Raw genomic sequence first — 56,743 nt, 5'->3', positions numbered from 1 at the left:
GGCGCTCCATGATGATCTTGGCTTCGGGGCTCCACAGGTTGGTCAGCTCGGTGGAGGCGTAGCGGGTGGACAGGACGTTGGCGATCTTCTTCTTTGCGGGCACGGGGCCATTATCGCACGCCGGGGAGCATCAGTTCCGCGGAATAACCGGTTCGGTTGGATCAGCCGGCCGCGACGAACGCCTCCAGCACCTCGGGGTCACCGGCCGCGATCACGAGGTCACCGGACCGGATGGTCTCATCAGGTCGCGCCACGACGAACCGGGCCCCGGGATGACGGACCGCGACGATGTGGATTCCCGGGGGTACGGCACTGATCTGTTTGCCGAGCATCGACATCGGCGGGGCCAGCTTGACGACGGCGAAGTCCCGGTCGAACTCGGCGTACTCCTCGACGTTGCCCGTCATGAGGTGGGCGATCCGGCGGCCGGTGTCCCTCTCGGGCCGGATGACGTGGTGGACCCCGATCTGGGTGAGGATCTTCGCGTGCGCGTCGCCGTCCGCCTTCGCCCACACGTTGGGGACACCGAGCTCGATGACGGCGGAGGCGGTGAGCAGGGATGCCGCCATGTTGGATCCGATGCCGACGACGGCACGCTGGCATTCGTGCACCGACAGCTGGCGCAGGGCCTCGATGTTGGTTGTGTTCGCGATGGTGGCGTGGGTGAGGATGCCGGCCGCGGTGGAGACCACGTCCTCCCGGTCGTCGACCCCGAGGACCTCGACGCCGGAGGCGACGAGCTCCTCGCCGAGGGCCATACCGAAGCGCCCGAGGCCGAGGATGACGACGGGGGGCAGTGAGCGGCGTTGCAGGAAGCTAACCAATGTGGGGCCTTTCGACTGGATGCGAGTAGAGGATGCCGTTGCGGTTGCGGGCTGCGAGCGCCGCGACGAGCGTGATCGGGCCGATACGGCCGGCGTACATGAGCGGGACGAGAAGCAGCTGGCCCCCCGCGGGCAGGTCCGCTGTTATTCCGGTGGACAGGCCGACGGTGGCGAAGGCGCTGACCACCTCGAAGACTATGCGGTTCGTCTCTATCTCGGGCGCGAGCAGCAGCATGACCCCGATGGATCCGGCGACCGACACCCCGGCGAGGACGATGACGGTGAGCGCCTGCCGGATCGTGCGTTGCGGTATCCGGCGACTGTAGGCCGAGACGTGTTCCGCACCGCGGATCTCGGCCATGACGACGGCGACGAGGACGGCGACGGTGGTCACCTTCACGCCGCCGGCGGTACCACCTGAGCCACCGCCGACGAACATGAGTACGTCGGTGAGCAGGAGACTCGAGGGGTGGAACTCGCCGAGATCGACGGTGTTGAAGCCCGCGGTCCTGGTGGTCACAGACTGGAAGAAGGAGTTGAGGAGTTTATCCCCCAGACTGAACTCCGCGAAGACCCCGCGCCATTCGAGCACCGCGTAGCCGACCCAGCCGGTCATGAGCAGGATCGTGGTGCCGGTCAGGGCGAATCTGGCCGTCAGCGACATCTGGGGCAGCCTGCTTATGCCCTGGGTGCGGCGGCGGGTCCGCAGTGCGATCTCCAACAGCACCGGGTAGCCGAGACCACCGATGATGATCGCCCCGGCGACGGGCAGCACGATCCCGCTGTCCCGGGCGTAGGGCACGAGATTGTCGGAGCGCAGACCGAAGCCCGCGTTGTTGAACGCCGACACGGCGTGGAATCCGCCCTCCCAGATACTCGCCAGCCAGTCGAAACCGTAGGAGTGGAAGCGGAGGGTCAGGAGGACCGCGACGACGAACTCGGCGACGAAGGTGAAGGTGACGGTGGCGACGAGGAGGGTACGGACGTCACCGAGGTGGATCCCCCGGCCTTCCGCCGCAGCGTTGAGCCGCGACTTCACCCCGATACGGCCGGCGATGACCCAGGAGGTGAACGTCGCCAGCGTCATGATCCCGAGACCACCGAGCTGGATCAGGACGACGATGACCGCCTGTCCGAAGTGGGACCAGTAGGTGGCGGTGTCGACGACGATCAGGCCGGTCAGGCAGACCGCCGAGGTCGCTGTGAACAGCGCGGTCACGACATCCGCTCCACCGTCCCCGACCCGTGAGGCCGGAAGCAGGAGGAGAAGGGTTCCGACGGTTATCAGGACGGCGAATGCGCCGGCCACCAGCCTGGCCGGGCTGAGGGGACGGGGCGGGGGCCCAGAACCGCGTCGCGGGGAAGTTCTGCTCACGCCGTAGAACTCTAGACCCCTCGGCCCGGAACGTGTCAGATCCGGATGCGTCCCTCGACCGCGGGTCCCGCGATGTCCGAGCGGTAGTGACCGCCGGCCATCGTGACACCCCGGAGAATGCCGTACGCCTCCTCCCGCGCGGCAACGAGGTCTGGGCCGGTCCCGACGATGGACAGCACCCGCCCACCGGCGGAAACGAGCTCGCCGTCGCTGTTGCGGGCGGTCCCGGCGTGCAGCACGCCGTCGACGTCGGCCCCGGTGATGACATCCCCGGAACGGGGGGAAGCGGGGTAGCCCTGCGCTGCGAGGACCACGGTCAATGCGTAGCCTTCCCGCCAGCGGAGCGGCGGCTGCGCGGCGAGTGTTCCGTTCGCGACCGAGTGCAGAAGCTGCGCGAGCGGGGTCTCAAGCAGTGCGAGGACGGCCTGGGTCTCCGGGTCACCGAACCGGCAGTTGAACTCGACGACGGCCGGGCCGTCCGCCCCCCAGGCGAGTCCCGCGTACAGCAGGCCCGAGTAAGGGCAACCCCGGCGTGCCATCTCCTCCGCGACGGGTTCCACGACATCGCGCACGATCTGTTCCACGGCGCCGTCCGGCAGCCACGGCAGCGGGGCGTAGGCGCCCATTCCACCGGTGTTCGGGCCCTCGTCGTTGTCGCGAACCCGCTTGTGGTCCTGAGCTGGCAGGAGGGGGACGACGGTGGTGCCGTCGACGAGACAGAACAGGGACACCTCGGGGCCGTCGAGGAAACTCTCGAGGAGCACGGGGTTACCCGAGGAATGGACGGAACGGACATGCGCCACGGCTTCGTCGCGGTCACGGGTCACGACGACCCCCTTGCCGCCCGCGAGGCCGTCGTCCTTGACCACCCAGACCGGTCCGAAGCGGTCGATGGCGGCGTCGATCTCAGCATCGGAGGCACCGGACTCCAGCGCCTCGGCGTGTGCGGTGGCGACACCCGCGGCAGCCATCACGTCCTTGGCGAACGCCTTGGACCCCTCGATGCGGGCGGCCTCCCGTCCGGGACCGAACACGGCGATGCCGGCGTCCCGCAGTGCGTCGGCGACGCCCGCGACGAGCGGGATCTCCGGCCCGACGACCACGAGATCGGCGTCGATCCGGCGGGCGAGGTCGGTGACCTGCGCCGGATCATCGACCTTCAACGGGGTGCCGTCGAGTTCGGTGTGTCGGGCCGCCAGGGGGTCCATTCCGGTGTTACCCGGGGCGACGTGAAGTTCTGGTTCGATGGGGTCCTGTGCCAGGCCACGCAGCAGTGCATGCTCGCGGGCTCCGGATCCGATGACGAGGATTCGCATGTCCCCCACCCTACCGCCGCCGGTTTCCGCCGGAGCGCGGAACTGCGCAATCCAGGAGCGGCGCGGGCGGCGCGGGGCCGCTACCCTGGATTGGTATGAGCAGCGTATTCACGAAGATCATCAACGGCGAGATCCCCGGACGATTCATCTGGCGCGACGACAGGGCGGTCGCATTCCTCACCATCGAACCCCTGTCCTACGGGCACGTTCTGGTGGTCCCGGTCGAGGAGGTCGACCGGTGGACCGATCTCGACCAACGGACCTGGAGACATCTGAACGAGGTCGCGCAGATGGTGGGCGCGGCGATCCCCGAGTGCTTCGACGTCCCCCGGGCCGGCTACATCATCGCCGGGTTCGAGGTCCCGCACGCCCACATCCACGTTTTCCCCACGTCGAGCATGGCCGACTACGACTTCAAGCGCGTTATCCCGGCCGATCAGACCGACCCGGAGAAGATGGACGCCGCGGCGGCGAAGCTCCGTGCCGCGCTCGGCACGGATGACGACGGACGTCCCGCTTGAGGGACCTCTCCGCCCGTCTGCCGCGGCTGATCCCGGAGCTGGACGTCTCCGTTCCGGTAGGTGCCCGGCTGCGGGTCCGGGGCTGGGTCGAGGACGATTGGCGTGCCCGCCCGACACCGGAACGGCCCTGGCCGGTCGTCCTCATCCACGGAACCACCGTCACCAGCGGTGACTTCGAGGATCTCACCACCCAACTCCGGGCACTGGGGTGGGCGGTGTTCATCCCCGACTACGGTAACCGGGCGACGAACCGGATCGAGGATTCAGCGGAACAGGTCGGCGCCTACATCGAACAGGTCCTGCACGCGACCGGAGCGCGGCAGGTTGTCCTCGTCGGCCACTCGCAGGGCGGGGTACTCGCCCGGTGGTGGATGCGGATGCTCGGCGGTGCCCCTCACGTTCGGCACCTCGTCTGTCTGGCGAGTCCCAACCACGGTATCCGGGAGGCGGGCCTGCTGAGACCGCTGGTACACACCGAACGGCAGGCCGAGTTGACGACGCGCGCGGCGGAGACGGTGTTCGGCCCGGCCGGGCGTCAGCAGTTCACGGGTTCGGCATTTCTCACGGCGCTGAACGCCGACGGGGACACGGAACCGGGGGTCAGTTACACCTGTGTGGCCACCCGGACCGACTCCACCGTCGTCCCGGCCGACTCATGTTTCCTCGACGGCCCCGGGGTGGAGAACATCTGGCTGCAGGACATCCACCCCCGGGCCGTGGTGTTGCACACGGAAATGCCCCGGAGCAGAATTGTGCGCACCCTCGTCGCGGAGACCCTCGAATCCCTGCGGCCCACCACCTCCAGCTGAAGGGGATCCCCGTGAATCTCGCCCTGCTCATCCCCCGTCGGGGTATCCTCCCCGAGCCGCTCCCCCCGGTCGCCGGGGACGTCCCGGTGGTTCTGCTCCACGGAACCGTGAGTTCCCCGGGGAACTTCGCGCTGATCGCCGCCCGACTCAGGGACGAGGGCCGACGGGTCATCGGGGTGGAGTTCGGTCACCGCGGCACGGATCGGCTCGAGCTGTGTCTCCTCGACATCGTCACCGCCCTGGAGCGCGAGCTGGAGCCGGGCCAGCGCTTCGACATCGTCGGCCATTCCCTGGGTGGTCTCATGGGGCTGCGCCTCGCGCATCTTCCGGAGTTCGCCGGCCGGGTCCGCACCCTCGTCGGGTTGGGGGCGTGCTTCCGTGGTCAGCCGGTCGCATGGAATCCGCTGGTGCGGGCTCTCGTCACCGCGGTGACCGGACCGTCCCTGGTCCAGTTGATGTGCGATGGGGAGATCGACGCTCCGGTCCCGGAGGGGGTCCGCGTGATCTCGATCGTCTCGGACAACGACCGGATCGTCGATCCCGCCTCCTCACAGGTGGGAGAGGTCCGCTGGGTGCGCGGTACCTCACACGCGCTGCTGACGACACACGCCGAGGAGGTCGCCCTGGCACTGGCGGACGGGGCGTCCGAGCCACAGGATGTGCCCGCCCCGGGGGACGCCGACCAGGATCTCAGCGCGACGGGACACGAGACCTCGCAGCGGGTGGAGAAGCTGTGACCGCGGCGTCCGCGGACCCCGCCGGTGAGATCCACACAGCCATCGTCGACGGGGTGGAGCACCGATTCAGCTGGCCCGCAGGGCAGCTGCTCCTCGACGCCCTCCTGGAGGCGGATGTCCCTGTACCATTCAGCTGCATGCAGGGCGAGTGTGGCGCGTGCCAGTGCACCCTCACCGGCGGACCGAGTCACATGCTGGTCAACCATGTGCTGAGTGACTACGACATCAGCGACGACCAGACTCTCGCATGTCAGACGATCCGGGACGGGGATGGTCCCTACACCGCGGACTTCGATCTCTGACCACCACGCCCGCCCTGGCCCCGCAGGCCGGAAGCCCGCAGGATCAAAGGGTACGGGGGATTGGACCCGCCGATCATTACGCCACGATCAGCGGCAGTTCCACGGTGAACACCGCTCCTTCCCCCGGAGCGCTGCGCACGGCGACTGATCCGCCGTGTGATTCAGTGAGTGACTTGACGATCGCGAGGCCGAGGCCGGAGCCTCCGGAAGCCCGGGACCGGGAGGCGTCCGTCCGGTAGAAACGCCCGAAGATGTGTCGGGTGTCCTCCTCCGTCATGCCGCAGCCGTCGTCAGCCACGGTGACCGTGACGGTTTCTTCCCCGGTCGCGAGGCCGACCGTGACCCGCGCATCGGATCCGGCGTGGATCAGGGCGTTGCCCACCAGGTTCCCGATGATCCGGTGCAGACGTTGCCGGTCCCCGGCGACGACGGGGTCCTCGGTCGTGGTGTCCACCATGTGGATGGTGCGATCCGGATGGGCAGCCCGCATCGAGGTGACGACGTCGAGACATACCGGCCGCATGTCCACGGGTACCGGATCCATGGGGGCCTCCTCCGCGCGGGTGAGCGACAGGAGGTCCTCGACGAGCACCCCCATCCGGCCGGCCTCCTGCTCGATGCGGTCGAGCACCATGTCCGCGTCCCGGGTGGCACCGGAGCGGTAGAGCTCGGCGAAACCCCTGACACCCGTCAACGGGGTGCGGAGTTCGTGGGACGCGTCCCCGACGAAGCGGCGCATCTGCTCCTCTTTCGTGCGCGCCGAGTCGATGGACTCCTGGAGTCGGGTCAGCATGGTGTTGAGGGAGTCGGCGAGCTGCCCGACCTCGGTGGTCTTCGGCCAGTCCGGGAGCCGCCGGCTCAGGTCACCGCCGGCGATCGCCACTGCGGTCTTCTCCACCTCCCGGAGCGGACGGAACGCTCTCCGGACGATCCACTGGGCGATGCCACCGACCGCCACGAGGACGACCATGCCGATGACGAGCTGGAAGAACAGCAGGTAACGGAGCATCGACGCCTCAAGCACCAGGGAGTAGCCGACGATGGTGGTGACCCCGTCCCGGGAGTCGGCTACGACCCTCCACCGGTTGTCTTCGCCGGATCCGGGTACGGAGCCCACCGTGACGGGATACTCCCCGGGGGTCACCCCGGTCAGGTCCGGGGTACCCGAGCTGTCGTTGAAGGTCAGGCTCGCGCCGTCCGGGTAGATCTTCTCCAGGTAGAAGGAGCTGGGTAGACGGGGGCCGTCCGGGGCGAGTCGCGGGATGTCCCGCCCGGCCCAGCCGTCGAGCGCGCTGCCGAGCTGTTCGTCAACCTGCACGTAGATGTAGTCCCGCATGACTCCCGTGACGAACACGGCCGACAACCCGAGCCCGGTCGCGGTCATGAGCAGGACGATCACGATGAGGTGGACCCGGAGCGGCAGACGGGCCCGCCAGTCTCCGGCAGCACCGGTCATGATCGTGGTGTGCGCAGAACGTAGCCGACGCCGCGGACCGTGTGGATGAGGTGCGGCGCCTCGCTGTCGATCTTGCGGCGCAGGTAGGAGATGTAGGATTCGACGACGTTGCCGTCGCCACCAAAGTCGTAGTGCCAGACGTTGTCGAGGATCTTCGCTTTGCTGAGGACCACCTCCGCGTTGAGCATCAGGTACCGGAGGAGATTGAACTCGGTGGGGGACAGATCGACGATCCGGCCCGCTTTGGTCACTTCGTGGGTGTCGTCGTTGAGCGTGAGGTCGGCGTAGCTCAAGGTCGCGTCGGAGGCCCCGTCGTCGAGCAGTTTGCCCCGGCGGAGGATGACCCGGAGCCTGGTGATGACCTCCTCCAGGGAGAACGGCTTGGTGACGTAGTCGTCCGCGCCGATGGTGAGTCCGTGGATGCGGTGTTCTACCGCATCCTTGGCGGTCAGGTACAGAACCGGCCCGTCGAAGCCCTCCGTGCGCAGCTTTCCGAGCAGCTCGAATCCGTCCATTCCGGGCATCATGACGTCGAGGATGAAGGCGTCCGGTTCACAGGACCGCGCCACCCGCAGCGCCTCCTGCCCCGATCCGGCGGTGACGACCGTGAATCCCTGGAACTTCAGGCTCACCGCCAGTAGTTCGACGATGTTCGGCTCGTCATCGACGACGAGTACCGTCACCTGAGCGTCCTTGATGGATTCCATATCTTCCATCGCTCCCTTTCTTCTCCACCTGGTGGCCTGCATTCCCATCCACTACACACGCGCGCCGTGTGTAATCACCGTGGTCGAGCTGTGACGACCCTGTGAATACGGTGCCAGCAACTCAGCTGCACGGTATGTCCGCGGAAAACGCCCCCACCAGAAACTCCCCCCACGCCACCCCCGAATGCCCCCATCTTCCCAAACAGTAATTCCGTTAAGGTATTTCCTTTTTGCGCTCACGACGACCTGGGAATATCGATCCCAGCGATGATCGATCGCCCGATATCGGATCATAAAACCACCCCCGACGCCCCCATATTGATGAATATTTACTCCTGAAAAACGAAGTAACGAAAGGGTTACAAAAAGATGATCGGAGCTGAGCGTGGGGCACGACTCACTCATACTCACTCCAAGAGAAGCGGTGCGGCATCCCCCCGGAACCGCCCCTCGAACTCGTTCACGTTCCGACACGCCCCGTGCCGGAACCGAGGAAAGGTTTCCACCCCCATGCGCCCATTCATCACCCGCGTCGCCGTCACCACCGTCACCGCCGGCCTGGCACTCGCCGGACTCTCCGCCTGCAGTGGCGGAGATTCCTCCGGATCCGGCGGCGCCGACGGCTCCACCGAGATCAATCTCCTCATCCCCTCCTACTCGGACGACACCAAAGCCCTCTGGGAGACCATCATCACCGGTTTCGAGGCAGATCACCCGGATGTCACGGTCGATCTCCAGGTCGAGTCCTGGGAGAACATCAACGACGTGATGCGCAACAACATCCAGGCCAACAAGACCCCGGACATCCTCAACATCGACTCCTTCACCGACTACGCCTCCGAGGATCTGCTCTACCCGGCCGAGGACGTCGTCTCCGCCGAGACACTCGAGAACATCCAGCCCTCCTTCCGCGAGAACGCCTCCATGGACGGCACCCAGTGGGGTCTGCCGCTCATCGCGTCTGCCCGGGCACTGTTCTACAACAAGGACCTCTTCGAGCAGGCCGGCATCGCCGAGCCGCCGGCCGACTGGAACGCACTCCGCGACGACGCACTGGCCATCAAGGACCTGGGTCTTCCGGGCGTCGACGGCTACGGAATGCCCCTCGGCAACGAGGAGGCACAGGGTGAGACGGCCGTGTGGTTCTTCGGCGCGGGCGGCGGCTACGCCGAGAACGGTGAGATCGCCATCGACACCGCGGAGAATCTCGAGGGCGCGACCTTCATGAAGGAGCTCATCGACGCCGGCGCGACCCAGGCGAATCCCGGCTCCTCCCAGCGCACTCCGCTCGGCAAGACCTTCTTCCAGGGCAAGGTCGGCATGGTCGTCGGACTGCCCCAGTACAAGAAGCTCATCGAGGAGCAGAATCCCGACCTGAACTACGGGCTCGCACCGATCCCCACGAAGGACGGCGACGCGATGACCCTCGGTGTCGCCGACCACCTCATGGTGTTCAGGAATGACGAGGACGCCGCCAAGCAGGAGGCCGTCCGCGACTTCCTCGACTACTTCTACAGCGACGACGTCTACACCGACTTCGTGGGCACCCTCGGCTTCATCCCCGTCACCGTCTCCGGTGGCGAGAAGATGAAGTCGGACGAGACGATCGAGGAGTTCATCCCGCTGCTCCCGAACGCCCGCTTCTACCCGTTCACCAACCCGGACTGGCAGGCCGCCCAGGGCGCTATCCAGTCCAACATCGGACGCATCGGGTCCGAGGATCCCGCCGAGGTTCTCGAGGCCATCCAGATGCAGGTCGAACAGGGCTAACCGTCCGACAGTCCTCCGTGGGGGCGACGGATCACCGTCGCCCCCACATCCGTCTCCACAGCGATTGGATTCTCATGGCTCGTCTCCGACAGGACAAGCGGACCTTCCGGGACACACTGCGCGCGTTGCCCTGGCTCGCACCCGTTCTGGTGCTCTTCGCGGGCATCGTGGTGTACCCGATGGGACTCATGGTCTACAACTCGACACGTACGATCAGCCGGATCGGTGTCGACAAGGGCAGCGCCGGCTTCGACAACTTCTCCCAGGTGCTGAGTGATCCGGCGCTCCCCCGGGTGCTGCTGAACACCGTCGTCTGGGTCGTGTCGGTGGTCGTGCTCACCATCCTCATCTCCCTGGTGCTCGCGAACTTCCTCAACAAGGTGTTCCCCGGGCGCCAGCTCGTCCGGCTCGCGGTGATCATCCCCTGGGCGGCGTCGGTCGTCATGACCACGACCGTCATCTACTACGCCCTGGAACCGAAGCTCGGCATCGGGCAGCAGTTCCTCCACGACCTCGGACTGACGGAGAGCGCCGACTACGGCTTCACCAAGCAACCCGTCCCGGCGTTCACCATCGCCATCCTCGTCGCGGTCTTCGTCTCCCTGCCATTCACCACCTACACGATCCTCGCCGGCCACGCCGCCATCGGACACGACGTCATCGAGGCCGCCCGAGTCGACGGCGCCAGCCACACAAGGATCTATTTCTCGATCATCCTGCCCCAGCTGAAGGCGGCGATCGCGGTGGCGACCACCATCAACATCATCAACGTGTTCAACAACCTGCCGATCCTCCAGGTCCTGACCGGATCCATTCCCGGGAACGCGGCGGACACCACCACCACGCTGCTGTTCAAGTACATCCGGAACCGGGGGCACCTCGACTGGGCCTCGGCCCTGTCGGTGATCAACCTGATCATCATGGTCGTGCTCATCGGCTTCTACCTCTACTTCACCAAACCCATGAAGGGAGTGGACGACTGATGCCAGGCGCAATCCAGAAACCAGTGACCGAGGAGGCCGTCGGCGGCACGACCGCACCGACGGCACCCCCGAAGGAGGCCCGCGCCTCGTGGTTCGCCCGGCACAGCGAGCAACCCGCCCCCGGGGCCCGGCCGCACACCGTCCTCCGGATCGTCGGTGGCCTGCTGATCCTGGCGGTGTTCATCCTCCCCTACGCGGTGATGCTCGTCGGATCCCTGAAGTCCCGGGCGGAGGTGCTCAGCATCCCGCCGACCTACATTCCGCCGGAATGGCACTTCGACAACTACATCTCCATGTGGTCGACGCCCGAGACACCGGTGGGGATGAACGTGTTCTCCACGGTGCTCATCGCCGGGATCTCCACGTTGATCGTGCTGTGCGTGGCCATGCCCGCCGCGTACTACACCGCGCGCTTCCGGTTCCCGGGGCGCGGGGCGTTCCTCTTCGTCGTGCTGCTGACCCAGATGTGCCCTCCGGCGCTCGTCGTGGCCGGGCTGTTCCGTGAGTTCCAGCTGTTCGGCATCGTCGACACGTACATCGCGATGATCCTGGTGAACTCGGCGTTCAACCTGGCGTTCTCGACCTGGATCATGCACTCCTTCTTCGCCTCGGTGCCGAAGGAGATCGACGAGGCCGCGCAGATCGACGGCTGCGGCCTGTGGACGGTGCTGTTCAGGATCAACCTGCCGCTGGTGTGGCCCGGGATCGTGACCGCCGTGATCTTCACCTTCGTCGCCGCGTGGAACGAGTTCGCCGCGTCCCTGGTGATCCTCTCCTCCGCCGAGAAACAGCCCCTCTCGGTCGCGCTGACCAAGTTCGTCGGCCAGTACGAGACATCCTGGCAGTACGTCTTCGGGGTGTCGGTGATCGCGATCATTCCGGTGCTGATCCTGTTCGGATTGATCGAGAAGCAGCTCGTCGGCGGGCTGACCGCGGGGTCGATCAAGTGATCCGCTGAAAACCCGACGGACACGAGCGGGCCCCGGGGTGATTCATCACCCCGGGGCCCGCCTTCTCGTGCGTGGGTGTCACTCCCAGGCGACGGTGTCCGGGTCAATCCCCTCCGCGCGGGCCTTCGCCTCGACGAGCTCGACCAGGTAATCGGCGGCGTCGCCGGTGTATGCGACGAAGCGACCGTCCGCGGCGTACATCCGGGCGAGGAGAATCTGCTTCGCCCGGGTGCACGGGTAGAACGTGTCCACCATCGCGGCGTGGCGCCCGACGAGCGCGTCCGCCTCGGAGTCGCCTGGGGCCACTCCGCGGTCCCGGGCGTCGACCAGGGCTGCCGCGAAAGCATCGGTCTCCGCCTTCACCCTGCGGAAGCCCTCGGCGTCCATCGTCTTCATCGAGTCCCGGGCGTGCGACCAGTCCCCGGTGTCGCCCCAACGCTCTTCTGCCTCGGCCTGCCAGTCAGGGTAATGCTCGCCGAATATCGCCTTCTTGTCCTGCATTGTCACGGTGTCCCCTTCCAGGATCGAATCCACTGCCCGGACCATCCGGTGCAGGTGACCTATCCGTCGGACGAGGAGCTCCCGCTGGGTGAGCAGCCGGTCCCGCCTGTCCCCGGGTTCCGCCAGCAGCACGGCGATGTCCCGGAGCGGGACACCGGCCCGCCGGTAGATGAGGATGTCGAGGCCGCGGTCCAGGTCGGCGTCGGTGTACAGGCGGTAGTCGCCGGTCTCCGTGCGCCACCCCGGGCTGAGCAGCCCGATCTCGTCCCAGTGCCGCAGGGTCCGGGCGGTCACGCCCAGTTCCTCCGCGGCCCGTCCAATCGTGTAGTCGGTCACGGACACCACTCTCGGGGTTGCCGCGGCGTGAAGGTCAAGACCGGTCGGCGGTCAGGGGCGCGGGATGTTCCGGAGGTTGCTCATCGCGAGGTCGTACATCCGGCCCACGCCGCCGTCGAGGACCGTGCGGGCGGCCGCCTTGGAGAAGCCCATGACCTGCTCGAGGGTGATGTCCGGCGGGATGGACAGCGCGTTCGGATCGGTGACGATGTCGATGAGCACCGGCTCGTCGAGGGAGAGGGCCGCGCCGAGTTCGCTCCGGAGCTTGGCCGGGTCGGTGATCCGCACCGAGCGGATGCCACAGGCTTCGGCGATGGCCGCGAAGTTGACCTCCTCGTGGTCGGTGGCGAATTCCGGGATGCCCTCGACGAGCATCTCCAGTTTCACCATGCCGAGCGAGGAGTTGTTGAACACGATGGTCTTGACCGGCAGCTGGTGCAGCTTCACGGTGAGCAGCTCGCCCATGAGCATCGCCAGCCCACCGTCACCGGACATGGAGATCACCTGGCGTTCGGGGGCCGCGGCCTGGGCACCGATGGCCTGGGGGAGGGCGTTGGCCATCGTGCCGTGGCGGAAGGAACCGAGCATCGTCCGGTTGCCGGTGGGGTTGTTGATGTAGCGGGCGGCCCACACGTTGCACATGCCGGTGTCGACGGTGAAGATCGCGTCCTCCGCGGCGAGTTCGTCGATGATGTCGGCGGCGTACTCGGGATGGATCGGGGTGTGGTGTTCGATGTTGCTGGTGTACGCCTCGACGACGTGCTCGATCTTCTTGGCGTGCTCCTTGAGCATCTTGTCCAGGAAGGAGCGGTCGGCCTTCTCCTCGATCGAGGGGAGGATGTTCTCGATGGTGGCCTTCACATCACCGACGACGGGGTACTTCACCTCGGTGCGCCTGCCGATGTGGGCACCGTTGATGTCGACCTGTGCGACGTTCCCGCTGGGCAGGAAATCGTTGTAGGGGAAGTCCGTGCCGAGCAGGATCAGCAGGTCCGCCTCGTCGCAGGCGTCGAAGCAGGCCCCGTATCCGAGGAGTCCGGACATGCCGACGTCGTAGGGGTTGTCGTGCTGGATGAGCATCTTTCCGCCCAGCGCGTGGCCGACGGGTGCCTTGATCTTCTCGGCGAGGGCGAACACCTGCTCCCGGGCACCGGCGCAGCCGACACCGCAGAACAGGGTGACGCTCCTGGCGTCGTTGATCGCCTGAACCAGCTTCGCCGCCTGTTCGGGGTGCGGGAAGACGATCGGGCGGTGCGCGGAGATGACGCTGTTCAGCTCCGGGGCGGGCACCGCGTCCTCGGTGGTGATGTCACCGGGGACGACGATGACGCTGACCCCCCGGCCCGCCATCGTGGACTGGATCGCGTTGTGCAGCACGCGGGCGCCCTGGGACGGGGAGTTGATCAGCTCGCAGTACCCGGAGCACTCCCCGAAGATCTGCGTCGGGTGGGTTTCCTGGAAGAAGTCGGAGCCGATCTGCAGCGACGGGATGTGGCTGGCTATCGCCAGCACCTTCGCCCCGTTGCGGTGCGAATCGTAGAGTCCCTGGATGAGGTGGGTGTTTCCCGGCCCACAGGAAGCGGCGCACACGGCGAGTTCACCGGTGACGAGGGAGTGCGCGCCGGCGGCGAACGCACCCACCTCCTCGTTGCGTACGTGGATCCACTCGATGCTGCTGCGGCGGACCGCGTCGACGATCGGGTTGAGGCTGTCCCCGACGAGGCCGAAGATCCGGGTGACACCCTGCCGCTCCAGACTGGCGACGATCTGTTCGGCGAAACTCTGTGACATGTTCTGCTGTGCTCCTTATGTGTGCACCTTGTGGGTACCTGATTGGTTCACTGTCTTTATCCATGGTGAACCTCTCCGCCGATTCCCGCCAGGTATCAGACCGGACGTAACCGCCCCGGAAACCGATCCCGCGCAATCCCGTCCGACACACCACCACTGACCTGCACGGAAGACATCAGATCACACGGAAGGCCGCCGGAGCTTTTCGCCACATTTCGCCGGTCGGGCGGTCCGGGTTGTCCGGGTGGGAGTCGGGCTTGCGACCGTAACTATACCGACCGGCTGGTATAGTTACGGAATGTCACACGCCTTCCCCGCCGCTCGACGGTGGGCCTTCCTCTCCGTCATCAGTTCCGGACCGCTCCTGATCGGCATCGACAACTCGATCCTGTACACGGCGCTCCCGACCCTCCGCAGGGAACTCGGCGCCACCGCACACCAGGCACTGTGGATCACCAACGCCTACCCGCTCGTCATGGCCGGGTTGCTCCCCGGGACGGGCGCACTGAGTGACCGCTTCGGCCACCGCCGGATGTTCACCGCCGGCCTCGTCGTCTTCGGCGCGGCCTCACTGCTGGCGGCGGGCGCACCGACGGTGGGTGTCCTCATCGTCGGCCGCACGGTACTCGCCGTCGGGACAGCGATGATGATGCCCGCGACGCTCGCGCTCATCCGCATCACCTTCACCGACCCGCAGGAACGCAACACCGCCATCGGGATCTGGAGCGCGACCGCCGCACTGGGCACGGTCGCGGGCCCGCTCACGGGCGGCCTGCTCCTGGAATGGTTCTGGTGGGGCTCCGTGTTCCTCGTCAACGTTCCCGTCGCTCTCGTCGCACTGGCCCTCATCCCGGTCACCGCCCCACCGAACCGGACGAATCCCGACTGGTACTGGGATGCCCTGTCCTCCCTGCTGGCACTGCTCACCCTGTCCGGCCTGGTCCTCGCGATCAAGCTCACCCTGGGCACACATCCCGATCCCCTCACCGCCGCCGCCAGTGCCCTCACCGCCATCGTCGGCGCCCTGCTGTTCCGACGGCGACAGCGACGGATCCACGAACCACTTGTGGATTTCCGGATCTTCCGCCGGCGAATGTTCACCGGCGGTGTCCTGGCCGCGGGACTCGGGACCTTCCTCCTGGCCGGGACCGAGCTGCTGACCACCCAGCGCTTCCAGCTGGTGTCCGGCTACAGCCCACTCCAGGCGGGTGGACTCGCGGGGGCCGTCGCCCTGTCGGCGGTTCCCACGGCACTGGCCGGTGGCGCACTGCTCCGGCGCCTCGGCTTCCGGCGGCTCATCGTCGGGGGCTTCGCCGCGTGCACAGCCGGGTTCCTGGTGTTCCTCGCAGGCCACCACCTGGATAGCCCGGTGGTCTACATCGCGGGACTGATGGACGTCGGCGCGGGTGCCGGCGCGACGCTGTCGGTCGCGTCGGCTGCGATCCTCGGCGGTGCGGAACCGTCCCACGCGGGAATGGCGGCGGCGATCGAGGAGGTGTCCTACGAGTTCGGCGCACTGATCTCCATCGCGGTGCTCGGCAGCCTGCAGGCCACCCTCTACGCGGTGCGGGCACCCACCGCCGCCGGCGACGGCGTGGAACAGGCACACGCCGGCGGGTCACCGGCCGTCATCGATGCCGCACGGGGAGCGTTCGACCACGGTTTCGGCCTGATCATGGTGGTTGTCGCGGTGCTGAGCACACTCGGTACCGTGGGCATGGCCCGGGTATTCTCCGGGCGTACCGCAGATCAGGTGAAGGAGATCCGGCACTGATGCGCCCGAGCAAACGCGACCACGTCCTGACCTCGGCGATCGCACTCATCGAGGAACACGGGCTGAACGCGGTGTCCCTCGAGTCGGTCGCGGACCGGGCCGGGATCAGCAAGGGGGGACTGATGTACCACTTCCCCACCCGCCAGGCCCTCCTGCTGGGGATCGTGGACGCACTCGCGGAGGACTGGGAGCGGGAGCTGCGGGAACTCGCCGGGGGGCCGGCGGACAGCGTCGACGCCGACACCCGGCTCCGCGCCTACGTGCTATCAATGGCGACGTCGGTCACCCGGGCGGAACTCATGCTGACCCTGGAGGCCACCCAGAACCCGGACCTCGGCGACGCGTGGCAGCCGATTCTCGCCCGCTGGGCTCCGGATGTGTCCGACACCTCCACCGAAGCGGGCCGGTGCCGTTACCTGAAGATGCTCGCGGTGGAGGGTCTGTGGCTGCACGACGCGTTGGACCACCGCACCATGACCGCCGAGCAGCGCACCGCAATGACCGAGGCCATCCTCGACCTGCGCTGACACACCGGAGTAGCGGGGTACCGGGGCTGTGGACGGCAGCACACGGAAAAACCGCGACCCCGCCCCGTCACAGGGGCAAGATGCCGCGGTCGCCCGTCCTGATCGAGCTGGAGACGAGACTTGAACTCGCAACCGCCGGTTTACAAGACCGGTGCGCTACCGATTGCGCCACTCCAGCAACGCCCCGGTACATGTGTCCGGGGCACGCGAGGATGATACCGGACGAGTACCGTTCAAGTCCAAGACCTGCGCCCACCGGCGCAGGTTCCGTGTCCGGATACACGAGGGTATGCTGCTCCCGGTGCGCGGCACCGCGCGTTCCCACCAGTCGTTTTCCGAAGGATCAGTAGCCGACGTGTCCGATATCTTCACCAGGCTGCGGTTGTTCCGGTCCCGTCAGGGTCGTTTCGCGACTATCGACGAGGCCAAGGCCGCTCCCCCACCCTCACCACTGGCTCCGATCGATCTCACCGACCCTGCGCAGGTCACCGGGGTCATGGACCTGGCCGCCCGGATCGGTGGCTACCTGCTGTACTCGGGAACCGGCAACCACGACACCCGCGCCCACGTCCACACCGTGTGCTCCGCCTACGGGCTGCACTACGTGCACGTCGACATCACCTTCAACACGATCCAGCTGTTCACGCAGATCGATGCGGGCCAGAAGATACCGATCACGGTGTTCCGGGTCGTTCCCAAGCTGGACCTGGACTTCTCCAAGCTGGCCGAGATCGACCGCCTGATCCGCTCGATCCAGGCGGGCGCGACCCCACCGAACGTGGCGGAGCAGATCATGAACGATCTGACGTCCATGCCCCCGCCCTACGGGATCCGCACCGCCCTCGTAGGTTGGGCGGGACTGGCAGCCGCCGTCGCGGTGCTTCTCGGCGGCGGTTGGCTCGTCTCGGTGATCTCGTTTCTGACCGCACTGGTGATCATGGCCGGCCACCTCTGGCTGGAGAAGAAGGGCCTGCCCGAGTTCTACCGGAACATGTACGGCGGCTTCGTCGCCACGCTCCCCGCCGCGATGACCTACAACTGGGCCCTGGAGAACGGGATCAACCTCGCACCGGGGCAGATCATCGCCTCGGGGATCATCGTACTGCTCGCCGGTCTGACGCTGGTGCAGGCCATCCAGGACGGGATCACCGGGGCTCCGGTGACGGCATCGGCGCGGTTCTTCCAGACGATCATGCTCACCGGCGGCATCATCGCGGGTGTGGCCGTCGGCATCCAGGCCGCGACGGCGCTCGGTGTGACGCTGCCCCCGCTCGAGGCGACAACCCCCGTCAACTTCGCCTCCGCCTCCGCGAAGGTCCTCGCCGGGGCCGCGGCCTCGGCCGCGTTCGCGGTGGCGGCGTTCGCCGAGTGGCCCTCGGTGTGGATCTCGGGGATCACCTCCTTCGCCGGCTCCGCCTGCTACTACTTCGTTCTGCTTCCCCTCGGTATGAGCCCGGTCGTCGGACTCGGCATCACCGCCACGATCATCGGGCTCGCGGGCGGTCTGCTCGCCCGGCGATTCCTGATTCCACCCCTGATCACGGCGGTCGCGGGCATCACCCCACTCCTGCCGGGTCTGACGATCTACCGGGGTATGTACACCCTGCTCAACGAGCAGCTGGTGCAGGGGTTCGGAAACATGGCGCTGGCCCTGGCCATCGGCTCCTCCCTGGCCGCCGGTGTGGTGCTGGGCGAGTGGGTCGCGCGGAAGCTGCGCCGTCCACCGCCACTCAACCGGTACACCAGCTTCGCCCGTCGCCGGGCCTCGTCCTTCCGGCACTCCAGGCCGGTCGAGACGACAGCCCGCGTAGTCCGACGCACCGGTTCGGCCGTGAACCGGCGCCAACACCGGGCCCGGAAAGCCGTCCGCGAAGCCAAGACCCGACACCCGGGCATGCCCGGTGGAGCCGCAGGTGCCCCCGACACATCGGGCAGCACCGACCGGTAGAGCTGAGAGGACCGGCGCCCGTCGGGGGCGGCATGGTCTCCGCGGCGCCGTGGCGTAGGATGAGCTGTGCGCAGCCCAGCCCCAGCCGACGATTCCAGGAGGATCAGTGCCGCCCAAGGTCACAGACACCCGCACCACCAATGCCGAGTCGCTGCACACCGTGGAGGAGAAGACCGCGAAGGCGGCCCGTCGAATTGTCGCGACCTATTCAACCGATTTCTTCGACTGCGTCACCCTCGCATCCATGCTCGGTGTGGCTCCCGAGCGCCTGAACTACCGCAAGATCGCCGCGGAACACGCGGAGGCAGCTGAAGCGGAGTCCGCCAAGAGCCGCAAGAAGACCACGAAGAAGGCCGCGGCCAAGAAGACGACGAAGAAAACGACGGCCAAGAAAACCACCAGGAAGACCGCCGCGAAGAAGACGACGGCGAAGAAGACCGCGGCCAAGAAGACCACCGCGAAGAAGACGACGAAGAAGGCCTGACCGTGACTGCCGCGCCACGTACCCCGGCGGAGGGCGGAAACGACTTCGTCGTGGTGGCGAACAGGCTGCCCGTCGATGTCACCGTCACCCCGGACGGAACCAGGAGCTTCACCCCGAGTCCCGGTGGCCTGGTCACCGCGTTGAGTCCCGTTCTGGAGCGGAACGCCGGCTGCTGGGTCGGATGGCCGGGCACCGTGGACGGCGGAATGGAACCCTTCCGCACGGATTCCGGGATCCTCCTGCATCCGGTGGCACTCACCGCCACCGACTACGAGGAGTTCTACGAGGGATTCTCCAACGCCACCCTCTGGCCGCTGTACCACGACCTCATCGTTCCCCCCACCTACGACCGCACCTGGTGGGAGACGTACCGGGAGGTCAACTACACCTTCGCCCGGGAGGTCACGTCCGTCGCCGCGGAAGGGGCCACGGTATGGGTGCAGGACTATCAGCTCCAGCTCGTGCCCGGCATCCTGCGGCAGCTGCGCCCCGATCTGACCATCGGCTTCTTCCTGCACATCCCCTTCCCACCGGCGGAGCTGTTCCGTCAGCTCCCCTGGCGCGAGGAGATCGTCCGCGGGCTCCTGGGATCCGATGTCATCGGTTTCCATCTGCCGCAGAACGCCGACAATTTCCTCACCCTGGCACGCTCCGTCGCGGGAGCCCCCGGTTCCCACACCGGTCAGCCCGACAGTCTCAACGTGGAGGGCCGGGCCTCGGTGCGGGAGATCTCCGCGCATATCACCGCCCCCGACGGACGCCGGGTGGGGGTCGCCGCGTTCCCGATCTCCATAGACACCGCCTCGGTGATCGACACGGCCGCGCAGGTGGATGCCGCGGACATCCGCCACCGACTCGGGGACCCCGAGACGATGATCCTCGGCGTGGACCGCCTCGACTACACGAAGGGCATCCTCCAGCGGCTCTCCGCCTACGAGGAACTGCTGGAGTCCGGCGCGCTCGACCCCCACGACTCGGTACTGCTGCAGATCGCCACCCCGTCGCGCGAACGGCTGGAACACTACCGGCGCACCCGCGCCCGGGTGGAGGAGGCCGTCGGACGGATCAACGGACGCTTCGCCGAGGTCGGACGGCCCGTGGTCCACTATCTCCACCGATCCCTCGGCAAGCAGCAGCTCTTCGGCTGCTACGTCGCCGCCGACATCATGCTCGTGACCCCCTTCAAGGACGGAATGAACCTGGTGGCCAAGGAATACGTCGCCTGCCACGGCGACGGTTCAGGAGCCCTGGTTCTAAGTGAGTTCGCGGGCTCGGCGACCGAACTCAACCGGGCGTTCCTCTGCAACCCGCACGACGGGGACTCGGTGAAGCGGCAGCTGATGATCGCGGTCAACATGCTCCGGGATACCCCGGACGAGGCTCGTGACCGGATGCTCGCCATGCACAGCCAGGTCGTCGAGCACGACGTGGATCTCTGGGCACGGTCCTTCCTCGACGCCCTGCGGAGTCATTGATGGGTACCCGGTTGCGTACCCCGGCGGTGGTCGGTGTCCTCGGGGTACTGCTCCTCACGGGATGTTCGCAGGGCCAGGCCCCGGTCGTCTCATCGAACTGGCAGGTGACCAACGTCTACACCGACGACGAGCATCCGAGCGTCCTCCCCGACACCCTCGCCGGGCGGGCGCACCTCGCCTTCGGGGACAGCACCGTCGTCGGGGACACCGGGTGCGCGCCATTCACCGGATCCGTGGACTTCCTCGACGGGGAAGGGGAGCAGGTCGCCGCAACGGATCCAGCCGCCGCGACATTCGAGTTCCGGGATCTACGGGTGCGCGAGGACGTCGGGTGCGAAGGCGCGGAACTCTACTTTCACGAGGGGCTCCTCGGGGTGCTCGGCGCCGGTGCTCTCACCGTGTCCCGGCCCCAGGACGGCGAGCTGCTGCTGACGGACGCCGGTGATCCTGCCGTCGACAAGCGGGGCATACGACTGACCACGTCTAGCTGAGCACGGGACACCTGCCGACGTACCATCGGAGCATGGACAACATCAGCCTCGACGCCAGACTCAGCTCCGTCATCCGGGCCCCCAGACTGCTCGTGATCTCCGATTTCGACGGCACCATCGCCGATTTCGCGGACGACCCGGAGAACGTTCCCGTCAACCGGGACTCCATCGCGGCCCTCGAGGCGCTGGGTGCGCTCCCCGACACCGGGGCCGCCATCCTCTCCGGCCGGGACCTGGCGACGCTCCGGCGCCTGTCCGGGGCCGGCGACCGGGTCGAACTCGTCGGGAGCCACGGCGCGGAGAGCACCGGCGATCCGGTCGAGCCGACCGACGGGCAGCGCCGTCTCCTCGACGCCGTGGGCGAGCGACTGAATGACCTGATCGCGGGACATCCCGGCGCGGCGGTGGAGAGCAAACCCTTCCACCGCGTGCTGCACACCCGGCGGGTAGCCGACCGGGCACTGGGCGACCGGCTCCTCGACGAGGCCCGGCAGCTGCGCCCGGAGGGGCTGCACGTGTCCACGGGGAAGTGCATCGTCGAATTCTCCGCGGTGTCGGTGAACAAGGGGACCTGGATCGCCGAGGTCCGGAAGCGGGGCGGCTGGGACGCCGTCGTGTTCCTCGGCGACGACGTCACCGACGAGGACGGGTTCCGGGTTCTCGGGACGGGTGATCTGGGGATCAAGGTCGGTGACGGGGACACCGCTGCGGTGGGCCGGGTCGCCGACACCGACGGTGTGCAGACGGTCCTTGAGCGGCTCGTCACGGCACGTGCCGCGCACCTCAAGGGCTGAGCCGCGGGTTCAGTCGTAGGATCTGGGCTCCGTGACCGTTCCACCGGGCCTGAACTTCGTCTCCAGCAGTTCACGCAGTGATTCCCCGGCCGGTGGTTCCTCGTCCGACAGCCGTTGTTCGATGAGCCGGAAGAGCATCCGGCCCGCCGCCGCCCCCTTCTCCCGGTTCGGCTGGATCACGGTGGTCAGATCGCGGGCCACGGCGGTGACGATCCCGTCGAATCCCGTGACGGACAACTGCTCCGGCACGGAGATCCCGCGTTCCGCGCAGTAGTCGAGGACTCCGAGGGCCATGGAGTCCGTGGTGCAGAGTACCGCGGTGAGATCGGGGTGGGTCTCGAGGAGCTCCCGGGCGGCGTCGATGTTGTTCGCCCGGTCGTTGATGTGTCGCTCGACCACGGGCACGGTGGCCGGATCGATCCCCGCGGATGCGAGAACGTCCAGTGCGCCCAGCACCCGGGAGCGCTGTACGTGCAGCCCCGCGTGCCGCAGGCGTTCGGTCGACACCGGGCCGTCGTTCTTCCTCCGGTCGAGGCGGATCGAGAGGATCCCGATCCTCCGGTGTCCCGCGTCGATGAGTGCCTGCGCTGCGGGCGCTATGGCGGTGCGGTCGTCGATGCCGACGAACGGCAGTCCGGTCTCGTCGGCGGGCTGGTCGCAGATGACCAGCGGGAGCCTGCGGTTGCGGGCGGCCTGCAGGTACGGATCGTCGGCGGCGACCGAGTAGACGACGAAACCGTCGATGACCGGCTGGTTAACCAGCTGTGCGGCCGCGGTGACGTCGACGGAGCTGTCCGGACCGACCGGGACCAGGGTGAGGCAGGTGTTTCCGCCGTAGGAGGCCTCGGCCATGCCAGCGAGGAAGTCGACGGAAGCGAGGTCCTCGAACGCGTAGGTCAGATGCTCGGTCAACAGGACGCCGATGGCTCCGGCCCGGCGGGTGCGCAGCGAACGGGCCGTGGGGTGCGGCCCCGGATAGCCGCGCTGTTCCGCGGTGGCGAGGATCTTCTCCCGCAGGGCTGGGGACAACTGCTCCGGACGGTTGTAGGCGTTGGAGACCGTCGTCCTCGACACTCCGAGTTCGGCCGCCAGAGACGCGAGCGTACCGCGCTGCCGATTACGTTTTGCCATGGTAAAAACCTAGCACCCGGGTCCACCGGGAGCCGGGGCAGGCACGCACCGGCCGCCGATCCGGGGCCAGTTAAATGATCATAAACTTGACAAAGGTTATCATTTGGCTGAAACTGGGTTTCATGATCAACAGTAGCCTCCGTCCCCTCCTCCGCAATCTCCGGAACCACCCCGCCCGGACCGCGGGTGCGACACTCTTCGCCACCGGCATGGTCATGGCCACCGCCGGTTGTGCACCGGGGAACGAGAATCCCGCACCGGAGTCCACGACACCGGCGCAACAGTCCGGTGAAACCGCAGCCGCTGACAGCGGCGACAAGCTCAACATCGTCACCTCCACCCAGATCTGGGCCGACGTCGCCGACATGGTCGTCTCCGACCAGGACGCCGACATCCGTGCCATCATCGTCGGCGATTCCGTGGACCCCCATTCCTTCGAACCGACGGCGGCCGACATGGCACTGGCCCAGGAAGCCGACCTGATCGTGGTCGGTGGCGGCGGATACGACTCCTGGTTGTACCGCAACATGGACGAATCGGTCATCATCCACGCACTCCCCCTCACCGTGCACGACCACGACCACGGGCACGACCATGAGCACGGTGACGAACACGACCACGGCGACGACCACGACCACGACCACGGGCACGACCACGGGCACGACCACGGCGGCCTGGTGAATGAGCACATCTGGTACGACCCGCACGCCGTCGAGGAGATCGGCACCGAGCTCGCCGAACGGGTCGCCGAACTGCGCCCCGACGCGAAGGTCGACACCGACAAGCTCAAGGAGAAGCTCTCCGCGCTCGAGAGTGAGATGGATTCCCTCCCGGCGGTCCGCATCGCCCAGACCGAACCCATCGCTGACTACATCGTGGAGCACTCCCCGCTGACCGAAGCCACCCCCGAGGGCTACCGGACCGCCACGCTCAAGGAATCCGAGCCCGCAGCCGCCGACTACGCCGCATTCACCGAAGCGCTGAAGAACGGTGAGATCGACCTCCTGGTCTTCAACCCCCAGACCGCCACCGATTCGACCGAACGCCTCCGCGACGAGGCACGGGGACTGGGTATCCCGGTGGTCGAGGTCTTCGAGACCCCTTCCCGGAACGAGAACTTCTTCGACTTCTTCCGTGGCGCCGTCGAGCGTCTGAAGACCGGCGCGGACCAGGTCAGGAAGAACTGATCCCCGACCGCTCGCGTTCCACCCTGTAGCCTTCCACACGGAGTCATCTTCCGCGTGGAAGGCTCAACTGCTGTCCGGGACACCCTCCCGGACCTCTGATCAGAAAGAACCACGATCATGGTCCTCACCTTCACCGACGCCGCCGTCGACCCGCTTTTCTCGGATCTGAACCTGACGGTCGAGCCCGGCGAGTTCCTGGCGGTTCTCGGACCCAACGGTGCCGGGAAGTCGACACTGCTGCACACGGTCACCGGAACCCGCCGGCTCACCCGCGGCACGGTCTCGGTGAATGCGCGGACCGGATTCATCCCCCAGCAGCGGATGTTCTCCCCCGATCTCCCCCTACGCGCCCGGGACCTGGTGAACCTGTCCGCCGCACACGGTGTGCTCAGGCGGCGTCGGGCCAGACGCGGCGCCGTCGAGGAACTGCTCCGGGAGGTCGGGGCGACCGGGATCGCGGACCGGCGTGTGGGCAACCTGTCCGGTGGCCAGCAGCAGCTGGTGCGACAGGCACAGGCGCTGGCCAACGACCCGGAGCTCCTGCTCTGTGACGAACCACTGCTCTCCCTGGACATGGGTGTGCAGCACCGCACCGTGGACCTCATCGACCGTCGGCGCCGGGAGGCCGGGACGGCGGTCGTCTTCGTCACCCACTCCATCAACCCGGTCCTGCGGGTCGTCGACAGGGTGCTCTACCTCGCCCCGTACGGGCACGTGCTCGGGAACGTGTCCGAGGTGATGCGCTCCGAGACGCTCTCCGAGCTCTACGGCACGCGCGTCGAGGTCGCAGAGGTCAACGACCGGCTCATCGTCATCTGACCAGCCCCACCGATCCGCCCACCGACCCGAGGAACAACCATGGACATGACCCAGTTCATCACCGACACCCGCTACCTGCTCGGCGTCGACTTCGTGCGGGACTCCCTGATCGCCGCCGGGCTGCTCGGGATCCTCTCCGGGATCATGGCCCCACTGATCGTGCTGCGTCGGATGTCCTTCGCGGTGCACGGTACGAGTGAACTCGCCCTCATGGGCGCCTCGGCCGCGCTCCTGCTCAGCGTCAACGTCGGCGTCGGCGCCGTGGTGGGTTCCATCGTGGCGGCCATCGTTCTCGCGTTGCTCGGCATGCGCCAGCAGGACACGGCCGTCGGCGTGGTCCTGAGTTTCGGCATGGGGCTGTCGGTGCTGTTCATCCATCTGTACCCGGGGCGTTCATCGAATGCATTCGCGTTGCTCACCGGCCAGATCGTCGGCGTGCAGTCGAGTTCGGTGTGGCTGCTCGCCGGCATCACGGCTCTGGTCGTCGGATGCGTCGTGCTGTTCTGGCGACCGATCCTGTTCGCCTCCGCGGACCCGCAGATGGCCGCTGCGGCCGGTGTCAACGTGCACCTGGTCGCGGTCGGGTTCGCGGTCCTCGTCGGACTCTCCGCGGCCGAGGGGGTGCAGATCGTCGGCGCGCTGCTGGTGATCTCCCTGCTGATCACGCCGGGGGCCGCGGCCGCCCAGGTCACCTCCAGCCCGGTGCGTGCGGTCGTGCTGTCGACCGTGTTCGCCGAGGTGGCCGCGCTCGGTGGTTTCGTCATCTCGCTCGCACCCGGGCTACCGGTGAGCGTGTTCGTCACCACGATCTCGTTCGTGATCTACCTCGTCTGCCGCCTCATCGGGTACCTCCGGGGGCGGACGGCGCAGCGGGACGAGGACGCCCTCCGGCTCCGCGCCCAGGGGGGACCGCAGGCGATCGGCGACCACGCCCCGGAGCCGGCGCGGACCGAGCCGACGGTCTAGCGCCCACCACCGACCGCCACACGCGAGGAACGGCCCCACCGGTCATAAGCGGTGGGGCCGTTCCTCGCGTCTGTCACGGACGATGGTGCGTCACTTCAGCTGTGCGCGGCGCTGACGGGCGAACTCACTGAGCACGACGCCCGCGGCGACGGACGCATTGAGGGATTCGACCCAGTCGGCCATGGGCACGGACAGTGTGACGTCGCAGGTCTCACCGACGAGGCGGGAGATTCCCTTGCCCTCGCTCCCGACCACGACGACCGTGGGGCCGGTCCCGTCGTAGGTGTCGAGGGTGTGATCCCCTCCGGCGTCGAGACCGACGACCTGGTAGCCGGCCTTCTGGAACTGCTTGAGGGTCCGGGTCAGGTTGGTGGCCTTCGCGACCGGGAGCCGGGCCGCGGTGCCCGCTGAGGTCCTCCATGCGACGGCGGTGACCGATGCCGAGCGGCGCTCCGGGATCACGACGCCGTGTCCGCCGAACGCCGCGACGGAGCGGATGACCGCGCCGAGGTTGCGGGGGTCGGTGACATTGTCGAGGCAGACGATCAGGCCGGGCTCGCCGCGCTCGTTGACCTGCTCGATGAGATCCTCGACCGCCGAGTAACGGAACGGCGGCATCTGCAGGCCGATGCCCTGGTGCATGCCGTTGCCGGTCATGTGGTCCAGGTCGGTGCGCGGCACCTCGATGATGGAGATGCCGCGGTGTCCGGCGAGCTGCACGGCCTCCGTCAGGCGTTCGTCACTCTCGGTGCCGAGGGCGACGTAGAGGGCGTTGGCCGGTGCCTTGGCACGGAGGCACTCGACGACGGGGTTACGGCCCACGACGAGCTCGGTGGTCTCCTCCTTGACGTGGCGGCCGCGCGCGCGGCGCTCCGCCTCCTTCTTCCGCTTGTGCGCGGGATGGTAAGTGCGGTCCTCCGCCTTCGGCGTCGGGCCTTTACCCCGCAGACCACGACGGCGTTGGCCACCGGATCCGACCTGGGGGTTCTTCTTGTCGGTCTTGCGCACCGCTCCGGTGCGCTTGGAATTTCCAGCCATGGTGCTTCAGGGGCCTTACTTGTCGTCGGTGTTGGTGCGCAGCGACCACTGTGGGCCGTCGGCGGTGTCGGTGATCTCGATGCCCGCCGCCGCCAGGCGGTCGCGCACCTCATCTGCTGTGGCCCAGTCCTTCGCCGCGCGGGCGGCGGTACGGCGGTCGAGTTCAGCCCGGATCAGGGTGTCCAGGGCCTTGCCTGCCGCGTCGTCGGTGCCACCGGAGGTGTTCCGGGCGGCGGTCCAGGTATCGGACTGGGGGTCGACACCGAGGATGGCCATCATCGCACGGATCTGACCCGCGAGGCGAACCGCTTCATCCCGGTCACCCGCGGCGAGGGCGGTGTTTCCGGCGCGGACCGCGTTGTGCACCTCGGCGAGGGCGGCCGGAACCCCGAGATCGTCGTCCATCGCGGCGGCGAAGCGCTCGGTCCACGTGGTGCGTTCCACGGCGCCGACGCGGTCCAAGAACGCCTCGATGCGGCGGTACCCGGTGGCGGCGTCGGCGAGGGTCTGTTCGGAGTACTCGAGCATGGACCGGTAGTGGGCGCTGCCGAGGTAGTAGCGGAGCTCGACGGGGCGGACGAGGGTGAGGACGTGCGGGACGGAGAGCACGTTGCCGAGGGACTTGCTCATCTTCTCCCCCGCCATGGTCACCCAGCCGTTGTGCATCCAGTAGCGGGCGAACCCGTCGCCGGCGGCGGTCGCCTGGGCGGCCTCGTTCTCGTGGTGCGGGAACTTCAGGTCCAGCCCGCCGCCGTGGATGTCGAACTCCCCGCCGAGGTACTTGGTGGCCATGGCCGAGCACTCGAGGTGCCAACCGGGGCGGCCGTCGCCCCACGGCGTCGGCCAGGACGGTTCGCCCGGTTTGGCCGCCTTCCACATGGTGAAGTCGCGCGGGTCCCGCTTCCCGGTGCCCGCCGATTCGCCCTGGTCGAGTTCGTCGAGGCGCTGTCCGGAGATTCTGCCGTACCCCTCGATGGTGGTCGGTGAGCAGTAGACGTTGCCGTCCGCGGCGTAGCCGTGTCCGGCGTCGATGATCCGTCGCATGTAGTCGACCATCTCGGTGACATGACCGGTCGCCCGGGGTTCGAGGGACGGGGGTCGGACACCCAGCTGGTCGTAGGCCCAGGTGAAGGCGCGCTCGTGGGTGGCGGCCCATTCCCACCAGGGGCGACCGGCCTCGGCGGCCTTGGTGATGATCTTGTCGTCGATGTCTGTGACATTGCGCAGGAACGCCACGTCGAGGCCCTTGGCCTCGAGCCAGTTGCGGAGGATGTCGAACGCGACACCGCTGCGGACGTGGCCGATGTGCGGAACCGACTGGACCGTCGCACCGCACAGGTAGACCGAGGCGTGCCCGGGACGCAGGGGCACGAAGTCGCGGAGGGTACGGGTCGCTGAGTCATAGATTCGCAGAGTCACGGTACCCATCCTATCTGCCGCACCCCCGGTTCCGGGCGGCGGGAGGACCGGTCAGACCGCGGGGTAGACCAGCGCAGTGGCGACGGCGGCACGTCCCTCGCCGCGTCCTGTGAAGCCCATGTGGTCGGTGGTGGTGGCGGAGATGTTGACCGGTGCACCGAGGATCCCGGCGATGGTGTCCTGCGCCTCGGCCCGGCGCGGGCCCATCTTCGGTGTGTTGCCGATCAGCTGCACCGCCGCGTTGCCGATCGCCCAGCCGTTGGTCTCGAGGAGTTCGCGTGCCTCGCGGAGCAGGCGGGCACCGGAGACCCCGTCGTACTCGGCGCGGCCCACCCCGACGAAGGAGCCGAGGTCGCCGAGTGACGCGGCGGACAGCAGTGCGTCGACGAGCGCGTGCGCGACGACATCCCCGTCGGAGTGTCCCTCGCAGCCGTCCGCGTCCTCGAAGTGCAGGCAGGCGATCCAGCAGTCCCTGCCGGTCTCGATCTGGTGGGCGTCGGTGCCGATGCCGACTCGAGGGATGATGGGGCTGTCAGTCACCGGGTACCTCGAAGATGGTGGGTTCGGCCTCGTCGGTGATGTGCCGGGCGAGGATCATGTCCATGGGGGTGGTCACCTTCAATGCCATCGGATCCCCCTTCACGCAGGTGACGGTGTGCCCCGCCCATTCCATCAGCGAGGCGTCGTCGGTGGCGGTGAAGCCGGGGTCGGCCGAACCGAAGTAGGCGACGTTCGCGGCGCGCAGTGCGGCGAGATCGAAACCCTGTGGGGTCTGGACGGCGCGGAGATCGGAGCGGGGCGGGGTGTCGACGACGTGGTCACCGTCGACGACCTTGATGGTGTCGGTCACCGGGAGCACGGGGATCACCGCGACCGCGCCGCGACGCACACGGTGGACGACACGGGCGATGAGGCCGGGCGGGGTGAGGGCGCGGGCCGCGTCGTGGATGACCACGACACCCTCATCCGCGTCGATGGCGCGGAGCCCGGCCCAGACCGAATCGGCACGCTCGTCGCCGCCGTGCACCAGCCGGACGGGCAGGCCCGGGTCGTCGAGCAGCCCCGCACGATCGAGGATCGTGCGGGCGTAGTCGGCCATGTCCGGGCTGACCAGGACGATCACGTCGTCGATGACACCCGAGGTGGCCATGGCACGGACACTGCGCTCGACGAGGGGCATGCCGCGCAACGGCACGAACGCCTTCGGGACCGGGGCGCCCAGTCGGGTCCCACGCCCGGCGGCCGCGAGGAGCGCGGTCACCCGGCGGTCATCCACGGTGACTGACACTGTGAACTGGGGCTAGTCGTCGTCGGAGTCGAGGTCGACGTCGTCGAGGTTAACGTCGGGAACGTCCTCGTCCGCCTTCTTAGCGATGTCGGTGTCGTCCCCGGCACCGGCCGCTTCGTGGCGCTCGATGGTCGCCTCCATCTGCGCCTCCATGTCGTCGGCCTTGGCCTCGTCGACGCCCTCGGCGAGAGCCAGCTCACCGACGAGCACCTGCCGGGCCTTGGCCAGCATCCGCTTCTCCCCCGCGGACAGGCCGCGGTCCTGGTCGCGGCGCCAGAGATCGCGGACGACCTCTGCGACCTTGTTCACGTCGCCCGAGGCGAGCCGCTCCTGGTTCGCCTTGTAGCGGCGGGACCAGTTGCCCGCCTCCTCGACATCGGTCTCGCGCAGCACACCGAAGACCTTCTGCAGGCCCTCTTCTCCCACGACGTCGCGGACTCCGACGAGCTCGGCGTTCTTCGTGGGAACCTTGACGGTGAGGTCCGACTGGTGGATCTGCAGGACCAGATAGTCAAGCACCTCGCCGCCGATCTCCCGGCTCTCGATCGCCTCGATCACGGCTGCGCCGTGATGCGGATAGACGACGGTGTCGCCGACCTTGAAATCCATGCCCACTTGGTGCACCTTCCTGCGCCCACCGGCGCCACGGTGAATCGTCACTGTTGCGGGGCTGATTCTAGCACGGCCCCAACCAGCCGTTTTCCCCGAACGTCCCGATCGACGGGACACGCGGACCCGCCGCGGAGGCGCGCGGCCCACCCGCGGACCGGACACGGGGATGACAGTTGACGCAATCAAAGGATTGCCCCCGCGCTCCCCCTTCGCAGGACCCGGGAACTGTGTGGAGAGTCTGAACAGCAGCTAGAGTGAGGACAACAACTGCCTTACCCGAAAGCCTTCCGATGGAGGACACTGAAAGTGATGACCACCAAGACCGTGAAAGGCGCGGCAGCGGCCCTTGTCTCCGTTGCGGCGGCCCTGACCTTGAGCGCCTGCAGCTCCGGCCAGATCTCCCAGACAGCCAGCCAGGTCGCCGCGGTTGACGGTGCCCGCGCGGAGACCCCGGACGGCAAGCTGGCCGTCCGCGACGTCACCGTGGAGGTCGACGGAACCCCGACCGCGTCCCTCCGGTTCACCCTCGTGAATCAGGACACCGACATGACGGTCCACACGCTGAAGAGCGCGACCGTCGACGGCGAGAAGGTCACACTGCGGGGAGACACCGAGCTCAACCGTGACTGCTCCATCGTGGCCGGATCCCGCGCGCACCTCGACGCCCTGCCCGAGGTCGGCGACGGCATCTGCATCGCCCGGGTGGTCACCGCGGTCAAGGACAAGGGCTTCCCCCCGGGCGGCAACGCCGACGTCGTGTTCACCTTCGACGACGGTCAGACCATCGACGTCACCGCGACGATCGCGGCCCCCACCCTCGCACCCGCCGACATCGACCGCGGTGAGCAGGGTGGCGAAGGGCACGGGGAGCACTCCGGACACTGACCGGTAAAGCACTCCCCACGAACCGGCTCCTCCCCGATCGGGGAGGAGCCGGTTTTCATCTGCCATCCGGTTCGAACTCCCTTTCGCACCGGTGTCGGGCCCAGGCGTTAGGGTGATCCCCATGGCGAAGAAACCACGCAGCGTGCACACCTGTTCAGAGTGCGGCTACAGCACTCCCAAGTGGTTGGGCCGCTGCCCCGACTGCGGCGGATGGGGCACCCTCACGGAGTACCGTGCTCCTTCGGGCGGCGGCGCCGGTGCCGCTGGAGCCGCAGTCGGGGGAAAACTCCCCGTCGGGTTGACCCCGACATCACCGGCGGTCCCGATCAGCCGCATCGACCCGGCGACCGCGACCACGGTGTCCACCGGCATCGGCGAACTCGACCGGGTCCTCGGCGACGGCATCGTCCCGGGCTCCGTGGTGCTGCTCGCGGGTGAGCCCGGCGTGGGGAAGTCGACGCTACTGCTGGAGGTGGCCGCCCGCTGGGCGGCACAGCCCGCCCCGGCGGCAGGCACGGAAGATCGGCCCGCCGGAACCCGGACGGCCCTCTACATCACCGCCGAGGAGTCCGCGGGGCAGGTGCGGATGCGTGCGCAACGCACCGGAGGGCTGCAGCCGACGCTGTACCTCGCCGCCGAGTCGGATCTCGACGTCGTGTTCGGGCACGTCGAGCAGCTCAAGCCGAGTCTGCTCATCGTCGATTCCGTCCAGACGATGCACATCAGCGGGGTTGAGGGCGTGGCGGGTGGTGTCGCCCAGTCCCGCGCGACCACCGCCGCGCTGACCACCCTCGCCAAGACCTCGGGTATCCCGGTTCTCCTCGTCGGTCACGTCACCAAGGAAGGCTCTGTCGCGGGCCCGAGGGTGCTCGAGCATCTCGTCGATGTGGTCCTCACCTTCGAGGGCGACCGTCATTCCTCACTGCGGATGCTGCGCGGCATCAAGAACCGCTTCGGCGCCACCGACGAGGTGGGGTGTTTCGAGCAGACCGGCGACGGGATCCGGGAGGTGGCGGACCCCTCGGGACTGTTCCTGTCCCACCGGGATTCCACCCCGGACGGGACCGCGGTGACGGTGGCGATGGACGGAGTCCGCCCGATTCTGGCGGAGGTCCAGTCCCTCCTGGTGCCGACGCAGTCGAAGAATCCCCGGCGGGCCGTCACCGGCCTCGACGCGACCCGGGTTCCTATGGTGCTCGCGGTTCTTTCGGCGCGGGCGGGTCGTCCGTCCTTCGACCGGGAGGTCTACATCGCGACCGTGGGCGGTATGAAGGTCGGGGAACCGGCGGCTGATCTCGCGGTCGCGCTGGCCACCGTGTCCGCTATGGACGGTCGGCCGATCGCACCGAAGACGGTCGTACTGGGGGAGGTGGGGCTGGCCGGGGAGATCCGGCGGGTCCCGGATCTCCGGCGGCGGCTGCAGGAGGCCGCACGCCTGGGGTACGTGTCCGCGATTGTGCCGGCCGGGGACGAGCTCAGAGTTCCGGGGATGCGGATAACGCGGGTCGCCACAATCGGGGAGGCCATCGCCGCCGTCGGGTGAAGGCGGATCGTCACCTCAGGTTGAACGGGTGCGCGTCCGAGTGGTTGCCGCCGACGAGAGTGTGCAGGTAGTAGCCGCCCGCGGGTACGGGTGTTCGGTCCCCGCAGCTGCCCGGCGCGGAATTCGTCCTGGACCAGATCGCCTCGTAGTAGCGCTCCTCCCCCGCGGGGAATGTCCGCTCGGTGACGTCCACGGCGGGGTTGCAGTCGACGTCGGACCAGACCCGGCGGTTGGTGGCCAGGTCGTACACCTCGAAGCGGAGGACGTTCTCCCCGAGATCGATCACGCAGTCAGCGGCGGTGGGGTTCTTCACCGTCATGTAGAAGCTGGGCTGGACATCGGGTGCGTAGGCCGCCTGGTCCGAGGTCGCGGTGACGATGAGGTCGCTGAGTTCACAGGTGTTCTTCCGCTCGGCCGGAGCCTGTTCCGTTGTCGTCGCCGTGGTCTCCGATGACGCGTAGGGTTTGTCGCTCTCCGCCTCGTCCGCGGGCCGTTTCCCCGTGGTTGCGGTGGTCGGTGTGCCACGCCCGGCGGTGGATTCGGTGGACGTCCGGGAGGTCTCCGCGGCCGTCGTCTCCCGGGCCGGGGTGGTGGTCTGTGTCCCCTCCGCAGCGGTGGGCTGCGGGTCGTCCCCGCCGACGAGCGCCGAGATCAGCCATCCGACCAGGAACACGACGATGATCAGCACGACGCCCGCCGCCACCCGGCGGCGGATGTAGATCTCTCTGGGCAGTCGACGGTTTCTGTTGTCCACGAGCCCGAGTCTATGCGGAGCTGCGCCGCAGATGTGTCAGTCCTGCGGCGTGTCCCTGTTTGTTTTGTCAGTCGTCGTTGACGCCGATGGTGACCACGGGCTCCGCCATCCCGTCGGACAGCCGGTACCGGACACCGACGATGCCGCACGTCCCCTTGGACACCCGGGCCTTGATCTCGGGTGACCGGGACAGGACCTGGTCGACCGTCTCAGCCACGTGATGCGCCTCGAACTCCTCGATGGTGCGGCGTCCCGCAGCGCGGGCGTCGAGGATCGAGGGGCTGACCTTCTCGATCAGCACGCGCTGGAATCCACCGGGGATCTCGTGCCCGTCCAGTGCCGCCATCGTCGCCCCGACTGCACCGCAGGACTCGTGCCCGAGCACGACGACGAGCGGAACGTGCAGGGACTCCACCGCGTACTCCAGTGACCCCAGCACGGCGAGGTCGATGATCTCGCCCGCGGTGCGGATGACGAAGACGTCACCGAGTCCCTGGTCGAAGATGAGCTCCACGGGTACCCGCGAATCGGAGCAGGCGAGAACCACCGCCAACGGCTCCTGCCCCTGGGTGAGCTGACTGCGGCGCAGAGCATCCTGGTTCGGGCGTTCCACCGAGAAGTTCATGAAACGACGGTTGCCCTCCATCAGCGCGGCCCACACGGCCTTCGGGTTACGGGGGGTCCGGTCTTCATCCGGTGAAAGGGTGTTCGTCATGACTCAATTGTGCACCGTCGGGGTCCGTCGCGGGACATAATGGACGATGTGTGACCGGGGACCGGAACCCGATAGACTCCTGCCCTTGTGATCACCCCTACCCTCCTGCGCTGGTACGACGCCAACCGGCGTGACCTTGTCTGGCGCACCCCCGCGACGGGGGCATGGGGGGTACTGCTGTCCGAGGTGATGAGCCAGCAGACCCCGGTGCGGCGGGTGGAGCCGATCTGGTGCGAGTGGATGCACCGCTGGCCGACCCCGGCGGATCTCGCGGCGGCCGGAACGGACGAGGTACTGCGGGCCTGGGGGCGGCTCGGCTATCCCCGCCGGGCCCTGCGCCTGCAGGAGTGCGCCGCGGCCATCGCCCAGCGGCACGACGGCCGGGTGCCCGAGGACGTCGATGAGCTGCTCACGCTCCCCGGGATCGGTGACTACACAGCGCGGGCTGTGGCCGCGTTCGCGTACGGGAAACCCGTTCCGGTGGTGGACACCAACGTCCGACGCGTGTACCGGCGGCTGGTGGAGGGGCGCTTTCTCCCCGGGACCCCACGACGCCGGGACCTCGACGACGTCGAATCGATTCTGCCCACCGACCCGGAGCTGGTCCCCCGGTTCTCGGTGGCGCTGATGGAGCTCGGGGCCCTGGTGTGCACCGCGGCACGCCCGGACTGCGACGCGTGCCCGGTGCGGGCGGAGTGCGCGTGGCAGCGGGCCGGATGCCCCGCACCCACCGGGGACGAGCTGGGGGCGGCGAAGAAGCGGGTGCAGAAGTTCGCGGGCACGGACCGCCAGGTGCGGGGGAAGATCATGGCGGTGCTGCGGGACGCGGACGGGCCGGTCGAACGCCGCGAGGTGGACGCCGTGTGGCCCGATGAAGCCCAACGCGCCCGCGCGCTGCTCAGTCTCCTCAGCGACGGTCTCGCCGAGGAGTACGGGGAAGGTCGGATAGGTCTGCCCCGCCGGGGTGCTCCGCCGGATCGGTGAGCTGCTTGTGCAGGTCTATGGTCCGACCGTAAGCCCAGTCCGGGTCCGTGAGCATCCGGGCGAGCGCCAGCCCCGCCGCTATGCAGACGACGACCAGCGCAGCCGAGGCGGCCGCCGACATCGCGAGGTCCATGTCCCCTGTGTTCAACGCGTACATCGAGGTGTACATGGCGACACCGGGGATCATGATGACCGAGGCCGGCACCGTCACGGTGATCCGCGGGACCCGGGCGGACCGGTGGATCAGCGCGGCGATGACGCCGACGAGCACACCTGCGATGAAGGCCGCGAGGTGCTGCGGCACGTGGTGGAACACGAGCACGAGCCGGGCCATGTTCGCGACCGTCGCGACGGACGCCCCGAGCAGCACCATGCGGCGCGAGCAGTTGAACAGCAACGCGAACCCCGCGACGCCCAGGAAGCTCGCTGCGGCGGCCGCCACCCACCACGCCGGGGACGGTGGCCCGGGGCTCGCGGGCAGTGGGTTGAGTCCGGTGACGAGACTGACCATCCCGACGGAGATCGTCGCGGTGACGATGACGCTCACCGCATAGGTCAACCGGGAGATGCCCGCGGTGATGTCGAAACGGGTCAGGTCCAACAGCGCCGAGAACAGCGGGAACCCCGGGATGAGGAACAGGACCGCGGCGACGTATCCCGCGGCGAAGGAGGTCGTGTCGGTGTCCGCGATCATCCCGATCAGCGCGGTGACCGCCCAGTACACCAGACACGCCACGGCGCCAGCCGCGGACACGGTACCGAGCTGGTTGAAGTGGCGGCGACCGAGGGACACCCGGACGAACTGCCCGCACGCCGCCGAGACCGCGACAACCGCGGCCTCACTGGCGGGATAGCGGTTGAGCACCGCGAAGGAGGCGCAGGCGACACCCGCCGCCAGGGCGAGCAGCAGGCGGGACCAGCGTTTGACCACGGTGCGTTCGATGACGTCGAGCCGGTGGTTGAGCTCCGCCACCGTGAACCGGCGGTGCATGTGGTGGGTGAGGTCCTCCAGGGCCTCGATCCGGGAGGCGTCGACCGAAGGCTCGTGGTGGTTCGCGACGACGGTGCGGAACATGTCGCCGCGGTGGAACGTGCACGTGATCGTGTTCACGGACACGATGGCGTCCAGGCGGTCGAAGCCGAGGGAGCGGGCGGCCCGCTTCATCGCACGCAGCACCCGGTACCCGCCGGTGCCCGCGGCCGTCATCATCAGACCGAGTCTCAGGACCGCGTCGGCCTCCCGTCCCATCTGCTGCTGGAGCTGCATCAACTGCTGGAGTTCACCGTCCGATCGGCTGTCACCCGTCACCACCAGTCACCTTCCTCACGTCTCGCCGGAGTTTCGTGGATCGTCCCGTCACCGGGTGGACTCAGCGCCAGCGGCCGCGCCAGTTGAGTCCGCCGGGGAGGCGGAGCGAGACCCGGCCCCGGGAGTTCACCGTGAGCGGTCCGAACCGCTTGGACACGGACGCCCCGGATCCCGAGAAATTGAGCCACGTTCCCTTGCCGAGTGATTTGCGTCGACGGTAGTTAAGCCCCACTGGTTCTCCTGCTCTTTCAGTTGATCGGCATGCCCCGATCGGACATACCCGGGTGTTCCGCGGTCCATCCATGTCGGATTCGCCGGGTTAGCCGGAAAGAACACCACGCCATCCGATTCTACGACCGCCCGGGTTACCACCCGCTACCGACCTGATCAGCCGGTGCCGTTCACCGGGAACGACGGCGCCTACGGCGGCGAGGGGAAGGTGACTCCGCCCCGGAGGGTTCGTTACGGTCCAGATCCCCGACGGCCCCGTAGTGGTCGGAACTGCGGATTCCGGCGATGCCCCCGGTCCCGGGTCTGACCAGAGGTGGTGCGGACCCACCGCCCCACCTGATCCGGCACGCGGATTCCACCCGCCGAAAAAAGAGAGCTGGGCCCCGACCGGAGTCCGAGACTCCGGTCGGGGCCCAGCCGTGGTGCATCAGCGATGGTCAGACGGTGCCGGCGGGCGCCTGCCCGCCGCCAGCCCCGGCATCGCCGTTGTCATCATCGGGGGCGGAGTCCCGGCCCTTGTTCTGGTCCGGGTGGTCCGGGTTTTCGACGTGCTCGGCGGACTCGATGACGTTCTCCGACTCGATCTCCCTGGCGGAGTCGCCTTCGGGGACCTCACCGTCGGCGGCGTCGGAGACGTCCTTGATGGCCTCGGCGGCCTCGACACTGATCTCGCTGAACTCCTCGTCCTCCGGCAGCGGCTTCGGCCGCGGGGTGAACGTGAAGGTGGCGTCGGCCGCCTTGGATTCGCCATCCCAGTTCTCGACGTCGACGGTGACGATCTCACCGGCTCCGAGCTCGCCGAACAGGATCTTCTCGGACAGCGTGTCCTCGATCTCCCGCTGGATCGTGCGGCGCAGCGGACGGGCACCGAGCACCGGGTCGAAGCCGCGCTTGGCCAGCAGTCGCTTCGCCTTGTCGGTGAGCTCGAGATCCATGTCCTTGGCGTGCAGCGCCTTGGTGACACGGGCGGCGATGAGGTCGACCATCTCGACGATCTGTTCCTCGGTGAGCTGGTGGAACACGACGACATCGTCGATGCGGTTGAGGAACTCGGGGCGGAAGTGCTTCTTCAGCTCGTCGTTGACCTTCTGCTTCATCCGCTCGTACTGCCCCTCGACGCCCATCGCACCGCTGCCGGAGAATCCCATGCCGACGGCCTTGGAGATGTCCTGGGTACCCAGGTTCGAGGTGAAGATGAGCACCGTGTTCTTGAAGTCGACGACCCGGCCCTGACCGTCGGTGAGGCGGCCCTCCTCCAGCACCTGCAGCAGGGTGTTGTAGATCTCCTTGTGCGCCTTCTCGATCTCGTCGAAGAGCACGACGGAGAACGGCTTGCGGCGCACCTTCTCGGTGAGCTGGCCGCCCTCCTCGTAGCCGACGTACCCGGGGGGCGCACCGAACAGGCGGGAGGCGGTGAAGCGGTCGTGGAACTCGCCCATGTCGATCTGGATGAGGGCGTCGTCCTCGCCGAACAGGAAGTTCGCCAGCGCCTTGGACAGCTCCGTCTTGCCGACGCCGGACGGGCCGGCGAAGATGAACGAGCCGCTGGGGCGCTTCGGGTCCTTCAGGCCGGCACGGGTGCGCCGGATCGCGCGCGACACGGACTTGACGGCGTCGTCCTGGCCGATGATCCGCTTGTGCAGCTCATCCTCCATGCGCAGCAGCCGGGAGGACTCCTCCTCGGTGAGCTTGAACACGGGGATCCCGGTCCAGTTGCCCAGCACCTCGGCGATCTGTTCCTCGCCGACCTCGGCGACCTCCTCGAGGTCACCGGAGCGCCACTGCTTCTCCTTCTCCGCGCGCTCTTCGCCGAGCTTCCGCTCCTTGTCGCGCAGGCCCGCGGCCTTCTCGAAGTCCTGCTCGTCGATGGCCGCCTCCTTCTCGCGGCGCACGTCGTTGATGCGCTCGTCGATCTCGCGCAGTCCCTCGGGGGCGGTCATCCGCTTGATGCGCATGCGGGCACCGGCCTCATCGATGAGGTCGACGGCCTTGTCGGGCAGGAAACGGTCGTTGATGTAACGGTCCGAGAGGTTCGCCGCGGCAGCCAGTGCGCCGTCCGTGATGGAGACCCGGTGGTGCGCCTCGTAGCGGTCGCGCAGTCCCTTGAGGATCTCGATGGTCATCTCGACACTCGGCTCGGGCACCTGGACGGGCTGGAAACGACGCTCGAGGGCGGCGTCCTTCTCGATGTGCTTGCGGTACTCGTCGAGCGTCGTCGCGCCGATGGTCTGCAGCTCACCGCGGGCCAGCTTCGGCTTGAGCAGGCTGGCGGCGTCGATGGCGCCTTCCGCGGCACCAGCGCCGACGAGGGTGTGGATCTCGTCGATGAACAGGATGATGTCACCGCGCTGGTTGATCTCCTTGAGCACCTTCTTCAGGCGTTCCTCGAAGTCACCGCGGTAGCGGGAACCGGCGACGAGGGAACCGAGATCGAGCGAGTAGACCTGCTTGTCCTTCAGGGTCTCCGGGACCTTGCCGTTGACGATGTCGAGCGCCAAGCCCTCGACGACCGCGGTCTTGCCGACGCCGGGCTCACCGATGAGGACCGGGTTGTTCTTCGTCCGGCGGGAGAGGACCTGCATGATCCGCTCGATCTCCTTCTCGCGACCGACGACCGGATCGAGCTTGCCCTCCTTCGCCGCGATGGTGAGGTTGCGGCCGAACTGGTCGAGGACCAGCGAATTCGAACGCTCTCCGGCGGGTCCCGCCGCGCGTCCGGTCGGGTTTGCGCCCGCCCCGACGGCCTCCGGCCCGCTGGGGCCGCCCTCCGGTGAGTCTCCCTGACCACCCTCGTATCCGGAGAGCAGCTGGATGACCTGCTGCCGGACCCGGGGCAGATCTGCGCCGAGCTTGACCAGCACCTGGGCGGCGACGCCCTCGCCCTCGCGGATGAGACCGAGGAGCAGGAACTCGGTGCCGATGTACTTGTGGCCCATCTGCAGTCCCTCGCGGAGCGAGAGCTCGAGGACCTTCTTGGCGCGCGGGGTGAAGGGGATGTGACCGGTGTGCGGCTGGGTGCCGTGACCGATGATCTCCTCGACCTCCTGGCGGACGGCGTCCAACGAGATCCCCATGGACTCAAGCGCCTTCGCCGCGACACCCTCGCCCTCGTGGATCAGTCCCAGGAGGATGTGCTCGGTGCCGATGTAATTGTGGTTCAACATCCGCGCCTCCTCCTGAGCCAGGACGATGACGCGGCGGGCGCGGTCGGTAAACCTCTCGAACATATCTCTCCCCTGGAATCGCTGGGTGTTAGTGCCACCACTGTAACCTGCGCGTGGGCGCCTGCATTCCGCCCACCCGGCGATGGTGTACCCCAGGTGACACGACACACTCCGCGGGGTGAACACCTACGCAGGTGAGAGGGCCTTTTATCCCATCCACGGCGCGCTGTACGCCGGTAGCGAACACGGTCCGGAAACGCCTTTCGGCGACCGATCCCGGGCCAACCGGTCGGCTGCCGCTCACGGCGTGTTGTAAGGTCAACCAAATGACCCCCTCAGTGATCCGGTTCCTGGGGATCGTGGCGGCGATCCTCGGCGTGAGTGCAGCCATACTCGGCGGATACGGGGCCGCCACCACCCCGTTCACCGACTACCCCGCGTTCACGTCCACCGGCGAGAAACTCCTCGCCTACTACTCCTATTTCACGCTGTGGTCGAACATCATCGGCGCCGCGGCTGGCCTCTCCTACGCGTTCTGGTTCATCCGGGGCCGTGCCGGCGGCTGGCCGGGTGCGGTGCTCCGGTTGGACGCGACGATCATGCTCATGGCGACAGGACTGGTGTACCACCTGCTGATCGCGGACGGCTCGCCGAACACCGGCACGCAGGTGTTCACCGCACCCATCATCCACGGCATCATGCCGGTCCTGCTCCCGGTGATCTGGCTGCTCCACATGGCGCAGCGCAACAGACCGGATGTGAGACTGCGAACCTTGCTCGGGGCGCTGATCATCCCGGTGGTCTGGACGGCCTGGACGTTCTGGCGGGCGCAGGCCACCGGCGGTTACTACCCCTACGACTTCATGAACGCCACCGAGATCGGCCTGACCAGGTCGGTGACCACGACCGCGATGATCTACGTGATCTTCATCGTGTTCATGCTCGTTCTCGGCCTGATCGAGCGGCTCGTGATCCCGCGGCTGCGACCGATGCGCTACATCGAGCTGACGGAGAACCGGGACTGATCCCGGAAAACCGGAGACGGCCCGGCACACTCCCCTGCGGGAGGTGCCGGGCCGTTCGCCGTGGCGGGGGTTCTACTGCTTGGGCTCGGGCTTGACCATCGGGAACAGGATCGTCTCCCGGATACCGAGACCGGTCAGGGCCATGAGCAGTCGGTCGATGCCCATGCCGCAGCCGGCGGTCGGGGGCATGCCCTGCTCCATCGCCGTGAGGAAGTCCTCGTCGAGGACCATGGCCTCGTCATCGCCGTCGGCGGCGAGCCGGGCCTGGTCGACGAAACGCTCCCGCTGGATGACGGGGTCGATGAGTTCGGAGTACCCGGTGGCGAGCTCGAATCCGCGGACGTAGAGGTCCCACTTCTCGGTGACACCGGGCTTGTCGCGGTGCTGGCGGGTCAGCGGGGAGGTCTCGACGGGGAAGTCCCGGACGAAGACGGGTCCGTGGAGCTGGTCCTCACAGAGGACCTCCCAGATCTCCTCGACGAGCTTGCCGTGTCCCCAGCCTGCGTTCTGCGGGACGGGCAGACCGATCACGTCCGCGATGGCCTTCAGTTCCTCGACGGTGCTGTCCACGGTAACCTCGGGTTGGCCGGGGTACTTCCGGGCGAGCGCCTCGTTCAGCGACGGGTACATCTCGAGGGTCTGCCACGTTTCCCCGCCGAGGTCGTACTCGGTACCGTCGGCGAGGGTCACCGTGGTGGAGCCGAACACCTCGGTGGCGACGGCCTGGATGAGGTTCTTGATGGTCTCCGCGCCGTCGTCGTAGGTACCCCACGCCTGGTAGGTCTCCAGCATGGCGAACTCGGGGCTGTGGGAGGAGTCGACGCCCTCGTTGCGGAAGTTGCGGTTGACCTCGAAGACGCGGTCGATGCCGCCGACGACGCAGCGCTTGAGGTACAGCTCCGGCGCGATGCGCAGGTAGAGGTCGATGTCGAGGGCGTTGGAGTGGGTCTGGAAGGGGCGGGCTGCGGCCCCGCCGTGCAGGGTCTGCAGCATCGGGGTCTCGACCTCCAGGAAGCCCTCGTCCTCCAGGTGGTGGCGCAGCGCGCGCATCACCCTGATCCGGGTCAGCGCGTTCTCCCGTGCTGCGGGGCGCATGATCAGGTCGGTGTAGCGGTGCCGGACGCGGGTGTCCTCGCTCAGGTCCTTGTGGGCGACGGGCAGGGGGCGCAGCGACTTGGACGCCATCTGCCACTCCGAGGCCATGACGGAGAGCTCGCCGCGGCGGGAGGAGATGACCCGGCCGGTGACGGAGACGAAGTCACCGAGGTCGACGTCGCTCTTCCAGCCCGCGAGGGCGTCCTCGCCGACCTCCGCGAGGGAGAGCATGGCCTGCACCTGGGTACCGTCACCGTCCTGGATGCGGGCGAAGCAGAGCTTGCCGGTGTTGCGGACGAAGATGACCCGACCGGCGATGGAAACGATGTCACCGGTCTCCTCGCCCTTCTCCAGGTAGGTCACACCGTCCTCGCGCTCGACGGCCGCGGCCGCGTCCGGGCCCTCGGGGAGAACCCGGTAACGGTCGCGCAGATCCGCGATGGAGGTGCTGCGCTTCACCTCCACGGGATACGGCTCGACGCCACCGTCGAGCAGGCGGGTCCGCTTCTCACGGCGGATGCGGAGCTGCTCCGGAACATCATCGGCGTCGGACGTGGTCACGGCGGGGTTCTTCTTCGCGTCAGTCACATCCCGCCAGCGTAGTCGATACGTGGACGACGATCATCCTCCGGGCGTCGCTAGCTGATGAGCCAGTCGTTCGGGGAGAACAGCTCGAAGTGCACGGCCTTCGGTGCGCGGTCGGCGGGCAGAGCCGCGATCTGGTCCCGCAGCGCCTGCAGGAAGCCGTTGCCGCCGCACAGGTACACCGTCGCACCGGCGGGCAGGTACTCCGCGATGTCGATACGCTCGTCGTTCGTGCGGTAGCGGATCTCCATCGTGGCACCGGGGATCTCGGCGACGTATCCGGCCATCTGCTCGCGCTGCGCGAAATGCTCCTCATCGATGTCCGCGTGCAGGACGGTGACCGGACGGGACGAACCCGTGGTCGCCAGATGGTGCAGCATTCCGGTCATCGGGGTGGACCCGATTCCGGAGGACACGAGGACGACCGGGTTGTCGGCGTCGTCGAGCACGAGGTCACCGGCGGGCAGGGTCGCCTGGACGGTGTCGCCCATGTCGACGCGGTCGCGGAGGAACCCGGAGACCTCACCCTCGCGACGGACCGCGATGGTCAGCTCCGTGGCGTCGCCGCCGATGATGGAGTACTGGCGCAGCTGGCGGGCCCCGTCGTCGAGTTTCACGCCGACCGAGGTGTACTGGCCCGGACGCGGGACCGAGAGATCGCCGCTCAGGGTGTAGACGGTCACGTCACCGGGGAGGTCGTATTTCTCGGTGACGGTGACCTCGCGGAACACCTCGCCGGGCTCGACGCCGTCGGAGGCGTAGAGGTCCTCCTCGAAGTCGATCAGGACGTCGGCCATGAGCCAGTAGACCTCGTCCCACGCTCCGGCGACCTCCGGGGTGATGGCGTCGCCGAGGACGTCGACGATGGCGGCGAAGAGATTGTCGTGGACGATCTGGTACTGGTCGCGGGTCACGCCGAGGGACACGTGCTTGTGCCCGATCCGCCCGAGCATCTCGACCGGGTCCGGGGCGTCCGGGTCGACGAGCATGGTGGCGAAGGTGGCGATCGACGCGGCCAGTGCCTTGGGCTGCTCTCCGGCGGCCTGGTTGCCCCGGTTGAATAGGTCACTGATCAGTTCGGGGTGTGCGGTGAACATCTTGTCGTAGAAGATCGGGGTGATCTCGTTGATGTGTGCGCCGATCACCGGGAGAGTCGCGCGGACGATGTCGGCGTTCTTCTCGGACAGGGTGCGGGAGGTGTCGGGCTGGGTGGTCACGAACATGAGCTGGTTGCTCCTCGGTTGGTTGCCCGTGGCGGCGTGGGGCGGGCACGTCGCGACGGGTGAATGTCAGTTGGTGTGCGGCAGACCCAGGGGAACGGCTCCCCGCCGGGCTCGGGCGGCGTCCGTGATGAGATCCGCGACGCGGAGGTCATCGAGGCTCCGGTAGAAAGCCTCGGTGGCGTCCGCGAGCCGGTGCCGCAGCAGGCAGTCGCCCTCCAGATAGGGACAGGGGGACGGTGCCGAGCAGTCGATCACGGGTGAGTCCGGCTCCAGCTCGCGGAGCAGTGCCCCGACGCTGACCGCCGGGGAGGACTCCGCGAGGAGGACACCGCCCGACCGGCCGCGGATGCTGCGGACGACGCCGAGCCTGGCCAGCCGGGACACGACCTTGGCGACGTGGGTGTCGGGCGCCTCGATGGCGACCGCCAGTTCGGCCACCGTCATCCGGGTGGTAGGGGCCGCGGAGGCCTCCCCGAGCCGCATGAGGGTCCGCAGGGCCAGGTCTGAGAATCGGGTCAGTTGCACGCCTAGAGCCTATGCAAATTCGGCATCCGGGATTCGGATTTCGGACGGCGGCGACGCCGCCCGGATTTCCCGCTCCGATTGCCGCCGAGGAAAAACGGCGACTAGCAGCGATATTTGCGCGAAGTGACACATTTCATGGCCAGATACATGTGATGAGCTGCACGACCCTCACCAACCGAAAGAGGCACCCCACTCGGGGGTGATTCGGTCATTCTGCCCGTCCCGGGTACCCGCCGGGCGGCCCGTCCGCCCACAACTCGATGTCGATGTCCCCGAACGGGGTGAGTTCCGCGGTTCTCCGGGCCAGCTCCCGGTAGCTCCGAGCCGTGGCGCTGTCCGGGATCCCGAGATCATGCTGCAGCCGGACCGTGTCCACCGCCGCCCGGTAGACCGGACCCGGCACGCTGTGATCCGGATCCGCGAGTGCCACCTCCAGCACCCTCCGCGACGTCTGCCGGAGCAGCGCGCGACCGATCCCCTCCTGCGGTCCTCCACTCCGGAAGTACGCCTCGTCGATCATCGAGCACGCATCGTCGACGACGGTCATCAGATGCTCCGTCGCGTGCTGGAGCCCTGCGGCGAACGCCGGCCGCTCGTTCTCCGGAACGGGGACGGGCCAGCCACCGAGCTCGGCCACGAACACTTCGGCCACCCCCTCCGGCGGGCCGGGGTCGGCGGTGATGAGCCACGGCACCGATTCCAGGGCGTCGACGTCGCGGAGCACCCCCGCCGCATCCGGCGACCCCACCGGGTAGACACACGGGTGGAGCGCCATCACCAGTGCGACGTCATCGACGAGTGGGGCGAACACCCGCGTGCCCTGGGACGCGCACAGGTGGGCGATCATCTGCCCCCTGCTCACGTGCGGGATCAGTGCAGTGACCGCATCAGGAAGCTCTTCGTCGGCCACGCAGATGAGGACGAGATCACACCGCCGCAGTGCCGGGATCTCCGTGTCCACCCGACCGCCGGCCGGAAACCGGTACCGGATGTCGGTGCGCCGGGGATCAACGACGGCGGCGACCCGGTGCCCGACGTCGGTCAACCGTTCGGCCAGTCCCGCAGCTATCCCGTCAGTTCCGTAGAACCCGATCGTCAGCCGGGGCGGGGTCACTGATCGTCGTCCGCGTTGTCGCGGAGATTCTCCAGAAGCTCGGCGACCGAGATCCCGCCGCCGCGTTCATCCCGGCGGCGGCGTCCGTGCCGGGGGACCTCAGCGTCCTGCACGTCGTCCGTGCGATCGTCGGGGGATCCGTCCGACGTGGCCGCGTGCGCCGCGCGCCTGGAGGCCGAGCGTCCGGCCGCATCCCAGGGGACGGCCGCCATGGCACCGGTGTCGAAGCCCTTGCCCTCATGTGCCCCGGGGGTGCGGTGCTCGGGCACATCTTCCCCGTCGGAGCCACGCGGTGCCGGATCCCCGGCCGTCGTTCCGGCGGAAGCGACATCCCGTTTCGTGTGCTGCACGTTCCGGGAACCGCCCGCGATCAGATAGCTGGCGTCCGTCGGGACCCCGGCACCGGGAACGGGGCCACCCGTGATCAACGGGTTCGGCTTGAGGGCGGACGGTGAAGTCAACCAGGAGGGTTTGTACACGGGGGCGAAGGCGCCGGTGGTGTCCTCGCCGTCGGTGGCGTCCCTCCGGGTCCCGTCGGCATCCGGAGGAACCCCGTCATCATTCGCATCGTCACCGGCTCCCGGGGCCGATGAACCCGTTTCCCGGGCCACGACCGGTGCCGGTGAGCGTGATTCGGTGGCCGACGGTTCCCCGGTGTCCACCGCGTCGGAGGACCGGTCCGGAGCGGCGGTCGGCGTACGGTCCTCCGGGGTGATCTCCTCGACGTCCTCGATATCCCGGACGTCCCGGGGCTCCGCGTCAGCGGAGCCCACGGGGACCGGGGTCTCCGCCTCCGGGGTGTCCGGCCCGGGGTAGCCGGGCAGCCCTCCGTCACCCGTCGCCTGAGCCGGCCCGGCGAGCAGCTCCTGGATACGACGGGCCTCGGCCTGCAGCGCCGCGGGCTCGTAGCTCCAGGTCTGCCCGCTGAGTTCCTCCAGCTGTGCCCTCATGGCCGCCAGCTGTTCCCGGATCTCGGCGAGTGCCGTGTCCCGGTATTCGTCCAGGGATTCGAGGTAACTCTGCTGGAGGATGTGCTCCTGCTCCCGGTGTGCGGCGGACTCGCGACGGAGTTCCTCCTCGTGTTCGCGCTCCGCGAGCTCCCGGTCGCGTTCCACCGCGGCGACTTGCCTTCGGTACCGGGCGACGAGGATTATCCCGAGGACCGCGGCCCACAGCGCCGCCACCACGCCGATCTTCAGCGCGACGTCACTGCCGGTGAACAGCATGACCACGACCGCGGTCAGTGCGAGGAGAACCAGAACAACCAGCGTCACCTGCCAGGTGTCGTTCTGCTGTCGGCCCTGGTCCGGACCAGTTCCGGGGGCTGTCGAGTTCTCGTCGGCGGCGTTCATGGCTACCAATGTACTAAAGGACCCGGATCCGGCTACCCAGGCGCGCGTCCGACGCGGTCACCCTGGAAAGAAGATGGCCGCGCTCACGCGGCGGCCGCCGGCTCGCCGTCCGACGTTGGCGGTACCTCGCAGCTCCGCTCGAGGATCACCCCGGCGACGGCCATGGCGATGCCCCCGAAAAGCGAGAGCAGAACCCCTGGGAGATCATCGGCTGCGGCGACCAACGTGCCCGACCTGGGGACGACGTAGACGGACATCCCGAGGTACGCCCCACCGACGACGCTTCCCGTCCACGCCGATGCCTTGCCGATGACGAGCCACTGCGCGACGGTGATCGGATTGAGCTGGCTCCGGTCGAGCCCTATCCGCCCCTTGTCGAGATGGGCCCGGACCCGCCACGCCAGCACCCCGCAGAGTCCCGCCATCAGCCACAGCGTCACCGAGGCGCTCGCCGAAATCGGAATGAAACTCGCATAGAAGCGCCAGGTCAGGATGGCGCTCGCCCCGGCACAGAACAACGCGGTGGCGATGAGGAGCGGGATCTGGGTGGTTTTCACGGTCGTCCGCCCTCCTGGAGCCGTACACCGGCGACGTCCGCGGACGGCAACCCGTCGACCAGGGTCGCCACGGGCACCCCGGCGAGCACCCCATCGGGGTCGGCGGCGAGCCAGGGCACCAGGACGAAGGCCCGCTCGTGGGCGTGCGGGTGCGGGAGGGAGAGCCGATCGGTGGCGCTGCGGATCTCGGATCCGTCGGGGGCGGCGCACTGAACGATGTCGACGTCCAGGGTCCGGGGCCCCCACCGCAGCTCACGAACCCGACCGGCGGCGTTCTCGAGTGCCTGACAGCGGTCGAGCAGCTGCTCGGGAGTATCGGGGGTGTCGATGATGACGACCGCGTTGGCGAAGTCGGGCTGGTCCGTCACTCCCCAGGGGGCGGTGTCGTACACGGGCGAGACGGCGACCGCCTCCGGGGCGAAGTGACGCAGAACCCCCTCCACGGCGCCCGCGGCGTCGTCGAGGTTTGCACCCACCGACAGGACCGCGCGCATCAGGGCTGCCCCTGCCCCCGGCCGCCGCGGGAGCGTCGGGCCACGACGGCCACGTCACTGAAATCGAGCGGGATCGGTGCGTGTGGCTTGTGCACCGTCACCTCGACGGCGTACAGCTGGGTGAATGTCCCCATCGCCGTGTCGGCGATCTCCGCGGCGACGGTCTCTATCAGGTCCCGGGGGCTGCCCGCGACGATCTTGTGGGCGAGCTGCGCGAGCTCGGAGTAGTCGACGGTACGGGCCAGGTCATCCCCCGCCGCCGCGGCGGTGAAGTCGAGCCAGCAGGTCAGATCGACGATGAACTCCTGTCCCGCGGCACGTTCCGCGGACAGCACGCCGTGCCGCCCGTGCACCTTCAGTCCCCTGAGTTCGATTCTGTCAGCCATGTTCGGGAAATTCCCGTCCTTCCAGTTGGTGTTCACTCATGTGGTGTGCCGCCCGTCCGCCAGGCTGCGGCGACGTCCACCGCGTCGCGGGAGACCGCGACGTCGTGGACCCGGACGGCCCAGGCACCGTGGTGCGCGGAGAGCGTGGTGATCGCCGCCGTCGCGGGATCCGCCGACCCGGTCAGTCCCCGGTCGCTCCGTACCGCGGCGAGGAACCGTTTCCGGGACGCGCCCACGAGGACGGGGTAGGGACCGGCGGTGAACTCCGGCAGCGCCGCGAGCAGCGCCCAGTTGTCCTCCGGGGTCTTGGCGAAGCCGAGACCGGGATCGATGATGATGTTGTGCGGGGCGATCCCCGCGGCCTGTGCCTCCCCGGCGAGGGCGTCGAGCCGGCGCCGGACATCGGCGACGACGTCGCCGTCTGTGTGTGCGGCACCCGCCGCGTCACCGAAGCGTACGGTCTTCCAGTGCATGAGGCAGACCGGGAGCCCTGACTGCGCCATCACCCGGAGCATGTCCGGGTCGGCCTGGCCACCGGAGACGTCGTTGATCAGGGCGACACCGGCGTCCACCGCAGCTGCGGCGACCTCGGCCCGCATCGTGTCCACCGACGTCGGAATCCCCTCTTCGGTGAGGGCACGGATCACCGGGGTGGTCCGGCGCAGTTCCACGTCCGGATCGACCCGGACGGCACCGGGACGGGTCGATTCCCCGCCGACGTCGATGATGTCCGCACCGAGCGCCACGAGCTCGCGGGCGTGCGCGACCGCGACCTCGGGGTCGAGGTAGCGGCCGCCGTCGGAAAAGGAGTCCTCCGTGACGTTCACGATCCCCATGACCAGGCACCGGTCGCGGACGGGGAGACCTTCGGGCGACCGGCGGGGCGTCGACGTCCCGCCCCCGGCGCTCACTGCTTCGCCCGGATGAGACTCAGCGCCTCGGCGCGGGAGGCGGCGTTGTGCTGGAACCCGCCGCGGACGGCGGAGGTCATCGTCGTGGCCCCGGGCTTGCGGATTCCGCGCATAGCCATACACAGGTGCTCACACTCGATCACGACGATGACCGCCTGGGGATCGAGCCGTTCGACCAGCGCATCGGCGATCTGACGGGTGAGGCGTTCCTGCACCTGGGGCCGCTTGGCGTAGAGATCCGCCAGTCGGGCGAGCTTGGACAGGCCGGTGACCCGCCCGCTCTTCCCGGGGATGTAGCCGATGTGCGCCACCCCGAAGAACGGCACGAGATGGTGCTCGCAGGTCGAGTAGATGGGGATGTCCCGCACGAGTACCAGTTCCTGGTGGTCCTCGTTGAAGGTCTTGGCCAGTACCTCGGACGGGTCTGAGTGCAGCCCGGAGAACACCTCGGCGTACGCGCGGGCGACGCGGTCGGGGGTCTCCTTCAGCCCCTCACGGTCGGGGTCCTCCCCCACCGCGATGAGTAGTTCGCGCACCGCAGCCGCGGCGCGTTCCAGATCAATCCCGTCGCTCATCGTCGTCCTCCCGGGGCGGTTCGCTGGTTGTCTCCCCGAGGTCGATCACGTCCGTCGGGCTGGACGAGGGGGTTTCGGAGACGTTCTCGTCGCGGTCGTCCCCGACCGCACCGCTTTCCTCCCGCTCCGACGCATGCTCGGGTTGTTCGTGGTCCGGGAGCCGGAAACCGATCAGCTCACCGTCGCCGCCGGGCGCGGCACCGTAGGTCTGCACCCCGTCCGTCCCGCCGGCGGGTTCGCCGGGACCGTAGGACGCCATCCCGGGGTGTTCCTCCGGAGATCGCCGTTCCGGGGTCCCCCGGCCCGCACCGGTGGCATAGGGATTGGGCCGAGATCCATCCCGCGGCGGCCAGCCCGGAGCGGACCAGCCGGGCGGCGGCGGAGTTCCGCCGTAGGTGGGGGTGGAATTGCCGGGGTCAGCCGGACGCTCGTCCCGGGCATGCCTGCCGGAGGGTACGACGCCACCGTCGCCGGTGTCGCGTACCGGATCGACGGCGTGCGAACCCGTGGCGTCGCCGTAGCCGAAGCCGGTGTTTCCCGGCTGCTCGGGACCGGTGTCCCTATCCTGCCGCGGACGTCCCCCGGCCTCCGGGGTCTCCTGGGGATCCTCGCCGGGTCGGGGGCCACCGAGGGCGGCGAGTTGCCGTTCCCGGCGGGCGCGTGCGGCCTTCGACATCTCCAGCAGGGAGAACTTCTTCGGCGGTTCCTCGCCGCGCTCGATGGCGATTTCCGTGGGGGTCTTCACCGGTTCGTGGCCGAACTGCCGCGGGTAGTCGGTGTCCTCACCGGCGAACACCTCGAGCGGTTCCCGCGGGGTGATGTCGGTGAACAGCGCCTCCAGGTCGGGTCTACGCAGGGTCTCCTTCTCCAGGAGCTTCTCGGCGAGCCGGTCGAGGGTCTCCCGGTTGTCGCGCAGGATGGCGTACGCCTCCCGGTGAGCCTTGTCGAGGAGGTACCGGGTCTGCTGGTCGATCGTGGCGGCCACCGTCGGCGAGTAGTCGAGGCTGCCGCCGGCACCACGCCCGGAGAAGGGGTCGCCCTGCTCCTCTCCGTACTTGACGGTGCCGAGCTCCGGGGACATGCCGTACTCGGTGAGCATCGCGCGGGCGATCTTGGTGGCCTGCTCGATGTCGGAGGACGCACCCGTGGTGGGCTGGCCGAAGACCAGCTCCTCGGCGGCGCGGCCGCCCATGGAGAACACCAGCCGGGCGAACAGCTCGGAGCGGTTGTACATGCCCTTGTCGTCCTCGGCTGCGGTCATGGCGTGTCCGCCGGTGCGGCCGCGGGCGAGGATGGTGACCTTGTAGACGCGCTCGATGTCCTTCATCGCCCAGGCTGCGAGGGTGTGGCCGCCCTCGTGGTAGGCGGTCACCTTCTTCTCGTGCTCGGAGATGATCTTGCTGGAACGGCGCGGGCCGCCGACGACGCGGTCGGTGGCCTCCTCGAGGGCGTCGGCGGTGATGACGTTGCCGCCGATGCGGGCGGTCAGCAGCGCCGCCTCGTTGAGGACGTTGGCGAGATCGGCGCCGGACATGCCGGCGGTGCGCTTGGCCAGTGAGTTCAGGTCGGCGTCGGGGGCCAGGGGCTTTCCCTTGGCGTGGACCTTGAGGATCATCTCGCGGCCCTTGAGATCCGGGTTCGTCACCGGGATCTGACGGTCGAAGCGGCCGGGGCGCAGCAACGCGGGGTCGAGGATGTCGGGGCGGTTCGTGGCGGCGATGAGGATGACGCCCTCACGGTCGCCGAAACCGTCCATCTCGACGAGCAGCTGGTTCAGGGTCTGTTCCCGTTCGTCGTGGCCGCCGCCCATGCCGGAGCCGCGCTGGCGGCCGACGGCGTCGATCTCGTCGACGAAGATGATGCAGGGGCTGTTCTCGCGGGCCTGCTTGAACAGGTCGCGGACGCGGGAGGCACCGACGCCGACGAACATCTCGACGAAGTCGGAGCCGGAGATCGAGTAGAACGGCACGCCGGCCTCACCGGCGACGGCGCGGGCGAGCAGGGTCTTACCGGTTCCGGGCGGGCCGTAGAGGAGAACACCCCGCGGGATCTTCGCCCCCAGTGCCTCGTAGCGCGAGGGATCCTGGAGGAAGTCCTTGATCTCGTGGAGTTCGTCGACCGCCTCGTCGGCGCCGGCGACATCCTCGAAGGTGTTGGTGGGCATGTCCTTGGTGAGCTGTTTGGCCCGGGAACCGCCGATGCCGAGCATGCCCATGCCACCACCCTGCATGCGGGAGAAGAAGAAGATGAGCAGGCCGAATACGATGAGCATCGGCAGCATGACGCTGAACATCGAGCCGAGGAAACTCTCGCGGGTGACCTTGGTGGTGTACTTCTCCGCGTCGGCCGCCTGCACCTTCTCGAAGATGACCGGGGTGGTCCGTGCCGGGTACTCGGCGATGATCTCGCTGATCCCGTCGCGTTCCTCTACGGTGATGTCCTCCTTGAGTTTCAGCCGGATCTGCTGCTCACGGTCGTCGATCTGGGCCTCGGCGACGTTGTGGTCGTCCAGCTGCGTCAACGCGACGGAGGTGTCCACCTTGCGGTAACCGCGGGTGTCGTCGGTGAGCACGGTCATCACGTACAGGGCGATGAGGATGACGGCGGCGATCGCGCCGATCCTCAGCAGTTTCTTGTTATCCATTCACAAGCCAAGCCGGCGGTCGCTCCCGACTACTGTGTCGTCGGGGCGCGGTCGCCGGGCCCTTTCTTTTCAAGTCGTTGCGGGGCACGGACAGCGTGCCGGTGGACGGGGCGCCGGAGGGTCATCTCCGGCGCAGCTCACACACAGGGTACCCGGGCCGTGCCGGGGAGCCGCCGGGCGCGGTCAGTCTGCGTACACGCTCGGGTGCAGGCTGCCGACATAGGGCAGGTCACGGTAGCGCTCGGCGTAGTCGAGGCCGTAGCCGACGACGAACTCGTTGGGGATGTCGAACCCGATGTCGGAGAAGTCGACCTTCGCCCGCACGGCCTCCGGCTTGCGGAGCAGGGAGATGACCTCGAGGGTCTTCGGTCCACGGCTCTTCAGGTTCTTGATCAACCAGGAGAGCGTGAGCCCGGAGTCGATGATGTCCTCCACGATGAGCACGTTGCGGCCCGCGATGTTGCGGTCGAGGTCCTTCAGGATCCGCACGACCCCGGAGGATGAGCTGGCGTTGCCGTAGGAGGACACAGCCATGAACTCCATCTGGGAGGGGATCGTCAGCGCGCGGGCGAAATCGGTCATGAAGAATACGGCACCCTTGAGCACCCCGATGAGGATGAGGTCCTGCTCGTCGTCGGCGTGTTCGGCGGACACCTTCGCCGCCATCTCCGCCACCCGGCGCTGTAGGTCCGCCTCGGTGACGAGGACCTTCTCCACGTCGGTTCCGTAGGGCCCGTCGGGTACGGGGTTGTTCTGCTGTTCGTGCATGGTGTGTCTCGACCCTTCGTCGTCGTTCGCTCGCGGCACGGTGAGCCCGGTCACAGGGTGTCCTTCAGCGCGCGCTCACAGTCAGAATGCCACCACGGCGCGCCACAACCAACCTGCGCCCGTCGGTGGTTCCACCCACCGCGACCGGCCCCTGCCCGTGCCAGTCGCTCAGGAGAGCGTCGACACCGGAGGTTCCGCGGGAGGTGACGGTCGCCCCGTTTTCCCGGAGGAACCGGGCGATGATCCTGCGCCGCAACGCCGGGTGCTCCATCCCGATACCGACGGGCAGCACTTCAGTCGCGGTGTCCCCGGTGTCCTCGCGGTGTCTGCACAGTGCATCGTCCGCGAGGCGGTCGAGCAGGTCAGAGTCCTCGGTCGCCTTCGCCGACGCCCCGGCGAGTGCGGGTGCCGGGTCGCCCCCGACGACCTCGGCGAGTGCCGGGAGGATCTCTCTCCGCAGGGCCACCCGGCGGAAGGCGGTGTCACTGTTGTGCGGGTCCCACCACGGTGTGAGGCCGAGTTCCCGGGCGGCACCGACGGTATCGGCACGGCGGACACCGAGGAAGGGGCGGAGCAGCGGGACGGGGTACCCGGTGCCCGCTGTACCGGGCACAACGGCCTCCTCCGCGAGGCCGCCCGGGTTGCCGCGGAGCGCCGCGAGCAGCATGGTCTCGGCCCGGTCGTCGAGGGTGTGCCCGACCCACACCGAGGTGCCGAGCCGGGCGGCGGTCGAACCGAGGACCCGGTAGCGCGCGGCGCGGGCCGCAGCCTCGGTCCCGCCCGGAAATGCGGACGGGTCGACGACGGCGACGTCTGCGTTTCCTCCCATCGAACGGACCTGGTCCGCGGCCCGCTCCGCCTGCTCCCCGCTTCCGGCCTGCAGCCCGTGGTCGACGCAGACCGCGTGCACGGCCACGTCCTCGGCGCGGGCGGCCGCCGCGAGCATCAGGGAATCCGGCCCCCCGGACACCCCGATCACCGCAATCCGGCCGGGGGACGCTACCCGTCTGACGGCGCGGCGCAGGATCAGAAAGTGCGGGCAGGTGCGGGGAATTGGCACGTCCCCGATCCGGGCGGGCACCCGTCGGTCACCCGGCCCGCAGCGTGGAGGCCAGCACGTCCAGGGCGTCCCTGGCGGGCAGGATCTCCGAGTCGTTGGAGATGAACGCGAAGGTGTAGACCCGACGGTCCGCGGACGTCACCGTTCCCGCGAGTGCCGAGGTGTCGGTGAGTGTCCCGGTCTTCGCCCGCACCCACCCGCGCCCCACGGATCCGTCGAAACGGTTGGCCAACGTCCCCGTCGCCGCGGCGACGGGAAGGGTTTCCAGGAGGGGCCGGAGCTCCGTGCCCCGGGCGGCAGCGGTGAGCACGGCGTCGAGAAGTCCCGTCGTCGCCTGGTCCTCCCCGGACAGCCCGGAGGTGTCGTCGAGCCGGGCGCCGGTCACATCGAGCCCGTGTTCCCGGAGGATGTCGAGTACCGCACGACCGGCGCCCGCCGAATCGGCGGGCAGCCCGCGGCTCAGCGCGAGCTCCCGGCCGAGGGCCTCGGCTGCGACATTGTCACTGGTCCGCATCATCAGCTCCAGCCGGTGGAGCAGAGGTGCCGAGTTCACCGAGGCCAGCACACGGGCATCGGGGGGTGCCGTGGTGTACCCGAAGCGCCGGGCGCCCAGCCTTTCCCCCAGCGCCCGGGAGACGTCGACGGCGGGTTCGGCGCTGCGCGGCCCGTGGGCGTTCGTGGGATCGACCAGCCCCCGGTTCATCATCACCGGTTCCATGGGGGTGATGTAGCCGGCGGCGATGTCCTCCCGGAACCAGCCGGGGGCGAAGTTGTCCGCGGACCACCGGGACGTGTCCACGAAGACGTCGACCGGGTCCCCGCCGGGGAGCTGCCCGCGGATCCCCGCGGCGAGTTCGTCCAGCTGTCCCGCGTCCAGGTCGACGTCCCCGGCGCCGACGAGCACAGCGGTATCGGGCTCGGCGCCCTCCACGACGGCGGTCGTGACGGTGTGTTCCGGGCCGAACGTCAGCAGCGCCGCGGCGGCGGTCAGGATCTTCACGGTGGATGCCGGGCGCACCGGCTGATCCGGGTCTCGGCTCCAGATCACCTCACCGGTCGTCGCGTCGGTGACGGAGCCGACGAGGTGCCCCAGCCGGGGATCGGCTGCGAACGCGTCCAGCCGGGCGACCAGCTCGGCCGTTCCGGGATAGGTACCGGTGGCATCACCGTCGGTCGGTACCGGGGTGAATGCCTCGGTGGGCCGGGTGACCGTGAGCGGCGCGGCGTGGGTGAGTGCCCCGTCAGCCTCGGCCTTGAGTGCCGCGACGGTGGTCACCCCACCTGCGGCCCCCACCACCAGGACGGCGGAGATCACCCACCACCAGTCCCTACGCGCCATGACTTCCCTTTCCGAGCGTCGCCCGGCGTCGCGTGTCCCGCCCGCCGGTCGTTTCCGTTGCGGGCCTGATCCTAGTGCACCGCGCGGGCGCGGTGCACCGTCAAGGCTAGGATGGAGTGGTCACGGGTCCGGGTTCAGCCGTCCCCGTTTTCCAGTCCACAGCAGTCGATCCTGCGTCACCTCCCGCGGTGCCTCTCAGTTCCGCGGTGGGGTGGGGTGCAGGGAAAGGAACACGCAACAAACGCCATGAGCATCGAAGTCACGATCGAGATCCCCAAGGGCTCCCGCAACAAGTACGAGGTCGACCACGAGACGGGCAAGGTCCACCTGGACCGTTACCTGTTCACCCCGATGGCGTACCCCGCCGATTACGGCTTCATCGACCACACCCTCGGCGAGGACGGCGACCCGATGGACGCGCTGGTGATCCTGCCTGAGCCGCTCCTCCCCGGTGTCATCGTCAAGGCCCGCACCGTCGGTGTGTTCAAGATGACGGACGAGGCCGGCGGGGACGACAAGCTGCTCTGTGTCCTGGACGATCCCCGTTTCGACCACCTCCAGGACATCGACGACGTGTCCTCCTTCGTCCGCGACGAGATCGAGCACTTCTTCGTCCACTACAAGGACCTGGAGCCCGGCAAAGAGGTCCAGGGCGCGGGCTGGGGCGACAAGGCCGAGGCCGAGAAGATCCTGCAGGCCTCCATCGAGCGCTACCAGGGCTAGAAATCCGGGCATGGCAGACTGTTCGTCATGCCCGCCACCCCAGACGAGAGCACCCGGACCACAGCGGACCCGGATCAGGGAATGCCCTTCACGGCCCGCCTGAAGTACGCCTACCTCGAGGTCTTCCACCCGGAGATACCCGAGGACGCACCCGCACAGCAACGGTGGGAGGCGAAGGTCGAGGGGCCGATGATCATCGTCTCCGTTATCTTCCTGGTGCTGTTCATCTGGGCCTCGATCGGACGGGCCGACGCCCGCTGGACCCGCATCGCCGAGTACGGCATGTGGTTGACCTGGTGGGCGTTCATCGTCGACTATGTGGCCCGCCTCTACCTCGCCGAACGCCGGGTCCGTTGGTTCTGGCTGCACTTCCACGAGTTCCTCCTGGTCGTGCTGCCCTGGTTCCGGCCGCTGCGACTGCTGCGGATCCTGCCGGTGATTTTCCTGGTGC

Annotated in this window: 56 protein-coding genes and 1 tRNA gene (2 of these 57 running past the window's edge); 23 read left to right on the top strand and 34 right to left on the bottom strand. The window is 68.2% G+C overall.

The window, feature by feature from the left end:
* The 4 genes in view from purB to purD are tightly spaced (at most 58 nt apart) and all read right to left on the bottom strand, a layout consistent with a single transcriptional unit that may run on beyond the window.
* Window positions 1-103, bottom strand: the 5' portion of a protein-coding gene (purB, locus tag JDV75_RS11545) for an adenylosuccinate lyase (RefSeq protein WP_198739382.1). The gene continues 1,328 nt to the left of window position 1, outside the view; the window shows 103 of its 1,431 coding nt (coding positions 1-103); its start codon is at window positions 101-103; the stop codon falls past the left edge of the window.
* Window positions 104-161: 58 nt separating this feature from the next.
* Window positions 162-824 carry a potassium channel family protein gene (locus JDV75_RS11540; protein ID WP_198739381.1) on the bottom strand — a complete coding sequence of 221 codons (663 nt, stop codon included), beginning with the start codon at window positions 822-824 and terminating at the stop codon, window positions 162-164.
* Window positions 817-2,199 carry a potassium transporter TrkG gene (locus JDV75_RS11535; RefSeq protein ID WP_198739380.1) on the bottom strand — a complete coding sequence of 461 codons (1,383 nt, stop codon included), beginning with the start codon at window positions 2,197-2,199 and terminating at the stop codon, window positions 817-819. The genes JDV75_RS11540 and JDV75_RS11535 overlap by 8 nt, the downstream gene beginning before the upstream one ends.
* Window positions 2,200-2,234: 35 nt before the next feature.
* Window positions 2,235-3,515: a phosphoribosylamine--glycine ligase gene (gene purD / locus JDV75_RS11530; RefSeq protein WP_198739379.1), complete on the bottom strand. Its 1,281-nt coding sequence runs from the start codon at window positions 3,513-3,515 to the stop codon at window positions 2,235-2,237.
* 95 nt (window positions 3,516-3,610) lie between these two features.
* On the opposite strand from purD, the gene JDV75_RS11525 reads away from it, so the two are divergent.
* Genes JDV75_RS11525 through JDV75_RS12255 form a run of 4 tightly spaced genes read left to right on the top strand, consistent with a single transcriptional unit; the run spans window position 3,611 to window position 5,884 of the window.
* Window positions 3,611-4,036 (top strand): HIT family protein, encoded by a 426-nt coding sequence (locus tag JDV75_RS11525; RefSeq protein WP_198739378.1) that lies wholly within the window; start codon window positions 3,611-3,613, stop codon window positions 4,034-4,036.
* Window positions 4,033-4,845, top strand: a complete 813-nt coding sequence (locus JDV75_RS11520; RefSeq protein ID WP_232958471.1) for an esterase/lipase family protein — start codon at window positions 4,033-4,035, stop codon at window positions 4,843-4,845. Before JDV75_RS11525 ends, JDV75_RS11520 begins: the two co-directional genes overlap by 4 nt.
* 11 nt (window positions 4,846-4,856) lie before the next feature.
* On the top strand, window positions 4,857-5,582 hold the full coding sequence (locus JDV75_RS12260; protein ID WP_248097519.1) for an alpha/beta fold hydrolase: 726 nt from the start codon (window positions 4,857-4,859) through the stop codon (window positions 5,580-5,582).
* Complete coding sequence (locus JDV75_RS12255) at window positions 5,579-5,884, top strand: 2Fe-2S iron-sulfur cluster-binding protein (protein WP_248097516.1); 306 nt, start codon at window positions 5,579-5,581, stop codon at window positions 5,882-5,884. Before JDV75_RS12260 ends, JDV75_RS12255 begins: the two co-directional genes overlap by 4 nt.
* A 76-nt stretch (window positions 5,885-5,960) precedes the next feature.
* Here the strand turns inward: JDV75_RS12255 and JDV75_RS11510 are convergent, their stop codons facing one another.
* Together JDV75_RS11510 and JDV75_RS11505 are read right to left on the bottom strand one after the other, a co-directional pair.
* Complete coding sequence (locus JDV75_RS11510; RefSeq protein ID WP_198739377.1) at window positions 5,961-7,340, bottom strand: sensor histidine kinase; 1,380 nt, start codon at window positions 7,338-7,340, stop codon at window positions 5,961-5,963.
* On the bottom strand, window positions 7,337-8,047 hold the full coding sequence (locus tag JDV75_RS11505) for a response regulator transcription factor (RefSeq protein ID WP_198739376.1): 711 nt from the start codon (window positions 8,045-8,047) through the stop codon (window positions 7,337-7,339). Before JDV75_RS11505 ends, JDV75_RS11510 begins: the two co-directional genes overlap by 4 nt.
* A gap of 510 nt (window positions 8,048-8,557) precedes the next feature.
* On the opposite strand from JDV75_RS11505, the gene JDV75_RS11500 reads away from it, so the two are divergent.
* From JDV75_RS11500 to JDV75_RS11490, 3 genes are all read left to right on the top strand, one after another.
* Complete coding sequence (locus JDV75_RS11500) at window positions 8,558-9,817, top strand: extracellular solute-binding protein (protein ID WP_198739375.1); 1,260 nt, start codon at window positions 8,558-8,560, stop codon at window positions 9,815-9,817.
* A 74-nt stretch (window positions 9,818-9,891) separates the two neighbouring features.
* On the top strand, window positions 9,892-10,800 hold the full coding sequence (locus JDV75_RS11495) for a carbohydrate ABC transporter permease (RefSeq protein ID WP_232958470.1): 909 nt from the start codon (window positions 9,892-9,894) through the stop codon (window positions 10,798-10,800).
* The gene (locus tag JDV75_RS11490; protein WP_198739374.1) at window positions 10,800-11,750 is read left to right on the top strand and encodes a carbohydrate ABC transporter permease; all 951 of its coding nucleotides are present in this window, start codon (window positions 10,800-10,802) and stop codon (window positions 11,748-11,750) included. Before JDV75_RS11495 ends, JDV75_RS11490 begins: the two co-directional genes overlap by 1 nt.
* A gap of 78 nt (window positions 11,751-11,828) precedes the next feature.
* Here the strand turns inward: JDV75_RS11490 and JDV75_RS11485 are convergent, their stop codons facing one another.
* Together JDV75_RS11485 and JDV75_RS11480 are read right to left on the bottom strand one after the other, a co-directional pair.
* A complete protein-coding gene (locus JDV75_RS11485; RefSeq protein WP_198739373.1) occupies window positions 11,829-12,587 on the bottom strand; it encodes a TipAS antibiotic-recognition domain-containing protein in 759 nt (252 codons plus the stop codon).
* A gap of 51 nt (window positions 12,588-12,638) precedes the next feature.
* Window positions 12,639-14,378, bottom strand: coding sequence for a pyruvate dehydrogenase (locus JDV75_RS11480; protein ID WP_198739372.1), 1,740 nt, complete (start codon window positions 14,376-14,378; stop codon window positions 12,639-12,641).
* Window positions 14,379-14,676: 298 nt separating this feature from the next.
* On the opposite strand from JDV75_RS11480, the gene JDV75_RS11475 reads away from it, so the two are divergent.
* Together JDV75_RS11475 and JDV75_RS11470 are read left to right on the top strand one after the other, a co-directional pair.
* Entirely contained in the window at window positions 14,677-16,152 is a 1,476-nt protein-coding gene (locus JDV75_RS11475; RefSeq protein WP_198739371.1) for an MFS transporter, read from the top strand.
* Window positions 16,152-16,679 carry a TetR/AcrR family transcriptional regulator gene (locus JDV75_RS11470; protein ID WP_198739370.1) on the top strand — a complete coding sequence of 176 codons (528 nt, stop codon included), beginning with the start codon at window positions 16,152-16,154 and terminating at the stop codon, window positions 16,677-16,679. The genes JDV75_RS11475 and JDV75_RS11470 overlap by 1 nt, the downstream gene beginning before the upstream one ends.
* A 105-nt stretch (window positions 16,680-16,784) precedes the next feature.
* On the opposite strand, the gene JDV75_RS11465 is transcribed toward JDV75_RS11470, so the two are convergent.
* Window positions 16,785-16,857: transfer RNA gene (locus tag JDV75_RS11465), tRNA-Thr, on the bottom strand.
* Window positions 16,858-17,034: 177 nt separating this feature from the next.
* Here JDV75_RS11465 and thrE point away from each other — a divergent pair.
* From thrE to otsB, 5 genes are all read left to right on the top strand, one after another.
* A complete protein-coding gene (thrE, locus tag JDV75_RS11460; RefSeq protein WP_248097503.1) occupies window positions 17,035-18,627 on the top strand; it encodes a threonine/serine exporter ThrE in 1,593 nt (530 codons plus the stop codon).
* A gap of 106 nt (window positions 18,628-18,733) precedes the next feature.
* The gene (locus tag JDV75_RS11455; RefSeq protein ID WP_198739368.1) at window positions 18,734-19,111 is read left to right on the top strand and encodes a hypothetical protein; all 378 of its coding nucleotides are present in this window, start codon (window positions 18,734-18,736) and stop codon (window positions 19,109-19,111) included.
* Between the two features lie 2 nt (window positions 19,112-19,113).
* Complete coding sequence (locus tag JDV75_RS11450; protein WP_248097501.1) at window positions 19,114-20,586, top strand: alpha,alpha-trehalose-phosphate synthase (UDP-forming); 1,473 nt, start codon at window positions 19,114-19,116, stop codon at window positions 20,584-20,586.
* A complete protein-coding gene (locus JDV75_RS11445) occupies window positions 20,586-21,077 on the top strand; it encodes a hypothetical protein (RefSeq protein WP_198739367.1) in 492 nt (163 codons plus the stop codon). The genes JDV75_RS11450 and JDV75_RS11445 overlap by 1 nt, the downstream gene beginning before the upstream one ends.
* A 32-nt stretch (window positions 21,078-21,109) precedes the next feature.
* A complete protein-coding gene (otsB, locus tag JDV75_RS11440; protein ID WP_198739366.1) occupies window positions 21,110-21,871 on the top strand; it encodes a trehalose-phosphatase in 762 nt (253 codons plus the stop codon).
* A 9-nt stretch (window positions 21,872-21,880) separates the two neighbouring features.
* Here otsB and JDV75_RS11435 read toward each other — a convergent pair whose 3' ends face one another.
* A complete protein-coding gene (locus JDV75_RS11435) occupies window positions 21,881-23,002 on the bottom strand; it encodes a LacI family DNA-binding transcriptional regulator (RefSeq protein WP_198739365.1) in 1,122 nt (373 codons plus the stop codon).
* A 122-nt stretch (window positions 23,003-23,124) separates the two neighbouring features.
* Between JDV75_RS11435 and JDV75_RS11430 the strand changes: the two genes are divergently transcribed.
* The 3 genes from JDV75_RS11430 to JDV75_RS11420 all read left to right on the top strand — a co-directional run bounded on the left by JDV75_RS11430 (window position 23,125) and on the right by JDV75_RS11420 (window position 25,974).
* Window positions 23,125-24,189, top strand: a complete 1,065-nt coding sequence (locus tag JDV75_RS11430) for a metal ABC transporter solute-binding protein, Zn/Mn family (RefSeq protein ID WP_198739364.1) — start codon at window positions 23,125-23,127, stop codon at window positions 24,187-24,189.
* 117 nt (window positions 24,190-24,306) lie between these two features.
* A complete protein-coding gene (locus tag JDV75_RS11425) occupies window positions 24,307-25,008 on the top strand; it encodes a metal ABC transporter ATP-binding protein (protein WP_198739363.1) in 702 nt (233 codons plus the stop codon).
* 39 nt (window positions 25,009-25,047) lie between these two features.
* Window positions 25,048-25,974 carry a metal ABC transporter permease gene (locus JDV75_RS11420; protein ID WP_198739362.1) on the top strand — a complete coding sequence of 309 codons (927 nt, stop codon included), beginning with the start codon at window positions 25,048-25,050 and terminating at the stop codon, window positions 25,972-25,974.
* A 90-nt stretch (window positions 25,975-26,064) separates the two neighbouring features.
* Here the strand turns inward: JDV75_RS11420 and rlmB are convergent, their stop codons facing one another.
* Genes rlmB through JDV75_RS11395 form a run of 5 tightly spaced genes read right to left on the bottom strand, consistent with a single transcriptional unit; the run spans window position 26,065 to window position 30,328 of the window.
* A complete protein-coding gene (rlmB, locus tag JDV75_RS11415; protein WP_198739361.1) occupies window positions 26,065-27,012 on the bottom strand; it encodes a 23S rRNA (guanosine(2251)-2'-O)-methyltransferase RlmB in 948 nt (315 codons plus the stop codon).
* 15 nt (window positions 27,013-27,027) lie between these two features.
* Window positions 27,028-28,431, bottom strand: a complete 1,404-nt coding sequence (cysS, locus tag JDV75_RS11410; protein WP_198739360.1) for a cysteine--tRNA ligase — start codon at window positions 28,429-28,431, stop codon at window positions 27,028-27,030.
* A gap of 51 nt (window positions 28,432-28,482) precedes the next feature.
* Window positions 28,483-28,971 (bottom strand): 2-C-methyl-D-erythritol 2,4-cyclodiphosphate synthase, encoded by a 489-nt coding sequence (gene ispF, locus JDV75_RS11405; protein ID WP_198739359.1) that lies wholly within the window; start codon window positions 28,969-28,971, stop codon window positions 28,483-28,485.
* The gene (gene ispD, locus JDV75_RS11400; protein WP_248097578.1) at window positions 28,964-29,707 is read right to left on the bottom strand and encodes a 2-C-methyl-D-erythritol 4-phosphate cytidylyltransferase; all 744 of its coding nucleotides are present in this window, start codon (window positions 29,705-29,707) and stop codon (window positions 28,964-28,966) included. Before ispD ends, ispF begins: the two co-directional genes overlap by 8 nt.
* A 24-nt stretch (window positions 29,708-29,731) precedes the next feature.
* Window positions 29,732-30,328 (bottom strand): CarD family transcriptional regulator, encoded by a 597-nt coding sequence (locus JDV75_RS11395; protein ID WP_198739358.1) that lies wholly within the window; start codon window positions 30,326-30,328, stop codon window positions 29,732-29,734.
* Window positions 30,329-30,640: 312 nt separating this feature from the next.
* Here JDV75_RS11395 and JDV75_RS11390 point away from each other — a divergent pair, with 312 nt between their 5' ends.
* Window positions 30,641-31,216 (top strand): hypothetical protein, encoded by a 576-nt coding sequence (locus JDV75_RS11390; protein WP_198739357.1) that lies wholly within the window; start codon window positions 30,641-30,643, stop codon window positions 31,214-31,216.
* A gap of 121 nt (window positions 31,217-31,337) precedes the next feature.
* On the top strand, window positions 31,338-32,759 hold the full coding sequence (gene radA / locus JDV75_RS11385) for a DNA repair protein RadA (RefSeq protein WP_198739356.1): 1,422 nt from the start codon (window positions 31,338-31,340) through the stop codon (window positions 32,757-32,759).
* A 10-nt stretch (window positions 32,760-32,769) separates the two neighbouring features.
* On the opposite strand, the gene JDV75_RS11380 is transcribed toward radA, so the two are convergent.
* Together JDV75_RS11380 and JDV75_RS11375 are read right to left on the bottom strand one after the other, a co-directional pair.
* Window positions 32,770-33,513, bottom strand: coding sequence for a hypothetical protein (locus JDV75_RS11380; protein ID WP_198739355.1), 744 nt, complete (start codon window positions 33,511-33,513; stop codon window positions 32,770-32,772).
* Window positions 33,514-33,580: 67 nt separating this feature from the next.
* Window positions 33,581-34,228, bottom strand: a complete 648-nt coding sequence (locus tag JDV75_RS11375; RefSeq protein WP_198739354.1) for a carbonic anhydrase — start codon at window positions 34,226-34,228, stop codon at window positions 33,581-33,583.
* Between the two features lie 87 nt (window positions 34,229-34,315).
* Between JDV75_RS11375 and JDV75_RS11370 the strand changes: the two genes are divergently transcribed.
* Window positions 34,316-35,212 (top strand): HhH-GPD family protein, encoded by an 897-nt coding sequence (locus tag JDV75_RS11370; protein ID WP_198739353.1) that lies wholly within the window; start codon window positions 34,316-34,318, stop codon window positions 35,210-35,212.
* On the opposite strand, the gene JDV75_RS11365 is transcribed toward JDV75_RS11370, so the two are convergent.
* From JDV75_RS11365 to JDV75_RS11355, 3 genes are all read right to left on the bottom strand, one after another.
* Window positions 35,136-36,461, bottom strand: a complete 1,326-nt coding sequence (locus JDV75_RS11365; protein ID WP_198739454.1) for a threonine/serine exporter family protein — start codon at window positions 36,459-36,461, stop codon at window positions 35,136-35,138. The two genes, JDV75_RS11370 and JDV75_RS11365, sit on opposite strands and share 77 nt — an antisense overlap.
* 121 nt (window positions 36,462-36,582) lie before the next feature.
* Window positions 36,583-36,753: a DUF4236 domain-containing protein gene (locus tag JDV75_RS11360; RefSeq protein ID WP_198739352.1), complete on the bottom strand. Its 171-nt coding sequence runs from the start codon at window positions 36,751-36,753 to the stop codon at window positions 36,583-36,585.
* Between the two features lie 436 nt (window positions 36,754-37,189).
* On the bottom strand, window positions 37,190-39,979 hold the full coding sequence (locus JDV75_RS11355; RefSeq protein WP_198739351.1) for an ATP-dependent Clp protease ATP-binding subunit: 2,790 nt from the start codon (window positions 39,977-39,979) through the stop codon (window positions 37,190-37,192).
* Between the two features lie 263 nt (window positions 39,980-40,242).
* Here JDV75_RS11355 and JDV75_RS11350 point away from each other — a divergent pair, with 263 nt between their 5' ends.
* Window positions 40,243-40,941: a Pr6Pr family membrane protein gene (locus tag JDV75_RS11350; protein ID WP_198739350.1), complete on the top strand. Its 699-nt coding sequence runs from the start codon at window positions 40,243-40,245 to the stop codon at window positions 40,939-40,941.
* Between the two features lie 72 nt (window positions 40,942-41,013).
* Here the strand turns inward: JDV75_RS11350 and lysS are convergent, their stop codons facing one another.
* From lysS to dacB, 14 genes are all read right to left on the bottom strand, one after another.
* Window positions 41,014-42,624, bottom strand: a complete 1,611-nt coding sequence (lysS, locus tag JDV75_RS11345; RefSeq protein WP_198739349.1) for a lysine--tRNA ligase — start codon at window positions 42,622-42,624, stop codon at window positions 41,014-41,016.
* A 50-nt stretch (window positions 42,625-42,674) separates the two neighbouring features.
* Window positions 42,675-43,844: a globin domain-containing protein gene (locus JDV75_RS11340; RefSeq protein WP_198739348.1), complete on the bottom strand. Its 1,170-nt coding sequence runs from the start codon at window positions 43,842-43,844 to the stop codon at window positions 42,675-42,677.
* Between the two features lie 66 nt (window positions 43,845-43,910).
* Complete coding sequence (locus JDV75_RS11335; protein WP_248097480.1) at window positions 43,911-44,369, bottom strand: RrF2 family transcriptional regulator; 459 nt, start codon at window positions 44,367-44,369, stop codon at window positions 43,911-43,913.
* A 208-nt stretch (window positions 44,370-44,577) separates the two neighbouring features.
* Complete coding sequence (locus JDV75_RS11330; protein ID WP_198739347.1) at window positions 44,578-45,483, bottom strand: DUF2520 domain-containing protein; 906 nt, start codon at window positions 45,481-45,483, stop codon at window positions 44,578-44,580.
* Window positions 45,480-46,835: a DUF6779 domain-containing protein gene (locus JDV75_RS11325; protein ID WP_198739346.1), complete on the bottom strand. Its 1,356-nt coding sequence runs from the start codon at window positions 46,833-46,835 to the stop codon at window positions 45,480-45,482. The genes JDV75_RS11330 and JDV75_RS11325 overlap by 4 nt, the downstream gene beginning before the upstream one ends.
* Before the next feature lie 83 nt (window positions 46,836-46,918).
* Window positions 46,919-47,392, bottom strand: a complete 474-nt coding sequence (locus JDV75_RS11320) for a DUF3180 family protein (protein WP_198739345.1) — start codon at window positions 47,390-47,392, stop codon at window positions 46,919-46,921.
* Window positions 47,389-47,886, bottom strand: a complete 498-nt coding sequence (gene folK / locus JDV75_RS11315) for a 2-amino-4-hydroxy-6-hydroxymethyldihydropteridine diphosphokinase (RefSeq protein ID WP_198739344.1) — start codon at window positions 47,884-47,886, stop codon at window positions 47,389-47,391. The genes JDV75_RS11320 and folK overlap by 4 nt, the downstream gene beginning before the upstream one ends.
* A complete protein-coding gene (gene folB, locus JDV75_RS11310) occupies window positions 47,886-48,272 on the bottom strand; it encodes a dihydroneopterin aldolase (RefSeq protein WP_198739343.1) in 387 nt (128 codons plus the stop codon). The genes folK and folB overlap by 1 nt, the downstream gene beginning before the upstream one ends.
* 32 nt (window positions 48,273-48,304) lie before the next feature.
* Window positions 48,305-49,108, bottom strand: coding sequence for a dihydropteroate synthase (folP, locus tag JDV75_RS11305; protein WP_198739342.1), 804 nt, complete (start codon window positions 49,106-49,108; stop codon window positions 48,305-48,307).
* A gap of 71 nt (window positions 49,109-49,179) precedes the next feature.
* Window positions 49,180-49,758, bottom strand: coding sequence for a GTP cyclohydrolase I FolE (folE, locus tag JDV75_RS11300; protein WP_198739341.1), 579 nt, complete (start codon window positions 49,756-49,758; stop codon window positions 49,180-49,182).
* Window positions 49,742-52,402, bottom strand: coding sequence for an ATP-dependent zinc metalloprotease FtsH (gene ftsH, locus JDV75_RS11295; protein WP_198739340.1), 2,661 nt, complete (start codon window positions 52,400-52,402; stop codon window positions 49,742-49,744). The genes folE and ftsH overlap by 17 nt, the downstream gene beginning before the upstream one ends.
* Window positions 52,403-52,585: 183 nt before the next feature.
* The gene (hpt, locus tag JDV75_RS11290) at window positions 52,586-53,170 is read right to left on the bottom strand and encodes a hypoxanthine phosphoribosyltransferase (RefSeq protein ID WP_198739452.1); all 585 of its coding nucleotides are present in this window, start codon (window positions 53,168-53,170) and stop codon (window positions 52,586-52,588) included.
* 64 nt (window positions 53,171-53,234) lie between these two features.
* The gene (tilS, locus tag JDV75_RS11285) at window positions 53,235-54,251 is read right to left on the bottom strand and encodes a tRNA lysidine(34) synthetase TilS (RefSeq protein ID WP_198739339.1); all 1,017 of its coding nucleotides are present in this window, start codon (window positions 54,249-54,251) and stop codon (window positions 53,235-53,237) included.
* Between the two features lie 7 nt (window positions 54,252-54,258).
* Entirely contained in the window at window positions 54,259-55,569 is a 1,311-nt protein-coding gene (gene dacB, locus JDV75_RS11280; protein WP_198739338.1) for a D-alanyl-D-alanine carboxypeptidase/D-alanyl-D-alanine endopeptidase, read from the bottom strand.
* 246 nt (window positions 55,570-55,815) lie between these two features.
* Here dacB and JDV75_RS11275 point away from each other — a divergent pair, with 246 nt between their 5' ends.
* Complete coding sequence (locus JDV75_RS11275; RefSeq protein WP_198739337.1) at window positions 55,816-56,292, top strand: inorganic diphosphatase; 477 nt, start codon at window positions 55,816-55,818, stop codon at window positions 56,290-56,292.
* Between the two features lie 27 nt (window positions 56,293-56,319).
* Window positions 56,320-56,743, top strand: the 5' portion of a protein-coding gene (locus JDV75_RS11270) for a potassium channel family protein (RefSeq protein WP_198739336.1). The gene runs 554 nt beyond the window's last position; only the first 424 of its 978 coding nucleotides appear in the window; the start codon lies at window positions 56,320-56,322; its stop codon lies off the right edge, out of view.

This window comes from Corynebacterium meridianum, assembly GCF_016342265.1.
Taxonomy (GTDB): Bacteria; Actinomycetota; Actinomycetes; order Mycobacteriales; family Mycobacteriaceae; genus Corynebacterium; species Corynebacterium meridianum.
This window is presented reverse-complemented; position numbering and strand designations above follow the sequence as displayed.

Bases quoted from the DNA above. Each gene is read 5' to 3' on its own strand.
- JDV75_RS11470 (WP_198739370.1), top strand. From the start codon at position 16,152: ATGCGCCCGAGCAAACGCGACCACGTCCTGACCTCGGCGATCGCACTC.
- JDV75_RS11365 (WP_198739454.1), bottom strand. From the start codon at position 36,461: ATGGGACGGGAGGCCGACGCGGTCCTGAGACTCGGTCTGATGATGACG.
- JDV75_RS11350 (WP_198739350.1), top strand. From the start codon at position 40,243: ATGACCCCCTCAGTGATCCGGTTCCTGGGGATCGTGGCGGCGATCCTC.
- JDV75_RS11525 (WP_198739378.1), top strand. From the start codon at position 3,611: ATGAGCAGCGTATTCACGAAGATCATCAACGGCGAGATCCCCGGACGA.
- purD (WP_198739379.1), bottom strand. From the start codon at position 3,515: ATGCGAATCCTCGTCATCGGATCCGGAGCCCGCGAGCATGCACTGCTG.
- JDV75_RS11375 (WP_198739354.1), bottom strand. From the start codon at position 34,228: ATGACGAACACCCTTTCACCGGATGAAGACCGGACCCCCCGTAACCCG.
- JDV75_RS11490 (WP_198739374.1), top strand. From the start codon at position 10,800: ATGCCAGGCGCAATCCAGAAACCAGTGACCGAGGAGGCCGTCGGCGGC.
- JDV75_RS11435 (WP_198739365.1), bottom strand. From the start codon at position 23,002: ATGGCAAAACGTAATCGGCAGCGCGGTACGCTCGCGTCTCTGGCGGCC.
- JDV75_RS11395 (WP_198739358.1), bottom strand. From the start codon at position 30,328: ATGGATTTCAAGGTCGGCGACACCGTCGTCTATCCGCATCACGGCGCA.
- ftsH (WP_198739340.1), bottom strand. From the start codon at position 52,402: ATGGATAACAAGAAACTGCTGAGGATCGGCGCGATCGCCGCCGTCATC.
- radA (WP_198739356.1), top strand. From the start codon at position 31,338: ATGGCGAAGAAACCACGCAGCGTGCACACCTGTTCAGAGTGCGGCTAC.
- JDV75_RS11275 (WP_198739337.1), top strand. From the start codon at position 55,816: ATGAGCATCGAAGTCACGATCGAGATCCCCAAGGGCTCCCGCAACAAG.
- folK (WP_198739344.1), bottom strand. From the start codon at position 47,886: ATGCGCGCGGTCCTGTCGGTGGGTGCAAACCTCGACGACGCCGCGGGC.
- JDV75_RS11425 (WP_198739363.1), top strand. From the start codon at position 24,307: ATGGTCCTCACCTTCACCGACGCCGCCGTCGACCCGCTTTTCTCGGAT.
- JDV75_RS11420 (WP_198739362.1), top strand. From the start codon at position 25,048: ATGGACATGACCCAGTTCATCACCGACACCCGCTACCTGCTCGGCGTC.
- JDV75_RS11495 (WP_232958470.1), top strand. From the start codon at position 9,892: ATGGCTCGTCTCCGACAGGACAAGCGGACCTTCCGGGACACACTGCGC.
- JDV75_RS11340 (WP_198739348.1), bottom strand. From the start codon at position 43,844: ATGTTCGTGACCACCCAGCCCGACACCTCCCGCACCCTGTCCGAGAAG.
- JDV75_RS11445 (WP_198739367.1), top strand. From the start codon at position 20,586: ATGGGTACCCGGTTGCGTACCCCGGCGGTGGTCGGTGTCCTCGGGGTA.
- dacB (WP_198739338.1), bottom strand. From the start codon at position 55,569: ATGGCGCGTAGGGACTGGTGGTGGGTGATCTCCGCCGTCCTGGTGGTG.
- otsB (WP_198739366.1), top strand. From the start codon at position 21,110: ATGGACAACATCAGCCTCGACGCCAGACTCAGCTCCGTCATCCGGGCC.
- folE (WP_198739341.1), bottom strand. From the start codon at position 49,758: ATGAGCGACGGGATTGATCTGGAACGCGCCGCGGCTGCGGTGCGCGAA.
- JDV75_RS11325 (WP_198739346.1), bottom strand. From the start codon at position 46,835: ATGAACGCCGCCGACGAGAACTCGACAGCCCCCGGAACTGGTCCGGAC.
- JDV75_RS11480 (WP_198739372.1), bottom strand. From the start codon at position 14,378: ATGTCACAGAGTTTCGCCGAACAGATCGTCGCCAGTCTGGAGCGGCAG.
- JDV75_RS11505 (WP_198739376.1), bottom strand. From the start codon at position 8,047: ATGGAATCCATCAAGGACGCTCAGGTGACGGTACTCGTCGTCGATGAC.
- JDV75_RS11500 (WP_198739375.1), top strand. From the start codon at position 8,558: ATGCGCCCATTCATCACCCGCGTCGCCGTCACCACCGTCACCGCCGGC.
- JDV75_RS11390 (WP_198739357.1), top strand. From the start codon at position 30,641: ATGACCACCAAGACCGTGAAAGGCGCGGCAGCGGCCCTTGTCTCCGTT.
- JDV75_RS11430 (WP_198739364.1), top strand. From the start codon at position 23,125: ATGATCAACAGTAGCCTCCGTCCCCTCCTCCGCAATCTCCGGAACCAC.
- rlmB (WP_198739361.1), bottom strand. From the start codon at position 27,012: ATGGCTGGAAATTCCAAGCGCACCGGAGCGGTGCGCAAGACCGACAAG.
- folP (WP_198739342.1), bottom strand. From the start codon at position 49,108: ATGGGGATCGTGAACGTCACGGAGGACTCCTTTTCCGACGGCGGCCGC.
- JDV75_RS11355 (WP_198739351.1), bottom strand. From the start codon at position 39,979: ATGTTCGAGAGGTTTACCGACCGCGCCCGCCGCGTCATCGTCCTGGCT.
- hpt (WP_198739452.1), bottom strand. From the start codon at position 53,170: ATGCACGAACAGCAGAACAACCCCGTACCCGACGGGCCCTACGGAACC.
- JDV75_RS11510 (WP_198739377.1), bottom strand. From the start codon at position 7,340: ATGACCGGTGCTGCCGGAGACTGGCGGGCCCGTCTGCCGCTCCGGGTC.
- JDV75_RS11475 (WP_198739371.1), top strand. From the start codon at position 14,677: ATGTCACACGCCTTCCCCGCCGCTCGACGGTGGGCCTTCCTCTCCGTC.
- folB (WP_198739343.1), bottom strand. From the start codon at position 48,272: ATGGCTGACAGAATCGAACTCAGGGGACTGAAGGTGCACGGGCGGCAC.